The organism is Lysobacter korlensis, assembly GCF_042434515.1.
Genome location: NZ_JBHLTG010000004.1, coordinates 566,799 through 624,469 on the forward strand (window position 1 = coordinate 566,799; position 57,671 = coordinate 624,469).

The window sequence follows — 57,671 nt, forward strand, 5'->3', positions numbered from 1 at the left end:
AGGATCGGCACCATCGGCAGCACGCACGGCGTGAATGCGAGCAGCAGTCCGAAGCCGAGGAAGCTGGCGAGCGCCCAGAAACGGTCCGGGCCGCCGAGTGCCGCGGCCAGGCGGCTGTCTTCGGCGACGGCGTCGGGTGGGGATCCGACGGCGGCCGCGAAGCCGGCGCCCGGATCGGCGGGTTGCGCCGGGGGCAGCGCGGGGCTCGCACCGGTGTCGGGCAGCGCGGCACCGTCCAGCGCTGACGCCGCGGCGGCTGTAGCTGCGCCCGTGGCAGCGGCTGGCGAGATCGACTGCGCGCCATCGGTGGAGGTCGCGGCGACGGCATCCGCACCTGCACCTGCAGCCGCATGGCCATCCGGGCCCGCATCCGCAGCAGTTGCCACCGGCAGTGCGACCTCGAGCGTGCGCGTCATCGGCGGATAGCAGATGCCGTCGGTCTGGCAGCCTTGGAAGCCGACGACCAGCCGGGCCGTCGTCGCGTCGGGCTGGGTGCGTTGCACCGGCACGGCGACATCGACCGGCTCGAAATACACGCTGACCGCGCCGAAGTGCTCATCGCGATGCGCGGTGGCGCGCGGCCACTGCGGTCGGCCGAGCGTCGCGCCGGGCGCGCCTTCGAGTTTCAGCGTGGTCTTGTCGCGATACAGGTAATAGCCGCGTGCCGGGCTGAACCTCACAAGCAGCGTATTGCCGTCGCGCGCGATCGCGTCGACGCCGAATGCCTGCTCCGCAGGCAGCGGCAGGTTGCGCGTATTGCCGCCGAGCAGAGGATTCGCGCCGCCGCCCGCGCCGCCGAACGACACCAGCGGTGCCTCGTCGGACGCGGCCTGCGTCGGCATCGCAACGGTCAGCGTGCGGGTCTGCGGCGGATAGCAGATGCCGGCATCCGCGCAGCCCTGGTATTTGACTTTGAGCGTGACCTGCGCCGGGCCGGCGCGGCCGGGCAGCGTGGCGACCAGCTGGCCCCGATAGGTTTCGACGTCGCCGAAGAACTCGTCGCGGTACGCCTTGCCCTTCGGCAGCTGCAGGGGCTGCGCCGCGAATGCCGGCTCCGCCTGCACCGAGGTGCGGTGCTTGTAGAGGTAGTAGCCGTCGGCGATGCGCCAACGCAGCGTGATCGCATCCGGCGCGGTGGCCCGCGCGCTCAGCACGAACGCCTGCTCCACCGGCAGCAGGTCTTTCTCGTCAATCGCCGCCGACGCCGGCGACATCGCCATGCCGGTGACCATGAGCGCTGCCGTCAGCCACGCGCACCGCATCAGGGAACTACTCATCGGAACCGCTCTGTTCGACCACCCACTGCAGGTACGGGGCGAGGCCACCGGCGGCTTCGACCGCGATCACCTCGGGCAGTTCATACGGATGCAGCGCGCGGATGCGCGCACTGAGCGCGTCCAGCCGGGGCGCGGAGGTCTTGATCAGGAGCAACACTTCCTGAGCCTGTTCGACCTGCCCCTGCCAACGATAGGTCGAGCGCATTCCCGGCAAGGCGCTCACGCACGCGGCGAGGCGCTCTTCGACCAGCGCGGTTGCGATCGCATCCGCGGTGGCCGCATCCGGGCAGCTGCAATAAACAATGAGTGCGGTCATCCCGCGATTGTAGCGGGGCCGTCGGACCCGCCGGCACCGGCCGGCGGGTCGGGTCATGCACGGTTGGCCCGTGCGGTCAGTTCAGCTGGCAGGTCGCCGGCTTGGTCGAGGTGAACAGCGCCGAGGTCGCCCACTCGGGGTGGTCGATGAACGGGTTGCGATTGCCCTGGAAGCTCTGGATGACTTCGTTGCGGACGCGCTCGGCCGCGTCCGGCGGATCGGCCCGGTGCCAGGCCAGCAGCGTCGACAGCAGGCCCATGTAGGCCGGCGAGGCCGAGGTGATCACGATCTTGCTGCGATCGTCGGTGAGTTCGAGGTCGGGCTCGGACTGGTTGGTGCGGACGTCGCGACCGCCCTCGTAGCGGATCGCCATGTACAGCACGGCGCGCGCGATGTCGCCGCGGCGCTTGCCCCAGACCTGGAACGAGCCGCTGTTGCCGTCCGGCCCCTTCACCCAGTTCGAGTTGCCCGGGTACACACCGGTGCCGCCACCCGCGCCGTCGTTGAACTCCGTCGCGCGCTCGCCGCAGCCGCCGCTCACGGTGCAGTCCGCGTACGGCTTGTTGCCGCGGTCGGCGTTGTAGCCGGTGTCGGTCAGGTACAGCATGTGGGTGTCGGTGTACGGCGCGTACGGCAGGCCGAGGTCACCCGTCGCACTGCCGAAGCCCAGCGAATTCGGCCAGGTGTGCTCGCGGTTGTAGGTGATGCCGGTGCCGGTGCCTGCGCGCTCGCTGCCCTTGATGAAGCTGCGATTGCGGTAGGCGTCGAGGATGCGACCGGCGTTGGCCGGATCCTCGTCGGCGATCTCGAGGATGTCCCAGCTGTCGGTCGTGCTCGCGCTGTAGGGGTAAGCGGTGTGGCCGCGGATCGTATGGTGCAGCGAGCAGCGCAGCTGGCTCGCGCTCGAGGTGTTCACGCGTGAGTAGTAGCCGCTGCCGGTGCCCGACGCGACCGAGAAGTCGACAACCGTGTCCTGCGCCGGCTTCGCACCGCCGGCATCGGTCACCCTGCTCGCAACCACGGTGAACGCGCAGGTCTCGCCCGCGCGCAGCGTGGTGCCGGTCGTGATGGTGAAGCTGCTGCCGCTGGTCGGGTGCGACAGCGGCACAGCGCCTGACAGGCTGCACTGCAGCGTGAACGCGCCGGTTGCCAGGCTCACGCTTTCGCTGAACGTCGCGGCGAGGCTGCTTGACGCGGCCACGCCGGTCGCGCCATCGGTGGGCGTGGTCGACGTCACCGTCGGTGCCGGGTTCGGCGCCGAGAACGTCTGGCTGCGGTTGCAGCCGCCGAACGTATGCGTGGCCGAGGCGCGCCAGCTGAAGTCGGCATAGCGCGTGCCGCTGCCGGCGAGCTGCAGCGAGGTGCCTGCGGCGGTCGACGCGGTTTCCGACACCGGCAGGTTGGTGCTGGTGCGGCCGGCGGCCGGGCCAGTGCTGCCGGTCACCGTGCCCTCGTAGCTGAGGAACTGCACCAGCGCGCCGCTGCCGTTGACCAGCGCGATTGCATCCGGCGCTCCGTTCTGGATGCCGTTGCTCGGGTACGTCACCGTGGCGATGCGGGCGGTGCCGCCGCAACTCACGAGGCTGCCGGTCGGAACCGGGTCGTTGTCGTAGTACACGGCCTTCGACGGCGTGCTGCCGTTGTACAGATAGATGCGATAGCCGCTGAGGCTTTCGCCGGCGGTCGCGACCACCTCGATGCGCTCGCCGACGTCACCGCCGGACGTCGCGTCGTCGTAGTGGATCTCGTTGATGAACACCGCGGCCGAGGCCGGCGCGGTCGTCAGGGCGGAGACAAGCAGTACAGCAGGCAGGCCGCGGCGGGGCAGGCGCATCGATCGCATCCAAGGGCAGGGCCTCGAACGCTAGCGTAGAAATGTGACAGCCGACACGCTGCAGCGCAGCGGATCAGCGCGCGGTCGTCTGGCGAGCCTTGCCGGTGCGCATCGATGCGAGTTGCTCGGCGATCTCGACCAGCGGCGCGCGCGAGCGCAGCGGCGCTTCGCGGAACGCCAGCAGCAGGCGCAGCTCTAGCGGGTCGTCGACCAGTAGTGCGTCGGCGGCCGCAACCGAGTCGAACTCGGTGTCCGCGGCCATGTGCATCTTCCCGCGCCCGGTCGCCAGCCATTCGAACTGCACGCCGGTCACCATCGCCAGTTGCTGGAAGTGGCACATGCTCGGCAGCTTGCCGTCGTTCGCTTCCCAGTGGCTGACCGCGCTGCGGTGTACGCCGATCGCTGCCGCTAGGGCGGCCTGGGACAGGCCTGCATGCCGGCGGGCAAGGCGGATTCGCTGCTGGGGAGACATGTGCAACTCCTTGAATCGACGACGGCGCTAGCGAGGCTGGACGAGGCAACGCTACCTAAAGTCTTCATGCTAGTGAAAGACAAGTGAAATTGTCTGCCAGAAGTAGCAGGATATGCAAATACGCATTCGCTTCAGTGGCTTGAGTCTGAATTTTGCGCGTTGTGCTACCGAAAGGCAGCGTTTTGGCGCCCAAAGGTCGCTAGGAAATGTGACGCGAAGCGCGCAAGATTCCCCCACGCCGACACGGACGGTCGGTCGAGACAAGGGGTCAAGGTCAGGTCAGGAGAGGGGTGCTGGAAGCACCGAGCTCGGAAAGCCATCTCCAGCCGGAAAGGGTGCGTACCTTCGGGGACGCACCCTTTCTTTTTGTCTTATCGGCTGGCGCCGGCATCTTTATATGGGTCGAGGCGCGGTCTCGGGCCCGGATGTCGCAGCCTCAGGTCGCCGCGGCTCACGCCGGCGCATCTTTTTTTCTGAACCGCCCTTGAAAGGCTTGTCCATCACCCCATCTTCTCGCGGTCCCGGCGGGCCGCTGCGCGTGCGCGCAACTCTGGCACTCGATGCGGGCGACTGCTAAAATTTTTCAGTTTTCCCACTCCAATCAACCACTTGTAGAGGTTGTCATGAATATCAAGCCGCTCTACGACCGCGTGGTCATCAAGCGCATGGAAGAAGAAAAGATGTCCGCTGGCGGGATCGTGATCCCGGACTCGGCCACCGAAAAGCCGATCAAGGGTGAAGTCGTCGCCGTGGGCGAAGGCAAGGCGTTCGACAACGGCAACGTCCGCGCACCGAAGGTGCAGGTCGGCGACAAGGTGCTGTTCGGCAAGTACAGCGGCACCGAAGTGAAGCTCGACGGCACCGAATACCTGGTGGTGAAGGAAGACGACATCTTCGCAGTGCTCGGCTGAGCACCGCCGGGAACGCGGCATCCGCGATCGGGCGAGCGCGCTGCGCTGACGATCGGGCCGATGCCGCAGTCCCGTGTCCGACCCTTACACCCTGATCCCCACTATTAATTCCGGAGTCCACACATGGCCGCCAAGGAAATCCGTTTCAGCGAAGACGCCCGCGCCCGCATGCTGCGCGGCGTCAACGTGCTCGCCAATGCCGTCAAGGCAACGCTCGGCCCGAAGGGCCGCAACGTCGTGCTCGAGAAGAGCTTCGGCGCCCCGACGATCACCAAGGACGGCGTGTCCGTCGCCAAGGAGATCGAACTGGCCGACAAGTTCGAGAACATGGGCGCGCAGATGGTGAAGGAAGTCGCCTCGCGCACGTCCGACAACGCCGGTGACGGCACCACGACCGCGACCGTGCTCGCGCAGGCGCTGATCCGCGAGGGCATGAAGGCGGTCGCCGCCGGCATGAACCCGATGGACCTCAAGCGCGGCATCGACAAGGCCGTGCAGTCCGCCGTCGGCGAGCTGAAGAACATCTCGCGTCCGTCCTCGACCAGCAAGGAAATCGCCCAGGTCGGCGCGATCTCCGCGAACTCCGATTCCAACATCGGTGACCTCATCGCCCAGGCGATGGACAAGGTCGGCAAGGAAGGCGTGATCACCGTTGAAGACGGTTCGGGCCTGGAGAACGAGCTCGACGTCGTCGAGGGCATGCAGTTCGACCGCGGCTACCTGTCGCCGTACTTCATCAACAACCAGCAGTCGATGCAGGCCGAGCTGGACGACCCGTTCATCCTCCTGCACGACAAGAAGATCTCGAACGTGCGCGACCTGCTGCCCGTCCTCGAGGGCGTGGCGAAGGCCGGCAAGCCGCTGCTGATCATCGCCGAGGAAGTCGAAGGCGAAGCGCTGGCGACCCTCGTCGTCAACACGATCCGCGGCATCGTCAAGGTCTGCGCCGTCAAGGCGCCGGGCTTCGGTGACCGTCGCAAGGCGATGCTCGAAGACATGGCCGTCCTGACCGGCGGCACCGTGATCAGCGAGGAAGTCGGCCTGCAGCTCGAGAAGGCGACGATCAACGACCTCGGCCGCGCGAAGAAGGTGCAGGTCTCGAAGGAGAACACCACCGTGATCGACGGCGCCGGCGACGGCGAGGCGATCCAGGCGCGCATCAAGCAGATCAAGGCGCAGATCGAGGAGACCTCCTCGGACTACGACCGCGAGAAGCTGCAGGAGCGCGTTGCGAAGCTCGCCGGCGGCGTGGCCGTGATCAAGGTCGGCGCTGCGACCGAGATCGAGATGAAGGAAAAGAAGGCACGCGTCGAAGACGCCCTGCACGCCACGCGCGCAGCCGTCGAAGAGGGCATCGTCCCGGGCGGCGGCGTCGCCCTGATCCGTGCGCTGGGCGCGATCCGCGACCTGACCGGTGCGAACGAAGACCAGAACCACGGCATCCGCATCGCGCTGCGTGCGATGGAAGCGCCGCTGCGCGAGATCGTCACGAACGCCGGTGAAGAGCCGTCGGTGATCCTCAACCGCGTCAAGGAAGGTTCGGGCAGCTTCGGCTACAACGCCGCGACTGGCGAGTTCGGCGACATGCTGGAACTCGGTATCCTCGACCCGACCAAGGTCACCCGCACCGCGCTGCAGAACGCGGCTTCGATCGCCGGTCTGATGATCACGACCGAAGCGATGGTTGCCGAGGCGCCGAAGAAGGAAGAGCCGGCGATGCCGGGCGCCGGTGGCATGGGCGGCATGGGCGGCATGGATTTCTGATCCGCCACCCCTGCGACACTGTTGTACGAAAGGCCCCGCTTCGGCGGGGCTTTTCTTTTTGGCGCGTCCCGCCGGCGAAACTTTGCCGGACGAGCGTTCTTGAACGCGTTCCGGGAAAACCTACGCAGCCGTATCGCGTCCAACGCGACGCGGGTCACATGCGGGCCCGTAAAGCTGGACCGTCAACCGGCGTTAAAGACTCCACAGCCGGCGCCACTCCTGGTGTCTGCGGATGGATCGGCAGCAATGACGCAAAGCGGTACAGCAACAGAACCCGATCGACTGGCGCTGCGGCTCGAAGGTGACCTGACGATTGCTCGAGCTGCAGAGGTAAAGCCGGAACTGCTGGCCGCACTGACCGGGCCGCTCGACGTCGACCTGTCTGGCGTGACCGTCATCGACGGGGCCGGGCTGCAGCTGCTGATCATGCTCGGCCGCGAAGCGCAGCGCCGCAACGTGCCGGTGCGGTGGCACTCGCCGAGCCGTGCCGTGCGCAGCGCATTGACGCTGGTACGGCTCGGTGGCGACTTCGACATGGCCGACACGGCCGTGCCCGCCACCGGAGCGGAGGTCACGCTGTGAAGGCACTGCGCGACCAGATGCTGCAGACCTTCATCGCCGAGGCACGCGACCTCGTCGTCGAGATGGAGGCCGGCCTGCGCCAGCTGCGCGCGGGCGACCGCGACGCCGAGCTGATCGCGCGGATCTTCCGTGCCGCCCACTCGATCAAGGGCTCGGGCGGCATGTTCGGCCTGGCCCCGCTGGTCGGGTTCACGCATACGGTCGAGAGCCTGCTCGAACGCGTCCGCGCCGGCTCGCTCGAGCCGACCGAGGCGCTCGCCGACGACCTGATCTCCACCTGCGATCACATCTCCGACCTGCTCGAGCTGCTGGCGGTGCAGGGTGGCGTGTTCGAGGGCGAGATCCAGGTGCGCGATGCCGAACTGCGCGCCGCGCTCGCCCGTTACAGCCCGGGCGCCGAGCCGGCGCCGGCCGCAGCCGCGCCCGCCGTGGCCCCGGCGGCCATCGGGCAGGGCGCTGCAGCCGACGGCGCGGCGCTGAGCACGCCGCACGCTGGCGACTGCTGGCACGTTTCGATCCGCTTCGGGTTCGACGTGCACCGCCAGGGCGTCAATCCGCTTTCGTTCGTGCGCTACCTCGAAGACCTAGGCGAGATCGTGCACTTCGCAACCGTGGTCGATTCGATGCCGCCGGCCGATGAGATGGACCCGGAAGGGTGCTACCTCGGGTTCGAGATCGACCTGCGCACCGACGCCACAAAGGCGCAGATCGCCGAGGTGTTCGAGTTCGTCGAAGACAGCAGCGTGATCCGCATCCTGCCGCCGGAGAGCAGCGTCGAGGCGTACCTGGACCTGATCGCAACGATGCCCGAGCCCGATGGGCGGCTTGGCGAGATTCTCGTTAATGCCGGCATGCTGACGCGCGACGAGCTGGACCGTGGCCTGGCCGAGCAGTCGGCACGCAGCCGGGGCGGTGCCGTCGTGCCGCTCGGGCAGGTGCTGGTGGAGCAGCAGGTCGTCGCCGCGCCTGTGGTCGACGCCGCGCTCGACAAGCAGGCGAAAATCCGCAATGCCGCCACGCCCCCGGCGCAGGGCGACACCGGCTGGGTGCGCGTGCGCGCCGACAAGCTCGACGAGCTGATCAACCTCGTCGGCGAGATGGTGATCGCCGGTGCAGGCGCGTCGCTGCTCGCCGAATGCGCGGGTAATGCGCCGCTGGTCGAAGCACAGTCGGTGGTTTCACGGCTGATGGAAGACATCCGCGACCGCGCGCTGCGGCTGCGCATGGTACCGATCGGTGAAACGTTCTCGCGCTTCCACCGCGTGCTGCGCGAAGTCTCGCGCGACGTCGGCAAGGATCTCGAACTCGTCATCGAAGGTGGCGACACCGAGCTCGACAAGTCGGTCGTCGAGAAGCTGGCCGACCCGCTGATGCACCTGGTGCGCAACGCGGCCGACCACGGCGTCGAAGCCGCGGACGTGCGCGTCGCGAACGGCAAGTCCGCCCGCGGCCGCATCACGCTGAGCGCCTGCCACGAAGCCGGCGGTATCGTGATCGAAATCCGCGACGACGGCGCCGGTCTGGACCGCGACCGCATCCTCGCCAAGGGCCGCGAACGTGGGCTCGTGCCGGCCGGCCATACGCCCAGCGATTACGAGATCCTGCAGCTGATCTTCGAGCCGGGTTTCTCGACCGCATCGGCCGTCACGAACCTCTCCGGCCGCGGCGTCGGCATGGACGTGGTGCGCCGGAACATCCACGCGCTGCGCGGAACGGTCGATATCGACAGCGAACGCGGCGTCGGCACGACGATCCGCATCCGCCTGCCGCTGACGCTGGCGATCATCGAAGGGTTCCTGGTCAGCGTTGCCGGTTCGAGCTTCGTGTTGCCGCTGGACATGATCGTCGAGTGCATCGAGATGCCGGCGACGCTGCCGGCCGGTGCCGGGTATCTCGACCTGCGTGGCCAGCCACTGCCGCTGTTGCGGCTGCGTGACCAGCTGACGCTCACCGGGCCCCGCGCGCGGCGCGAGAACGTGGTCGTCGTCGACTGCGCGGGCCAGCGAGCCGGCATCGTCGTCGACGCACTGCTCGGCGAGTTCCAGACCGTGATCAAGCCGCTGGGCCGATTGTTCTCGGGCCTGCGCGGCATCAGCGGCTCGACCATCCTCGGCACCGGCGAGGTCGCGCTGATTCTCGACGTAACGGCGCTCGTGCATATCGCTGCCGGCACCGAATCCACGCAACTTCCCTCTTTCGTTTCCGAACGGCTCCGCAGGACAGCGGCCGTCACGGTTGACTCCACGCTGTCCTGAGGATTGAAAGATGAACTGGTTCCGCCACCTGAAAATCGCGAACAAGCTGTTTGTCAGCTTCGGCGTGCTGCTCGCGCTGCTCGTCGGTATCAGCCTGTTTGCCGTGCAGCGCTTGCACGCCGTCAACGAAGTCGCGGTGGAAATCCGCGACAACTGGCTACCGAGTGTGCGTGCAACGGCCGAGATCAACGGCATCACCGGCGACTACCGCGTGCAGGAGTTCCGCCACGGTCTGTCGGTGACGAACGAGGATATGGACACCGCCGAAGCGCGTATGAAGGAGTTCGAGGCAAAGATCAAGGAAAGCCGCGCGGTTTACGAGAAACTGATTTCCAGCCCGGAAGAGCAGCGGCTCTATGACTCGTTTGCCAAGACCTATGCCGAGTACCTGCAGGTTCACGCCGGTGCGATCGCACTGAGCCGCCAGAACCGCGCGGACGAAGTGCGCGCGGTTCTGATGGGTAAGTCGAGCGAGCTGTACTGGTCGTTCAGCGATGACCTCAGCAAGCTGGTGGATCTCAACGAGCAGGGCGCGAAGGACGCGAGCGACCGCGGCCAGGCGCTTTACGCACAGGCGCGGCAGGCGATCTTCGTTGCGCTGGCACTTGGCCTGCTGATGGGCGTGGGACTTGCCGTGGTGATCTCCCGCATGATCTCGCGCCCGGTGATGGCCGCGGCCGACGTCGCCAAGAAGCTTGCCGACGGCGACCTGACCGCGAAGGTGGCGTCGGATGCACGTGACGAGACCGGTGAGATGCTGCGCGCGATGCAGACGATGACCGATCGCCTGTCGCAGATCATCGGTGAGGTACGCAGCTCGGCCGATAACCTGTCCAGCGCCGCCGAGCAGGTCTCGGGTACCGCGCAGTCGATCAGCCAGGCGACCAGCGAGCAGGCGTCGAGCGTCGAGCAGACCAGCTCGTCGATCGAGCAGATGAGCGCGTCGATCTCGCAGAACACCGACAACGCGAAGGTGACCGACGGCATGGCCGGCAAGGCCGCGAAGGAAGCCGTCGAAGGCGGCCAGTCGGTGCGCCAGACTGTCGAGGCAATGAAGCAGATCGCGAAGAAGATCGCGATCATCGACGACATCGCCTACCAGACCAATCTGCTGGCACTGAACGCGGCAATTGAAGCGGCGCGTGCCGGCGAGCACGGCAAGGGCTTTGCAGTCGTCGCCGCCGAGGTGCGCAAGCTGGCCGAGCGTTCGCAGGTGGCTTCGCAGGAAATCGGTGAACTGTCGGCCAACAGCGTCGAGCTGGCCGAGCGTGCGGGCGAGCTGCTGGAGCTGATGGTGCCGTCGATCACGAAGACCTCCGACCTGGTGCAGGAAATCACTGCAGCCTCGCAGGAGCAGTCGGCCGGCGTGGGTCAGATCAACGGCGCGATGAACCAGCTGAGCCAGGTGACGCAGCAGAACGCGGCGGCCAGCGAAGAGCTGGCGGCCACGGCCGAGGAGATGAGCAGCCAGGCCGAGCAGCTGCAGCAGGCGATGGCGTTCTTCACGCTCGAGCAGCACGCGGTGGGCCGTTCGATTGCGCACAAGGCGGTGCGTGCTGCGCCGCCGCGTCCAGTGAGCCGCAAGCCGGCACGTGCCACGGCAGGTTCGATCGACGAATCCGACTTCATCGAGTTCTGAGGAGGCGCGTCATGAATGACAAGAACCAGGCCGCGCGCAGCGCGGCCGGCGACTCCGAAGCGCTGCAGTACCTGACCTTCGCGCTCGGCGCAGAGATGTTCGCGACCGACATTCGCGGCATCAAGGAAATCATCGAGTACGCGGGCCTGACGACCGTACCGATGATGCCGGAGTTCATCCGCGGGGTGATCAACCTGCGCGGCGCGGTGGTGCCGGTGATCGACCTGTCGGTGCGCTTCGGCCGTGCGCCGACGACCCTGACGCGGCGCACCTGCATCGTGATCATGGAAGCCGGCGTCGATGACGAGCACCACGACATCGGCGTGGTCGTCGATGCGGTGTCGGAGGTGCTGGAAATCCCGGCCTCCTCGATCGAACCGCCGCCGAGTTTCGGTGCACGGATCCGCCCGGAGTTCATCAGCGGCATGGCGCTGCTCGATGGCGGATTCGCGATCGTGCTCGACGTGCAGCGCGTGCTCTCCGTGGACGAGATGGCCGGGTTGGCCGATCTGGTTCAGGCCGGCCCGCAACGCGCCGCTGCGTAACCGCAGTAAACGGCGGCAGCGTGCGCTGACCGCCGCTGACCCCGATGGCCGGCCTCTTCAAGGGGCCGGCCACGGAAATCCCATCCCCCATGTTCCAAGGCTTCCGGCTGCGCCCAAACGCGGCCGGGCCAACTGTCCCAGGACGTCGCATGCAGTGGTTCCGCAGTCTCCGTATCGCCCACAAGCTCTATGTCGCATTCGGTCTCGTGCTGATAATCGCCGTTTCGCTCGGTGCGTTCGCGCTGCTGCGGATGAACGAAAGCAGCGCGACGGTGAAAGAGCTGACCGATGAAAGCGTGCCGGTGGTGCGGGACCTCGGCCGCCTGGCGACGCAGCTCGCCGAGTACCGCGTGAGCGAGCGCGGCCTCGTGGCCGACCGCGAGAATGCCGAGAAGGCGGCTGAATACGCAGCCGAGCTCGTGAGCGGGCGAAAGGCGTTCGACGAGCTTGCGCAGTCGCTGGCGAAGAGCTTCACCGATTCGCGCGAGCAGGCGCTGTATGCCGACGTGATCGAGAAGGCCGCGCTGTACTTCGACAACAGCGAGCAGCTCGTCGAGGCGGTGAAGGTCGGCGACATGGCGCCGAGCAAGCGGGCCGGCGACCTGCGCCAGGCCACTGCGGATGCACTGCAGGAGCTGCTGACGCAGAACATCGCCCAGCTCAACGAGCACGTGGCCGCCTATGAGGCGCGGCAGCAGCAGAACCGGAATGCGATGTCCGTGTGGCTCGCCGTCATGCTCGTCCTCGGTGGCGTGCTGGCCACGGTGATCGCGCGGATGGTGTCGCGCCCGGTGATGTATGCCGCGCAGGTCGCGCAGCAGCTCTCGAATGGCAACCTCGCGGTTCGCATCGAAGTGGACACCCGCGATGAGACCGGCACGATGCTCGGCGCGATGAAGTCGATGGTCGAGCGCCTGTCGCAGATCATCGGTGAGGTACGCGGCTCGGCCGATAACCTGTCGAGCGCGGCCGAGCAGATCTCGAGCACCGCGCAGTCGATCAGTCACGCGACCAGCGAGCAGGCGGCCAGCGTGGATCAGACCAGCTCATCGATGGAGCAGATGAGCGCATCGATCTCGCAGAACACCGACAACGCGAAGGTGACCGACGGCATGGCCGGCAAGGCGGCGAAGGAAGCCGTGGAAGGTGGCCAGTCGGTGCGGCAGACCGTTGAGGCGATGAAGCAGATCGCCAAGAAGATCGCGATCATCGACGACATCGCCTACCAGACCAATCTGCTGGCGCTGAATGCGGCAATCGAAGCCGCACGGGCCGGCGAACACGGCAAGGGCTTTGCAGTCGTCGCCGCCGAGGTGCGCAAGCTCGCCGAGCGTTCGCAGGTGGCGTCGCAGGAAATCGGTGAGCTGTCGGCCAACAGTGTCGAGCTGGCCGAGCGTGCGGGTGAACTGCTGGAGCTGATGGTGCCGTCGATCACGAAGACCTCCGACCTGGTGCAGGAAATCACTGCAGCCTCGCAGGAGCAGTCGGCTGGCGTGGGTCAGATCAACGGCGCGATGAACCAGCTGAGCCAGGTGACGCAGCAGAACGCGGCAGCGAGCGAAGAGCTGGCGGCCACGGCCGAGGAGATGAGCAGCCAGGCCGAGCAGCTTCAGCAGTCGATGGCGTTTTTCACGCTTGAACAGCACGCCGTGGGCCGTTCGATTGCGCATAAGGCGTTGCGTGCTGCGCCGCCGCGTGCGGCAGGCCGCAAGCCGGTGCGCGCTGCCGTGGGTTCGGTCGGCGAATCCGATTTCATCGAGTTCTGAGGAGAGCGGCGATGCAGCTTCGACCGGATTCAATCGCAGGTAGAGACGCGGCATGACCGCCGTGGCGAGCCGCGTTACACACGCCGCGAACGGAGGGCCGCCGATCACGGCGCCCGAGTTCGACGCACTGTCCCGGTGGTTGTACGACAACGCCGGCATCCACATGACGCCGGCCAAGCAGCCGCTGGTGACGAGCCGGCTGTCGCGTCGGTTGCGCGACCTCGAGCTGGGCACCTTTACCGAATACCTGCGCCGGCTCGGCAGTGACAGCGAGGAACGGCAGGTCGCGCTCGATCTGCTGACGACGAACGAAACCTACTTCTTCCGCGAGCCGCGCCATTTCCAGTTCCTCAAGGCGCTGCTGCCGCAGCTGCCGGCGCAACCGCCGGTGCGCATCTGGAGCGCTGCGTGTTCGAGCGGCGAGGAGCCGTACAGCATCGCGATGACGCTGTCGGAAGTGCTGCCGCACCGGCCGTGGGAAGTGCTGGGCACCGACATCAGCCGGCGCGTGCTGGAAGCCGCGCGTACGGGTCACTACAAGCTCGAGCGTGCGCGCGACATTCCGCCGGCGCTGCTGTCGCGCTACTGCCTCAAGGGCACGGGGCCGCAGACAGGTACGCTGCTGGTCAGTCGCACGTTGCGCTCGCGGGTTAAGTTCGAGCCTGTCAATCTCAACGCACCGCTGCCGGACTTCGGCACGTTCGATGTGATCTTCCTGCGCAACGTCATGATCTATTTCGACGAGCCAACCAAGCGCGAGGTGATCGCCCGCATGCTGCCGCTGCTGCGGCCGGACGGGCACTTCATCATCGGCCATTCGGAAAGCCTCAACGGCATCACGACCGCATTGCGTCCGCTCGCGCCGTCGATCTACCGGCGGGTCTGAAGTGGCCATGACGGGTCGACCGGTCAAGGTGTTTCTGGTCGACGACTCGGCCGTCGTGCGGCAGGTGCTGCAGGCCCTGCTCGGCAGCGAGCCGGACCTGCAGGTGATCGGCTCGGCGAGCGACCCGATCTTCGCGCTGCAGAAAATGGCCCACGACTGGCCGGACGTCATCGTGCTGGACATCGAGATGCCGCGCATGGACGGGCTGACGTTCCTGCGCAAGCTGATGGCCGAGCGGCCGACGCCGGTGGTGATCTGCTCGTCGCTGGCCGGCAACGGCACGCAGACCGCGATGCAGGCACTCGCCGCGGGCGCGGTGGAGATCATCACCAAGCCGACGATGGGGCTGAAGGACTTTCTCGAAGACTCGGCTGACCAGCTGCGCGCGGCAGTGCGTGCGGCGGCGCGTTCGCGGCCGCGTGCACTGCAGGTCGCGCGGCTGCAGGCCGGCACGGCGGCACCAGTGCCCGGCTCCGGTGCGATGGCGCAGACCACCGAGCGCATCGTCGCGATCGGTGCATCGACCGGCGGCACGCAGGCGATCGAGCGGGTGCTGACCGCCCTGCCGCGCGTCGCGCCCGGCATCGTGATCGTCCAGCACATGCCCGAGCGGTTCACCGCATCGCTGGCCGAGCGCCTCAACCAGCTGTGCGCGATCGAGGTCCGCGAGGCGCGCAACGACGACCGCGTGCTGCCGGGCCTGGCCTTGATCGCGCCCGGTGGCCGCCACATGCAACTGCGGCGCAGCGGTGCGCACTACCAGGTGCAGGTGCTCGACGGCCCGCCGGTCAACCGCCATCGGCCGTCGGTGGACGTGCTGTTCCGCTCGGTTGCGCGCAATGCCGGCCGCAACGCACTGGGCGTGATCCTGACCGGCATGGGCGACGACGGCGCGCGCGGGCTGCGCGAAATGATGGATGCCGGCGCGAACACCATCGCGCAGGACGAGGCCTCGTGCGTGGTGTTCGGCATGCCCAAGGAGGCGATCCGCCTCGGCGCCGCACGCAGCGTGCTTGCGCTCGACGAGATCCCGCGCGCCCTGCTGCAGGGCGGCGGCTGACCTGTCGCTCCGCTGCCGGCGTGCACGGCGGGTGAATCACATGGCCGCCCGGCGGCCCGAATCGCGTAGCCCTGTGATGGCCGCGTCATAAGCGCGGCTGTTCCGGGTCGTCGCTGTCCCGTCACTACGGGTCCCGATCCGGCTGGTGCGTCCCCTCGCGATCGCCGAGACGGGCGCGGTTTCCTTCGTCAGACCATCAAGGGGTTCCGAAGTGAAGAAGTCGTCCGTAGTCGTTACGTCCATCCTGGCCACCGCCTGCGCCGCTGCGCTTGCCACGGGCCAGGGGTCCGATGGGGTCCAGTGGCTCGAATCGCTCGAGCCCGCCCCGGCCGCCACGTCCACCGAACCGGTCGACGAGTCGCCACAGCGCTGGTTCGTCGAGCTCAGCGGCACGCCGATCGCCGATGGTGGCAGCGCCACGCAGCTGCAGTCGGAGAAGAAGGCGTTCCGCGATGCGGCCCGCAGCGCCCGTCTCAAGTACATCGAGCACTACGCGTTCGATGGCCTGTTCAACGGCTTTTCGGTCAGCGTCAGCCGCGCCCAGCTGAGCACGCTGATGCGCATGCCGGGCGTGCGCGCGATCTATCCGGTCGAGACGATCCAGCGCCCGGAAACCGGCACGATCGGCCCGGCGATGGCGACCGCGCTGGCGATGACCGGCGCCGACGTCGCGCAGAGCGAGCTCGGCCTGGACGGCAGCGGCATCAAGGTGGCGGTGATGGACACCGGCATCGACATCGACCATCCGGATTTCGGCGGCGCCGGGACGAACGGCGCGACCACGTTCCCGACCTCGCGCATCGTCGCCGGCTGGGACTTCGTCGGTGATGCGTTCAATGCCGATTCGTCCTCGGCGCTGTACAACCCCGTGCCGTCGCCGGATGCGAACCCCGACGACTGCGGCGGCCACGGCACCCACGTGGCCGGCATCATCGGCGCGAACGGCCAGGTCAAGGGCGTCGCGCCGAACGTGAAGTTCGGTGCCTACCGCGTGTTCGGCTGCAACGGCTCGACCACCGCCGACATCATGATCGCCGCAATGGAACGCGCGCTTGCCGATGGCATGGACGTGCTGAACATGAGCATCGGCTCGACCTACCAGTGGCCGGAATACCCGACCGCGAAGGCCGCGAGCCGCTTGGTCAACCGCCGCATGGTCGTCATCGCCTCGGCCGGCAACAGCGGCGGCACCGGCATGTACTCCACCGGCGCGCCGAGCGTCGGCGACAAGGTCATCAGCGTGGCCTCGTTCGACAACACGCACACGCGGCAGTCGGTGTTCACCGTGTCGCCGGACAACACGCGCATCGGCTACAGCCCGGCCTCCAGCGCACCGCCGCCGCCGACGGCAGGTAGCGCGTCGCTGGCGCGCACCGGCACGACGTCGTCCACCGCCGATGGCTGCAGCGCGCTGCCGGCCGGCAGCCTCGCAGGCCAGGTCGCACTGATCCGCCGCGGCGGCTGCACGTTCCACCTCAAGGCGCTCAATGCGCAGAACGCCGGTGCGATCGGCGTAGTGATCTACAACAACCTCGCCGGCCCGCTGAATCCGAGCGTTGCCGGTACGCCGGCGATCACGGTGCCGGCCGTCGGCATCAGCGACACGTCCGGCGCATTGCTGGATGCGCGCATCACCGGCGGCGGCGCCAGCCTGACCTGGACCGCGGAAACCGGCTCGTTCCCGAGCCCGACCGGTGGCCTGCTGTCGTCGTTCACCGCCTACGGCATGTCGCCCGACCTGCAGCTCAAGCCGGACATCGGCGCACCGGGCGGCGCGATCCATTCGACCTATCCGCTCGAGAGCGGCGGCTACGCCACGCTCAGCGGCACGTCGATGTCGGCCCCGCACGTGGCCGGCGCCGCGGCGCTGCTGCTGCAGGCCGCGCCGCGTACGTCGTCGCAGCAGGTCCGCAACATCCTGCAGAACAGCGCGGTGCCGCAGCTGTGGTCGGGTAACCCGGCCTTCGGCCTGCTCGACCTGGTGCACCGCCAGGGTGCCGGCATGATGAAGATCGACCAGTCCATCCTGGCGACCTCGCGAGTCGAGCCCGGCAAGCTTTCGCTCGGTGAAAGCGAGGGCGGTGCGGTTACGCGTTCGCTGGAGATCGAAAACAACGGCACGGCGCCGGTCACCTACACGCTGTCGAGCGTCGATGCGATCGCGAGCGGAGCTTCGACGTTCGTGCCGCAGTTCTTCCTGCCGAAGACCGGCGTGTCGTTCGGCACCTCGAGCGTGACGCTCGAGCCCGGTGCGAAGGCCGTGGTCGGCGTGACGTTCACTCCGCCGGCAGCGCCGGTGGGCGGCCAGTACGGTGGCTACCTGGTGCTGACGCCGGACGACGGCAGCGGCGTGCTGCGCGTCCCGTTCGCGGGCTACATCGGCGACTACCAGGCGCGTGCGGTGCTCACGCCAACCGCGAACGGCTTCCCGTGGCTGGCGAAGTCCACTGGCGACACGTACCTCAAGCAGGATGAGGGCGCGACCTACACGATGGCGGGCAGCGACATCCCGTACTTCCTCGTGCACCTCGATCACCAGGCGCGGCTGTTCCGCATGGACGTCGTCGATGCCGCGACGGGTCGCGTATGGCGCCGTGCGATGCAGACCGAGCACCTGGGCCGCAACTCCAGCGCGAACGGCTACTTCACGTTCACCTGGGACGGCATGGTCATGGCCGGCAAGCGCAGCGAAGTCGCACCGGACGGCCGCTACGTGATGCGCATCAGCGTGCTCAAGGCGCTCGGCGATGAGACGAACCCGGCGCATTGGGAGTCGTGGGATTCGCCGGTGATCACAGTCAAGCGCTGACCCACCACGCCCGGCGGTATTTCCGTACCGCCGGGTGTCGTTTTGCAGTGCAGCGTGCATTGCTGCTGACATTGCCTTCACGATCGGGGTGCGTCCCGACGTGGGGGAGGGAGCAGGCCCGCAACCGGTTCGACCGGGGCGGGCTTTTTGTTGTCTGCGACTTTTGTCCGCAACGCGGCTGCGGCATTCGGCATCGCGTAACGCGTCCAACCGAGGCCCGACCTATCGCATTCCGCAGTCGACACGACGGCAGCAGCGACGCGGGGACGTGCCTGCCACGTATCAAAAAGTACAGCGGTAGCGCCGGATTGCACTGCTAGCCTCCGGTCGGGACGGGGGCTCATGTACGCGGTCGAAAACGACGCCGACGTGATCAACATGAGCCTCGGTGTGCGCGGCGGCCTGCCGGTCGGGCGCGATACGCGCGAACTCGTCGGCGCCGTGCAGCGCGCGGTGCTGCATGCACGCCGCAACAACTCGATCGTGATCGCCGCCGCCGGCAACGACGGCATCAACTACGACACCGCCACCGGCGATGACGGCAGCAGGCTGATGGCGTTCCCGGCCGGCGTGCACGGCGTGGTCGCGATCTCCGCCACCGCGCCGGTAGGCTGGGCGACGAACCCCGCCGCAGCCGACCTCGACCGCCCGGCGGGCTAGACGAACTACGGCAAGAAGCTCGTGCACCTGTCCGTGCCCGGCGGCGACGCCGCATACACGGGCGACGAGGTCTGCACGGTCGCTGGGCTGGCGCCCCCGTGCTGGGTGTTCGACCTGGTCATGAGCACGTCAACCGGTGGCTGGTCGTGGTCGGCCGGCACCAGCATGGCGTCGCCGCATGCGGCCGGCGTCGCGGCGCTGATCGTCGGCGCGGCCGGTGGCGAGCTGCACGTGGGCCGCATCGAGAACGCGTTGATCCGCGGTGCGGACGACGTCGGCGCCCCGGGCTTCGACGAAAAGCACGGACATGGCCGGGTCGACGCACGCGATTCGTTGCGTTGAAGTAGTCCCGTGGGATTTGGGGGCGCCCGCCGCATGTCGGGCGCTCCTTTTTTATTGCGTCGAATTCGGCATTCCACGCCCGAGCGGGTGAGCGGTAACCGGCGACTGCCGCGAAGCCTGCACCTCGCGTTCGCATCGCGCGCTGCGGGCATCCGCTCGCATGCCATCGCGCCCCGGCGCCGCGTTGCCGCATGGCGCTGCACGGGCCGCGTGCCATCATCCGGGCATGCAGCCTGTCGAATCGAGCGCCGTCGAGGCGCGACTTTCCCGAACGCTTGCGCGCCTGCGCGAGGCCGCGCCGCAGGCGTTTGACGATGCCGTGTTCGCGGCCCGGTGCGAGCAGCTTGCCCGCGCAAGCGATTTCGCAGCCGAAACCCTGATCCGCCAGCCGGCCCTTCTGCAGGCGCTGGCCGCTGACGCGCACGCACCGATGGACGCGCCCCCCGGGCTTGATCCGGACCGGCGCGACGATTGGCCGATGCTGCTGCGTCGGTACCGCACTGCCGAGTCCACGCGTCTGATCTGGCGCGACGTGCTGGGCATCGACGATGTCGCTGCAACGCTGGCCGGCAGCACCCGGCTTGCGGAAGCCTGCCTGCAGACCGCGCTCGATGCGCTCGAGCACGAGTTCACCCGCCGCCATGGCGTGATCCGTTGCCGCACCGACGACGGCAGCCTCGGCGCCGTGCAGCGGCTGGTCGTGTTCGGCCTCGGAAAACTCGGTGGCGGCGAGTTGAATTTCAGCTCCGACATCGACCTCGTCTACGCCTACGAAGACGACGGCGAGTCCGACACGAGCGACCACCCCGGCGCGCGCCCGCTCGATGCGACGACGTACTTCACCCGCCTCGGCCAGCAGCTCGCAAAGCTGCTCGACGAGATCACCGCCGACGGCTTCTGCCATCGCGTCGACCTGCGCCTGCGCCCGTATGGCAACGCCGGTCGAATTGCCTGGTCGTTCCCAGCGATGGAGCAGTACTTCCAGCGCGAAGGGCGCGACTGGGAGCGCTATGCGTGGCAGAAGGCGCGGCCGGTTGCGGGCGACCTCGAGGCCGGCGAGCGCTTCCTCGAAGCATTGCGGCCGTTCGTCTACCGGCGCTACCTGGATTTCGGCGCACTCGACGGCCTGCGCTCGATGAAGGCCGCAATCGCGGCCGAAGTCGCGCGCCGCGAGCTGGCCGACGACATCAAGCGTGGGCCCGGTGGAATCCGCGAGATCGAGTTCCTCGTGCAGGCGCTGCAGATGATCCACGGCGGCCGCGAGCCGTCGTTGCGCAGCCGCGCGCTGCTGCCGTCGCTGTCCGCGCTGGTCGATGCAAATCACGTCAGCGAGGACACCGGCGCGATGCTCGTCGATGCCTACCGCTTCCTGCGCCGGCTCGAGAACCGCGTGCAGATGCTGCGCGATGCGCAGACCCATGCGCTGCCCGAAGCGCCGGAGGACCGCCTGCGCATCGCGCAGGGGCTCGGCTATCGCGACTGGGGCGAGCTGCTTGAAGCGCTGGACGGCCACCGAGGCCGGGTCGCAGCCGAATTCGACGCGCTGCTCGCACCGCAGCGCGGCGCCGCCGTGCCTGACGCGCTGGCCGTGTACTGGCATGCATTGCCCGACGCCGGTGACGCCGCGGCGCTGGCCGCGGCCGGCTTCGTCGAGGCCGGCAACGCCGATTCGCTTTTGCGCGATCTTGCGCGCAGCCCCGGGGTACGCGGGCTGTCCGACAGCGCGCGCGGCCGGCTCGATCGCGTCCTGCCCGCGCTGCTGCAGGCCGCCGCCGCCTCGTCCGCGCCGATGCTGGCGCTGCGCCGGTTGCTGGCACTGCTGCACAACATCCTGCGCCGCAGCGCGTACCTGGCGTTGCTCGACGAGCAGCCGGTCGCGCTGTCGCGGCTGGTCGAAGTGGTCAGCCGCAGCGCGCTGCTGGCCGAGCGCCTCGCCGCGTATCCGCTGCTGCTGGACGAGCTGCTCGATTCGCGCGTTGCCGGCCCGCTGCCGGACCGCGCGCAGCTGCTCGCGGCCTGCGACGCGGTCGGCGCGGCCGGCGACACCGAGGCCACGCTGCAGGCGCTCAACGAAGTGCGCCAGGCGCTCAGCTTCCGCATCGCGATGGCCGTGCGCGACGGGCGCCAGCCCGCCACCGAAAGTGCGCAGCAGCTCGCCTGGTTGGCCGACGGCGTGGTGCGGCGCGTGCTCGAACTGGCACGCGACGAAATCGCACCCGCGCACGGGGAAGTGCAGGACGCGCGCTTCGCCGTGCTCGGGTACGGCAGCCTCGGGGGCGAGGAGCTCGGGTTCGGTTCCGACCTCGACCTGGTGTTCCTGTACGACGCGCCCGCCGACGCACAGTCGGACGGCGCACGCCCGCTCGACGCGCCCCGCTGGTTCGCGCGGCTCGCGCAGAAGGTCGTCGCGCTGCTCGGTGCGGTGACCGCCGCGGGCCGGCTCTACGACGTCGATGTGCGCCTGCGCCCCGACGGCGCGAAGGGGCTACTCGTGTCCAGCCTGACGAGTTATGCCGACTACCAGCGCGACCGCGCATGGACCTGGGAGCACCAGGCGTTGGTGCGCGCGCGCTGCGTCACCGGTGACGACTCGCTGGCCCTGGACTTCAAGGGCGTGCGCGCCGGGACGCTGGCCCGCGTTCGCGAGCCCGCACGCGTGCTCGACGAAGTGGCGGCGATGCGGCGGCGCATGCGCGCCGAGCTGGACCGCAGCGATGCAGCGCTGTTCGACCTCAAGCAGGGGGCGGGCGGGCTGGTCGATCTCGAGTTCCTGCTGCAGGCGCTGGTGCTGATACATGCGCACGCGACACCGGCGCTGCTTGAAGCGCGTGCGACGCCCGCGCTGATCAGCGCGATGCAGCAGCAGGGCCTGCTCGACGCCGCTACTGCGAGCTCACTGCACGAGGCGCATGCCGCGCTGCTGTCGGCCGGGCTGGAATGCACCCTCGACCGTCGCCCGCGCCGCGCCGCGCTGAGCCCTGCGATCGAAGCGGCGCGCGCCGCGATCACGGGTGCGTGCGTGCAGCACGGGCTCGTGTTCGATCCGCACTGACCGCGTCGCCCGCGGCTTACCGGCTCAACGGCCGCGTGCCTGCAGTCGCTGCCGCACCTCGGCCGCGACCCGCGCGGTTTCGCGCAGCGGCGCGCATTCGAACATCTCCAGGCCGTCTTCCAGCCGGCGCACACGGCCGCGCTGCAGCAGCTGGTCGACGAAGCGGCGCGGACGGCCCTGCAGTGCATCGGCGCCGGCGACGAACACGGGCGCGGTCGTCGCGCATGCCTCCGACAACATGTTCACCGAATCGGCCGTACACACGATCCCGTCGGCCCAGCCGAGCAACCCGGCATACGGATTCGCCCCATCGGCCTCGCCGGTCCAGACCTGGTGCGGCGCCTGGCCGAACCAGGCATGCAGACGATCCCGCACATCTTCCGGCGTGCGACGCGATGCGGTCGCGAGGATGCGGCCACCGCGTTCGGCCGCCCAGTGGCGCAGTGCTGATGCGATAGGCTCGAATGTGGCGGCATCGATGCGCGCATGAGCGCTGGTGCCACCGGCCAGAAGCGCAAGCTGCGGGCCGTGCGAATACCGCAGCGAATCGAAACGCGCACGCGCCTGTGCAAGCCACGCCTCGTCCACCGGATGCAGGCTGCCCATCAGCGTGATCACGTTGCCACCCGCGAGGCCGTCGTGCTCCGGCGCGACCACGATGTCCCAGTGCATCGGCGAAATCCTCGGATCGAGGATCTGCACGGCGAAGCTGCCACGCCCGCGCAGCACGCGCGTTGCGAGCGCGGCCTGCCGGCCACAGCCGATCGCGAGCGCTGGCGGCTGTGCGAATGCGGCTTCGAACTCCGCACCGAACGCCGCTGCCGACGACGGCAGCATCCGGGGCGCGAGCCATCGCCATGGCGCACGCGACTGCAGCGTCCAGTCCCTGGCCTGCACGTCGAGGGCGGCCGCAAGCGCCTGCGCCTGCCGCACGTTGCCTGCGTGGCCGTCGGTCAGTGTCCAGCAATCGGGGGCATCGGCGAATCGTTGCACGCGTGCGCAGGTCCGTTCCGGCCGCGCCGGCGTCGCATTAACGCGCAGACTCTACACTTGCCCGGTTGCCGCGCCCACGCGGCGTTTCCAGGAGATCCTGATGTCGCGCAGCCTGCCTTCCGAATCGCTAGACCAGCTGTTCCGCACCGCCCGCACGCACAACCGGCTCGGTGGCGAGGTCAGTGACGAGACGCTGCGCGAGCTCTACGACCTGCTGAAGTGGGCGCCGACCACGGCCAACACCAACCCGGCGCGGTTCGTCTTCGTCAAATCGCCCGAGGCGAAGAAGCGGCTCGAGCCCGCGCTCGATGAAGGCAACCGCGAGAAGACGATGACGGCGCCGGTCACCGTGATCATCGGCCACGACATGGGGTTCTACGAAAAGCTGCCGTACCTGTTTCCGCATGCGGATGCGAAGTCGTGGTTCGACACCTCGCCCGAAGAGGCGCTGCAGACCGTCGCGCTGCGCAACGGCAGCCTGCAGGGCGCATATCTGATTCTCGCGGCACGTTCGCTCGGCCTGGACTGCGGCCCGATGTCGGGCTTCAACAACGCCAAGGTCGATGCCGAATTTTTCGCCGGCACGCGCATTCGCTCGAACTTCCTCGTCAATCTCGGTGTCGGCGATCACTCGGCGATCTTCCCGCGCTCGCCGCGCCTGCCGTTCGACGAAGCTGCCCAGATCCTCTGAACCCACCGGAGTTGCGACCATGCTCAAGCGCCTTGTTCTCGCCGTCTCCCTTGCCGCCGCCAGCACCATCGCGATCGCGGCGCCGGTCACCTACAAGATCGATCCGAACCACACCGACGTAATCGCGAGCTGGAGCCACATGGGCTTCTCCAATCCGGTCGCGCACTTCGGTCAGGTGGACGGCACGATCACCTACGATCCGAAGAACGTCGGCCAGTCGTCGGTCAACGTGACGATCCCGCTGTCGGGCATGAATTCGCATGTCGAAGCGTTCGATGCGCACCTGCGCAAGGCCGAGCTGTTCGACGCCGAGAAGTTCCCGAACATCACGTTCCGCAGCACGAAGGTCGAGGCCGCCGGTGAAGGCCGCCTGCGCGTCATCGGCGACCTGACGGTCAAGGGCGTGACCAAGCCCGCCGTGCTCGAGGTGAAGCTCAACAAGATGGGCGAGCACCCGATGGCCAAGCGTCCGGCGATCGGCTTCGATGCCACCACCACGCTCAAGCGCAGTGACTTCGGCATCGCCTACGCCGTGCCGGCGGTCAGCGACGGGGTGCAGATCCGCATCACCACCGAGGCGCTGGCGCCGAAGGCGGATCAGGGCACGGACAAGAAGGCGAAGTAAGGACGCGGCCGTGATCATCGAACGCCCATCCGCCGCGCGCGGCCACGTCAGCACCGGCTGGCTCGACAGCCGGCACACGTTCTCGTTCGGCCAGTACTACGACGCGGCCTGGATGGGCTTCGGTCCACTTCGCGTGATCAACGAAGACCGCGTCGATCCCGGCGCGGGCTTCGCGCCGCATCGGCACGCGAACATGGAGATCCTCAGCTACGTCGTCAGCGGTGCGCTGTCGCACCGCGACAGCAGTGGAGGCGGCGGCGTGATCGGCCCGGGCGAGCTGCAGTGGATGAGCGCCGGCCACGGTGTGGAGCACAGCGAGTACAACGCCTCGAACAGCGAGCCGGTGCATTTTGTGCAGATCTGGATCCAGCCGGCCCGGCTCAACCATGCGCCGGCCTATGCGCAACGGCCGGCCGATCCGGACGAGGTGCATGGGCGCTGGATGCTGCTGGCATCGCCGGATGGCGACTCGGGGAGCGTGCCGATCCGCCAGCAGGCGCGGCTGCGGTGTGCACGGCTCGACGCCGGGGACACGGTCCAGCACGCGCTGGATCCGGCGCGCATGTACTGGCTGCAGGTCGTGCGTGGCACGGTCGAAGTGGGCGGCGACACGCTGCAGGCCGGCGACGCGCGCGGCTATTTGGACGAGTCGATTGCGCTGCAGGTCGCGCATGCGGGCGAGGGGCGGGCCGAAGTGCTGCTGTTCGAGCTGCCGCGCGACTGAGCGGCGCGGCGCGGCTGGTAGACTGCGCGCCTCGCGTCACGCCAGCCAGAACGCCATGACCGCAGCTTCCGATCGTTCCAACCAGCCCAACGCCCACAAGCGCGTCGTCGTGTCCCGCGCCGATCTGCCGATGAGCTGCCCGCTGCCGGCGGTCGAACTGTGGAATTCGCACCCGCGCGTGTACCTGCCGCTCGAGGCCGAGCGCGAATGCGAATGCCCGTACTGCGGCACGCTGTTCGTCCTGGAAGACTGACGCGCGCCCTCGGTGGCGGCTGCCTGCGCTGAGACCCGCTTCGCCGTGCCGGCCCCGTGCGCCGGCTGACCGTCGTCCAGCTGCTGCCCGCGCTCGAGTCGGGCGGCGTTGAGCGTTCGACGCTGGAGATCGCCGACGCGCTGGTGCGCGCCGGGCACCGCGCGATCGTCGTATCCGCCGGTGGCCGTCTGGTGCCGACGTTGGAATCGGCTGGCGCCGAGCACGTCACGCTCGACATCGGACGCAAGTCGCCGTGGACGCTGCGGCATACCAGCACGCTGAGGCGGCTGCTGATGGCCGAACAGGCCGACATTGTCCACACGCGTTCGCGCCTGCCGGCGTGGGTCGGCCGGCTCGCACTGCGCGGCATCGTGGCCGCACGCAGGCCGCGCTGGGTGACGACCGTGCACGGGCTCAATTCGCCATCGGGATACAGCCGCGTCATGGCGAGCGGCGAGCGCGTGATCTGCGTATCGACGACCGTGCGCGACTACGTGCTGCGCCATTACTCGGACACCGAGATCGGCCGCCTGCGGGTAATTCCGCGCGGGATCGATCCGGCGATGTTTCCGTCGTCCCCACGGCCGAATGCCGATGCCCGCGCCTGGGCGGCCGCGCAGCATCCGGCGCTCGCGGGCGAGGGGCCGCTGCTGCTGCTGCCCGGTCGAGGCACGCGGCTCAAGGGCCATGCCGATGCGCTGGCGCTGCTGGCGCGGCTGCGCGCGGGCGGCTGCGATGCACGGCTGTGGCTGCCCGGTGCGCGCGAGGGCGGTCGCGAGGATTACATCCGTGAACTCGAGGCCGATGCCGGCCGGCTCGGGGTCGGCGCGCAGGTCGCGTTCACACCGCCGACTTCCGCGATCGCACGGGCATATGCCGCATGCGACCTGGTGCTGCAGCTCTCGCGCAAACCCGAGGCGTTCGGGCGCACGGTGATCGAAGCGCTCGCGGCCGGGCGGCCGGTGCTCGGTTGGGCGCACGGCGGTGTCGGCGAATTGCTCGCCGAGCTGCAGCCCGCGGGTGCCGTCACGCCGTTCGATCCGGATGCGCTGGCATCGGCGGCCGGCGCGCTGCTCGCCCACATGCCGCCGCTGCCCGCCACGATCCCGCACACCCTGCGCGCGATGCAGGACGCTACGCTTGCCGTCTATGCCGAACTCATCGATGTCGAACGCGGCCACTGACGCCGCGCCCACTTCCGGCTGGCGCTGGGCTCCGGCCTGGGTGCTCGCCTATGTCGCGCTCTGGCCGGCGCCCGGCTACGCCGAGGGCGTGCTCGTGCTCGGCGCACTGGTCGCGATCGTCATGCTGCTGGTGTCGCGCTTCCGCGGCGGCACGCGCCTGCTCAGCGGGCCAGCCTGGGCGCTGACCAGCGTGCTGTTCTTCGCCTACTGGCTGCCGGAGCTGGTGTCGTCGTTCGACGCGGTCGACCGCGGCCGCGCGCTCGGCGAAGCCGCGAAAGACCTGCGCTACCTGCCATTCCTCTGGCTTGCGGCCTCGGCGGTCGCAAGTGAAACGGGGCGCCGGCGCACATTTGCCGGCTTGGCGATCATCGTCGGCATCTGGACGCTGGATGCGCTGGCCCAGGCGGTCACGGGCACGAGTCCGCTGTTCTTCGGCATCGACTCGATCAAGCAGTCGATCAGCGGCCGCGGCATGTGCAGCGCCGAGGAGGTTGCCGCGGTCGATCGGCTCAGCGGCGTGCTCGGGCCCTGCAACCTCAAACTCGGGCAGGTGATCGCCAGCCTGTCACCGTTCGTGCTCTACGCGGCCGCGCGCCGTGTCGGCATCGCGGGCTGGCTGGTGGCTGCGGCGGCGGTCGGCGTGGTGATCGTGCTGGCCGGCTCGCGTGCATCGTGGATCACCTACGCACTCGTGCTGGTTCTGTCGGGCTGGCGGCTGCTGGGGTGGAAGAAGCTGCTCGGCGTGTTCGCATTCGGCGCGATCGCGCTCGCCCTGCTGACCTGGTCATCGCCGCAGGTGCGCCAGCGCATCGAGCGCACCGGCCATGCGCTGGCCGCGAACGAGCAGGGGGTCGACAGCGCGCTGGCAGGACGCACCCGCATCTGGGGCGCCGCGGCCTGCATGGCGCGTTCGCATCCGTTCAACGGCGTCGGCGCGCGTGGCTTCCGCGAGGCATTCCCGGCCTGCGATCCCGCGCCCGGTGAAGTCGCCGCCTGGGGCGAGGGCCCGGCGCTGCATGCGCACCAGATCGTGCTCGAGGTGCTCAGTGAGACCGGCGCGTTCGGACTGCTGCTGTGGCTGGCCGGCGCCGCACTCGCGTGGCGAGCCTGGCGGTTCTCCGACGCACAGGCCCATGAGCGCGCGCGACCGGCGCTGCTCGCGCTGGCGGTGACGGTGTTCCCATTCAACACGCACCTCGCGTTCTATTCGACGTTCTGGGGCGGCCTGACGCTGTTGCTCGCTGCGCTGTACGCGGGAAGCCTGCTGGCCCACGAGAACCGCCCCGACGGGGCGGCGGCACCGCGAACCTGACGGGCCGGCAGAGGCGTCGGCCGCCAGCGGGAGACATCACAAGCCTGGGTGGCAGCTGCTTGGCTGCCACGCCACCTAGTACGGCCCGGCTTCTCCCTGCGGCCGCCGCTTGAAACGCCGGTGGATCCACAGGTACTGGCTCGGCGCCTCGCGCACCATCGCTTCGATCGCGGCGTTCACGCGTGCGCTGTCGGCGGTCGGGTCCTTGGACGGGAAATCCTCGAGCGGCGGCGCGATGCGCAGCACGTACCGGCCTCCTTCGCGCCGATGGAAGAACGGCACCACCGCGCAGCCGGTCAGCCGCGCGAACTGGTGGGTCGCGGTGATCGTCGCGGCCGGCACGCCGAAGAACGGTGCGAACACGGTGTCCTTGCCGCGCATGTCCTGGTCCGGGGCATACCAGAGGAAACCGCCCTGTTTGAGGTGGCGCATTGCAGGGCGGATGTCCTCGTTCGTGAACATCGCGCTCGCGTAGTTCAGCCGGCCCTGCTTGACCGCCCATTCCATCACCGGGTCGCGATAGCGGCGATACATGCCTGCCAGCGGCACGTGGTCGCACAGCAGCCGTCCGCAGATCTCGAGCGTCATGAAGTGGCCCGAAACCATCAGCACGCCGCGCCCCTGCGCCTGCAGCGCGCGCAGGTGTTCTAGCCCTTCGATATGCGCCGACGCGCGGATCACATCGACCGAGCCCCACCAGGCGCGTGCGAACTCGAACAGGCCGATGCCGAAGTCGCGGAACGTCTCGCGCAGCAGCGCCTCGCGCTCGGCCTCGGCCATCTGCGGAAAGCACAGCGCAAGGTTCACCGCTGCAGCGCGACGGCGGCTGCCGGCAAGCCAGTAGGCCAGCGTGCCCAGCCACGCGCCGAGCACACGCTGCACACGCCACGGGATGCGTGCGGCAAGCCCGAGCACACCGATGTCGAGCCACATCGGAAGGTGTGCGAACAACGGCGGCCGCGGGCCGGCGCTTGCAGGCCCGGCGTCGGGAGAGGAGGAAGCAGAATCAGCCATCCGCCGATTCTATCGGCCGCAGGGTGCGGGCCATGCATCGCGCAGGTCGCATCCCGCGAACGCCGCTGGCCCGGCTGCGGGCGCGAGCGCTTATCCTTGCCCGATGCGGACTGATCCGATCGAACGCCTGCTGCGCGCCGTGTATTCGGCCGCGCTGTACGTGCTCGCGCCGATCACGATCTACCACCTGATCTGGCGCGGCTTCCGCCAGCCCGCGTATTTCCAGCGCTGGAACGAGCGCTACGGCGTCTACCACGACGCCCCGCACGCGAGCACGCTGTGGATCCACGCGGTCTCGGTCGGCGAAGTGAACGCCGCCGTGCCGCTGGTCAATGCGCTGCGACGCGGCCGGCCGGACCTGCGCCTACTCGTCACCACGATCACCCCGACCGGTTCCGAGCGCGTGCGTGCGCTATGGGACAACGAGGTCGAACACGTCTATCTGCCATACGACCTGCCCGGCGCCGTGCATCGGTTCCTCGCTCATTTCCGCCCGCATGCGGCGCTGATCATGGAGACCGAGCTGTGGCCGAACCTGCTGTTCGGTTGTCGCGATGCCGGCGTGCCGTCGTTCATCCTCAACGCGCGCCTGTCGGAGCGCTCGCTGCGCGGCTATCGCGTGCTCGCGCCGCTGGTGTCGCGCGCGTTGCGCACGGTGCAAACGGTGGCCGCGCAATCGTTGTCGGATGGCGTGCGCTTCGTACGCCTCGGCGCGCGCAGTGAGCAGGTGGTCGAAACCGGCAACCTGAAGTTCGACGTCGCAGTGCCCGATACGCTCGACGTGTTCTCGGCCGAATGCCGCCGCCACGCCGGCGAGCGCCCGGTCTGGATCGCGGCGAGCACGCATGCGGACGAGGAAGCGGCCGTCGTCGCGATCCACCGCCGCCTGCGCGAACGGTTTCCGGATCTATTGCTGCTGTGGGCGCCGCGCCATCCCGAGCGGTTCCGCATTGTTGCCGACCACGCGCGCGCCGCAGGCTGGGGCCTGTCGACACGCTCGCGCGGTCGCTGGCCACAGCCGGACGATGCGGTGTTCGTGATCGACACCCTGGGCGAGCTGATGCAGTTCTATGCCTGCGCGAGCGTCGCGTTCGTCGGCGGCAGCCTGCAGCCGATCGGCGGTCACAACCTGCTCGAACCGGCAGCGGCGGGCACCCCGGTAGTGACCGGTCCCCACCTTCACAATTTCGCCGAGATCGCGCGTCGTCTAGACGAGGCCCAGGCGCTGCGGATGGGTGCAGATGCCGACGCGGTCGAGCATGCGATTGCCGGTCTGCTGGCCGACGAGAACGCCCGCCAGGCGATGGCGCGGGCCGGCCATCAGCTCGTCGAAGCAGGGCGCGGCGCACTCGCGCACACGCTCGCACTATTGCAGCCGGCGCTGCCGCCGGCGTGGCCGGCGGATCGCGAGCGCCGCGGAAAGACCGCCGATGTCACCAGTGTCCGACGGGATGGAACGGCGCGGTAATCGGTCGGTGGCGCTGGCGAGGAAAACAAAAAAGCGCGCCTCACGGGCGCGCTTTTTGTTTGGCTGAAGCCCACGGTGCGCCGATCGGTCAGCGCACCACAGGAACCAGTTCGACATCCGGTTCGGCCGTCAGCAGGCGGTTGACCTCACGAACGTCCTCGACATCGAGCGTGCCCGCGGCCTGTTCCAGCAGCAGCCGGTTCTGCAGGAAGCGGTAACGCGCCTGCGCGAACGCCTGCTGCGCATTGAACAGCGCCTGCTGGTTGTTCAGCACGTCGAGCACCGTGCGCGTGCCGACCTCCAGGCCGACCTGCGAAGCGTCATACGCGCTGCGGGCCGACACCAACGCAAGGCGCCGCGCCTCCACTTCGCTGATGCCTGCCACGAGCGTCTGGTACGCGTTGCGCGTGTTGCGCACGAGCGCCCGCTTCTGCTGCTCGAGCTGCTCCTCGATGATGTCGCGGCGCGCGATTGCTTCGCGCACCTGTGACTGGATCGCGCCGCCGGCGTAGATCGGAACCGACAGTGTCAGGCCGACCTGGGCACCACGGCCGGTGTTCTCGAAATCGTCGACGACCGACGACAGATTGTTGGTCGAGTTACCGGAGGTATTCGAGTCCGAATATCCGCCGCTCGCGTACAAGGTCGGCCAGTGTCCAGCGCGTGCTGCAGAGACGCTCTCTTCTGCTGCTCGCACCTGTAACTGCAGCGCGCGCAGTCCCGGGTTGGTACCGACCGCAGTCGCCACCCATCGGTCGACGTCCTGAGTAACCGGGAGTTCGGGCTGAAAATCCTCGGGGAGCGCCTTGAGGTTGGCCACCGGCTGACCGGTGATCTCGACCAGCGCCTGATACGCGTCCTCGACCGCGTTGCGCGCGAGGATCGTGTTCGCGCGCGCAGTGTCGAACTGAGCCCGCGCCTCGTGCACATCGGTGATCGGTGCGAGCCCGACCTCGAGGCGCTTGGATGCGAAATCGAACTGCTTCTGCAGCGCGCGTTCGGCGGCTTCCGCGGCAGCGAGCGTCTCAAGCTGCACAAGCACGTTGAAGTACGCGGCCGAGGTGCGAGTAATGAGCCCATCGCCCGCCGATTCGAAAAGGAAATCGCTCGCTTCGGCAAGCGCACGCTGGCTGCGCAACTGACCCAGGCGGGTGCCATCAAAGATGGCCTGCTGCACGTTCAGGCCCAAGCGACGGGCCGTCTGCTCGCTGGTGCTCTCGCCGCCCGAAGGGAACCGTTGGCCGCCGACGATCTGAGGGCCCTCGCTGTCCGACCGGCTCCGCGTGTAGCTGGCCTCACCCCCAATCTGCGGCAACAACTGCGCGCGCGCCTGCACCGCGCCTTCGCGCGTAGCCAGCCGCTGGTATTCGGCCTCCGACAGCTGCGCATCGCCGTTGCGGGCCAGCTCGTAGGTCTGCAGCAGGTCGGTCGCGGCGGCCGTGGTCGGCAGCAGGGCGACGGCGAGGGCCAGGACGAGGTGGCGGCGCATCATGCGGGATCCTTCGGTCTCTTATCGGGCAGCCGTTGCGCCGGGCGCGACGGGCTGCACCGGGTCGGCATCACAACTGGAACGTCGGCACCGGTGCGGCGCCGCCGAGGTAGGGAATATCGGTTTCGAACAACGATTGCGGGGATGCGGCGTTGGCACCGCCGGTGACCAGCACGGCGCTCATCGCGGGCGCGTAGCCGTGCACGACGAACATGCGGCCGCCGGGCTTCAGCCATTCCGCGAAGTGCTGCGGAATCTGCGCGACCGCGCCACCGACGCAGATCGCGTCGAAGCGGCGATCTGTCTCCCAGGTCATCGCGTCGGCGTTCTCGACGTGCGCGTTGCGGATGCCCTGCGACGCGAGTGCGCGGCGTGCGGCGTCGGCCGTGGCGGAGTTCCATTCCAGGCTCACAACTTCTCGCGCCAGCTGCGCGAGGCACGCGGTCAGGTAACCGCTGCCGGTGCCGATCTCGAGTACGGTTTCGGTCTCCGCGAGGTCGAGTGCCTGCAGCATCCGGCCCTCGATGACCGGCTTCAGCATGTAGCCGCCGTTCGGCAGCGGCAGTGCGAGGTCGGCATATGCAAGGTTACGGTGCGCGGCGGGCGCGAACTGCTCGCGCGGCATCGCCTGCAGTACGTCCAGCACGCGCGCGGACCCGACGTCCCACGGGCGGATCTGCTGTTCGACCATCAGTTCGCGGGCTTTGGCGTAATCGAGCGTCGTCATGGGCTTGGGATCTGGCGCGGGAAACCGCGCATTCTACCGGCTGCGTCGGACCGGGCAGGTCCGTATGGCGCACAGGATCGCCGCGTCGCAGTGCGCGGCTGAGTGCCGGAAGTCACCGGGACTGTCGGCGCGCCGGTGGCGTTGCCTCATGGCGGGTGCCATACGCCCGCAGGAACAGGTCGACGCTGGCGGCGACGTGCGCATCCGCGTCGGCGTCGTCTACGCCGGCCCCGCAGCAGCCGAACACCATGCGAGCATGCGGCTCGCCCTTGAGCAGGGTGAAGAACTGAGACGCCGCGCGGGGCACGTCGCCGATATCGAGTTCGCCCGCTTCGATGCGACGGCGCAGCAGCGCGGCCATTCCCTCCTGCACGCGCCGCGGTCCGGCGTCCCAGAACAGCTGGCTCAGCGGCGTGTTCGCGAGCTGCGGCGTGCACAGCATTCGGTGGCCGGCGATCGCCTCGGGCGCGGTCACCATTGCGTAGAACGCACGCGCGATCGTCAGCAGCCGCTCGCGCAGCGGGACGTTCGGCGCGGGGTCAAAAAGTGCCGGCGGCAGGCTCTGCTCGCAGTGCGATTTCACCGCGGCCGCGAACAGCGTGTCCTTGTCGTCGAAGTGGCTGTAGACGGTCAGTTTGGACACGCCGGCGTCGGCCGCGATCTCGTCCATGCTCACGCGTTCGAAGCCGTGCTGAAGGAACATCCGCGTGGCCGATTCCAGGATTGCGGCGCGCTTGGTGAGGTCCTTCGGCCGGCCGGGGCCGGTCGCGCGTTCGGTCGTTGGCTTGCGAGGCGGCATCATCACGCAATACTAGACTGGCCGGTTCGATATTTATACAGTACTGCCTGGTTCATTAATTTACGCGGTACGCCCATGCGCAGCTCTGCTCCCGGCCTTGCGGCCCTTGTCGTGGCCGTACTCGCTTCTGCCTGTGGCGGCGCTGCCGCGCCCGCGCCCGATCCCCGGCCGGTGCTCGTTGCGCGACCGTTCGAAGGCGCGGCTGCAAGCGCAGGCTCGTACGCCGGCGAAGTGAAGGCGCGCGAGGAAGCCGCGCTGTCATTCCGGGTCGGCGGCAACCTCGTCGAACGCCGCGTCGACGTGGGCGACCGGGTGCGCGCCGGCCAAGTGCTCGCAGTGCTCGACGCCGGTGACCTGCAGGCGCAGGTACGCGCGGCCCAGGCTCAGGTCGCGGCGGCGCAGGCCGAGTACCGCCGTGCAAGCGCCGACCAGGAGCGATTTGCCGCGCTCGGCAACGATCGCCTGGTCAGTCGCTCGGCAGTGGATGCACAGAACGCCGCTGCCACTGCGGCCCGCGGCCAGCTCGATGCCGCCCGCGCGAATCTTGAAGTCGCCCGTAACCAGAGCGGCTATACGCAACTGCGCGCGCCGGACGACGGCGTGATCGCCGCGCGGCACGTCGAAGCGGGGCAGGTGGTCGCGGCGGGGCAGCCGGTATTCACGCTGGCAGCCGACGGCGCGCGCGAGGTCGCGTTCGCGGTCGGCGAATCGGCCATCAGCGGGATCCGCCCCGGCGAGCCGGTCGAGGTTGAGCTCTGGTCGCAGCCCGGCAAGCGCTGGCCCGGACGCGTTCGCGAGATCGCGCCTGCAGCCGATCCGGTGTCGCGCACGTTTGCGGTACGCGCGAGCCTGGCCGCGCCCGACGGCTCGGTCGAACTCGGCCAGAGCGCCCGCGTGCATGTCCAGGGCGAGCGCGGGGGCGACGCCCGGGTGTCGGTGCCGCTATCGGCAGTGCAGCGCAGCGGCGCGACAACGGCGGTGTTCGTCGTGGACCCGAAGACCTCGACGCTGCGGCTGCAGCCGGTACAACTCGGCGCGTTCGGCGAGGAGCGGGTGCCGGTGCTGCGCGGCCTCGACGCCGACGCGTGGGTCGTCACCGCCGGCGGCCATCTGCTGCAGCCCGGCCAGAAGGTGCAACCGGTGGGCCGCGACAACCGGCCGCTGCTGACGGCGACTGCGCGCAGCGACTGACGCCGCGGGAAGCCCGGCTTTCCGACCCCGCACGACCCTGCAGGCCCGCTTCCACGCGCCAGACCCGGCGCATTCCGCACGAGCAACCGACCGATGCGCTTCAACCTGTCCGAGTGGGCGCTGCGCAACCGCAGTCTGATCGTCTACGCGATGCTGGTGCTCGCGATCATGGGCACGTTCTCCTACCTGCGGCTCGGACGCAGCGAGGACCCGGCGTTCACGTTCAAGGTCATGGTGGTGCGCACGCTCTGGCCCGGCGCGACCGCCGACGAGGTGGCTAAGCAGGTCACCGAGCGCATCGAAAACAAGTTGATGGAGACCGGCCAGTACGAGTACATCCGCTCGTACTCGCGGCCGGGCGAATCGCAGGTGATCTTCGTCGCCAAGGATTCGCTGCGAAGCAAGGACATTCCGCCACTGTGGTACCAGGTGCGCAAGAAGGTCGGCGACATCCGGCCGCTGCTGCCGCGCGAAGTCATCGGCCCGTTCTTCAACGACGAGTTCGGCGACACGTTCGGCAACATCTATGCGTTGACCGGCAAGGGCTTCGATTACGCGCTGCTCAAGGATTACGCCGAGCGCGTGCAGCTCGCGCTGCAGGACGTACCCGATGTGGGCAAGATCGAACTGCTCGGCGTACAGGACGAAAAAATATTCATCGAGCTGAGCAACACCAAGCTCGCCACGCTCGGCGTGCCCGCCGCGGCCGTGCAGCAGGCACTGGCCGAGCAGAACGCGGTAGTGCCGGCCGGGTTCTTCGACACACCCAGCAGCCGCGTGGCCCTGCGTGTCGAGGGCCGCTTCGATTCGGTCGAGGAAATCCGCGCGTTTCCGCTGCGTGTCGCTGATCGCACGTTCCGGCTCGGCGACGTGGCCGAGGTCCGTCGCGGCTTCGCTGATCCGCCGGCGCCGCGCATGCGTTTCATGGGCGAGGACGCGATCGGCATCGCGGTGGCGATGAAGGAAGGTGGCGACATCCTGCGGCTCGGCAAACGCCTCGAGCAGGAGTTCGCCACGTTGCAGCAAACGCTGCCGGCCGGCATGGAGCTGCGCAAGGTCTCCGACCAGCCCGCGGCGGTCGAGGAATCGGTCGGCGAGTTCGTGCGCGTGCTCGCCGAGGCCGTCGCGATCGTGCTGCTGGTGAGCTTTTTCTCGCTCGGCGTGCGCACCGGGCTGGTCGTCGCGTTGTCGATCCCGCTGGTGCTCGCGATGACGTTCGCGGTGATGGACGTGCTCGGCGTGGGCCTGCACAAGATCTCGCTCGGCGCGCTGGTGCTCGCGCTCGGCCTGCTGGTCGACGACGCGATCATCGCGGTCGAGATGATGGCGATCAAAATGGAACAGGGCTTCAGCCGGCTCAAGGCCGCGGCGTTTGCCTGGGATTCCACGGCGTTTCCGATGCTGACCGGCACGCTGATCACCGCCGCAGGCTTTTTGCCGATCGCGACCGCGAAATCGAGCACTGGCGAGTACACGCGCTCGCTGTTCGAGGTGGTGACGATCGCGTTGCTGGTGTCATGGGTTGCGGCAGTCGCGTTCATTCCGTATCTCGGCGACAAGCTGCTGCCCGACCACGGTCATGCAGCGAAGCTCAAGCCGGGCTCGCTCGCTGCGCGCTGGAGCGCGAAGCGCAGCGAGTGGGCGATGCGCCATCCGCGGTTCAGCGATTTCATCGCGCCGCCGCCGCATGACGGCCGCGACCACGATCCGTACGCGACCGGCTTCTACCGGCGCTTCCGCGGCTGGGTGACCTGGTGCGTACGCCGGCGAAAGACCGTCATCGCGATCACCGCAGGCGCGTTCGTCGCATCCGTGCTGCTGTTCCGCTTCGTGCCGCAGCAGTTCTTCCCCGATTCGGTGCGCCCGGAGCTGATGGTTGACATGGAGCTCGCAGAAGGCAGTTCACTGCGCGCGACCGAGGCGCAGGTGCGCCGGTTCGAGGCGATGCTGCGCGAGCGCAAGGACCTGGCGAACTACGTCGCCTACGTCGGCACCGGATCGCCGCGCTTCTACCTGCCGCTGGACCAGCAGCTGCCGGCGGCGAACTTCGCCCAGTTCGTGCTGCTGCCCGACAGCGTGGAGGCGCGCGAGGACATCCGCCGCTGGATCATCGAGGACGCGTCGCGACGTTTCCCCGAGCTGCAGATGCGCGTTACGCGGCTGGAGAACGGGCCGCCGGTCGGTTACCCGGTGCAGTTCCGCGTGTCCGGCGAGCACATTGATCAGGTGCGCGCGATCGCCCGCCAGGTACGCGCGAAGGTCGCCGAAGATCCGCATGTCGCGAACGTGAACCTCGACTGGGACGAGCCGAGCAAGGTCGTGCGGCTGCGTATCGATCAGGAACGCGCACGCGCGCTGGGCGTGAGTTCGGCGCAGCTTGCGCAGTTCCTTACCGGGTCGCTGACGGGTTCGGCGGTCAGCACCTACCGCGAGGGCGACGAGCTGATCGAAGTGCTGCTGCGCGGCACCGAATCCGAGCGCAACAGCCTGCAGACGCTCGGCAACCTGTCGGTGCCGACGGCCAACGGCGAGGCCGTGCCGCTGAGCCAGATCGCGCGGCTCGAGTACGGCTTCGAGGACGGCATCATCTGGCACCGCGACCGTCGCCCGACGGTCATCGTGCGCGCGGACATCTACGACGGCACGCAGCCGGCGACCGTGAGCCAGCAGATCTCGCCGACGCTCGATGCAATTCGCGCGGCCCTTCCGCACGGCTATTCGGTCGAGGTCGGCGGCAGCGTCGAGGACGCGGCGCGGGGGCAGGATTCGATCGCGGCCGGCATGCCGCTGTTCCTGCTGGTCGTGTTCACGCTGCTGATGCTGCAGCTGCGCAGTTTCTCTCGCAGCGTGATGGTGCTGCTGACCGCGCCGCTGGGGTTGATCGGCGTGACGCTGTTCCTGCTCGTGTTCCGCGTGCCGTTCGGCTTCGTGGCGATGCTCGGCACGATCGCGCTCGCGGGCATGATCATGCGCAACAGCGTGATCCTGGTCGATCAGATCGAGCATGACCGCGGCGAGGGTGCCCCGCCGTGGCAGGCGATCGTCGAGGCGACGGTGCGCCGTTTCCGGCCGATCGTGCTGACCGCACTCGCGGCGATCCTCGCGATGATTCCGCTGTCGCGCAGCGCCTTCTTCGGGCCGATGGCGGTGTCGATCATGGGCGGCCTGCTGGTCGCCACCGTGCTGACGCTGTTCTTCCTGCCGGCGCTGTATGCGGCGTGGTTCCGGATCCGGGTGCCGGCGGATGGGGCACGTTGATCCGGGGCGTGTTGTGCCCGGCGCGAAGGTCGGCAGCGGGATGTAAACGAGACCGCGCCGGGCGTGGAGGTCGCACGGCGGTGCTTTAACCGGGGCTGCGGCCGCAGCAGCGGCGAGAGTCGCGTCCGCTACGGGCTCGATCCAAGACTAGGGCGCTGCACCCCAAGGCGCGGGCGGCGGTGCCACCGGTCGCGTGAGATCGAACTCGACCCGGAACAGCCGCTGCGGTCGCGCGAGTTCGTATACGAATACGCGTCCGGGCTCGATCTCCAGCGCCCAGACATTCGTGTTCGACACCGTGCGGCCTTCGCGGGTGAACGTGGCCTGCGATTCGGCGTCGACCGGAAATTCCTGCCGGCGCGCGGTGCCGGTCGCGGCGGTGTCGCCACCGTACTGCGTCAGCGCGTCCTCGCTGCCGTCCTCGTGGCGGTGATCGTGCTTGAGGCGCAGGCCGTCCTCCGTGCGTGTCACCACCCAGGTCCGTGAGCGGTCATTGCCGACATGGAACGGGATGCGGATCTCGCGATCGCTGCATTCGCGCACGTGCATGACCAGCGGGCCCTGCGCAAATGGGTCGGTGCCGGTCGGCGCCGGTGTGTCGGCGGCTACACGGCCTTCGAAGGCCTGGCCGCACAGCGCCGAGAGCTGTTCGAAGAACCGCGCCTGCGGGTCAGGCGATGACGGGGTCGAGGCACAGCCCGCGACAAGCACGGCGAGCGCGGCGGCTAGGGCGCCAACTGGAAGTGTCTGCATGGACGCACGCTAACCGAGCCCGTTGCCACTGCAAACCCGTCAGGCGATTGGCCGGTTCGCGTGGCGGCCACTTCAGACCAGTTCGGCCTTGGGCCCGGCCACGGGCGACACCCAGACGCGCGAGTCATAGCCCGCCTGTGCGAACCCGGCCTGCATGTCGGGTGCGGCGGCTTCGGCGGCTTCGCGCGAGGCGAACCACGCGAACATACTCGGCCCAGCGCCGGACAGGCTTGCGCCGATCGTGTCATGCGCGAGCGCGGCGGCTTTGACCTGGTCGAAGCCGGGCACCAGGGACGCGCGCCGCGGTTCGACGAGTACGTCCTGCAGGCCTTCGCGGATCAGGTCGACGTCGCCGCGCTCCAGGCCGGTGACGAACAGCGCCAGGTGCGCGCCGTGGCGTACCACCGTCGAGAGCGGATACGGATCGGTCAGCACCGCACGTGCGCGCTTGGTTTCCAGTACCTGGTCCGGGTGCACGACCACGCAATGCAGCCAGTCCGGCGCCGGCAGCGGCAGCAGGCGCGTCAACGTGGCCAGCGTGATGCCGCCGAGCAGCATCGGCCCGACGTTGTCGCCCTGCCGGCTCTGGCTCGACGCTGATTCGCCCTCGATCGCATACGGATACAGCGCGACACGCGAGAGCGGCCGGTCGAGCAGCGCATTCGCGGCGACCAGCGCGGCCACGCACGAGGCGGCCGAACCGCCGAGGCCGGCGCCGATCGGAATGCCCTTGTCGAGTTCGATCTCGAATCCATGCTCGAGCGCCAGACCGGCATGCAGCGCACGCACCGCCAGGCCGGCGGTGTTGCGGTCCAGGTCGAGCGGGATGCGCTCGACGTGCTCGCCGCTGCCGCGCACCGCGATCACGCGCACTTCGCATTCGTCGATGCGCCGCACCGTGGCGTGGTCGCGCGGCCCTTCGATGGTGTGGCCGAGCAGGTCGAAGCCGACGCCGATGTTGCCCACGCCGGCGGGCGCGAACGCGGTGGCGGAGCGGGCAGGGTCGTTCGCGGTCACGGGCAGTCTTCGAAGCGCAAGCGGCCGGGCGCCGCGCGCGGATTATCGGTGCAATCGGTCCGGCTGCGACCGCCGGCTGGCCCCGGCCGGCCGGGCATGGTCAAATGCCCGACGAAGCGGGGGTACCGGTGCTGGCACCGGTTGAGACAGTCCCTTCGAACCTGATGCGGTTCAAACCGCCGTAGGGAAGCTTCGCCGGTGCGCCTCCAGGCCGCCGCGCGCCGCCCGCTTGAAGTGCGAGGCCCATGGCAGCCCGGCCAGTTCCGGTTGCCACGTTCCTCGCAAGAGCCCGCCCCGACCGGGGCGGCGGTTCCCCAAGCAGCGGGTGTCCCCATGAACGCAGTGCCTTCCGAACTTTTGCAGCAGGCCGAGCAGCTCTCGGCCGATGTCGTGCGCCCGATTCCGGGCTCGCGCAAGATCCACGTCGAAGGCTCGCGCCCGGACATCCGCGTGCCGATGCGCGAAATCGCGCTGCAGCGCACCGGCACGCTGTTCGGGGGCGAGGAGAACGCACCGTTCACCGTCTACGACTGCACCGGCCCGTACACGGACGAAACCGCATCGATCGATCTCGCGCAGGGCCTCGCGCCGCTGCGCGCGCAGTGGATCGCCGAGCGCGGCGACACCGAGGCGCTGTCGGGCCTGAGCTCGGAGTTCGGCCGCAAGCGCGAGCACGACCCGAAGCTCGCACACGTGCGCTTCCCGCAACGCCCGCTGCCGCGTCGCGCGGTTGCCGGCGCGAACGTCACGCAGATGCACTACGCGCGCAAGGGCATCGTCACGCCCGAGATGGAGTTCATCGCGATCCGTGAGAACCAGCGCATCGAGGCGATCCGCGAGGCGCACCTGCTGCGCCAGCACGCGGGCGAGACGTTCGGCGCGAACATCCAGAAGCTCATCACGCCCGAGTTCGTGCGCGACGAGGTCGCCCGCGGCCGCGCGATCATCCCGAACAACATCAACCACCCCGAGAGCGAGCCGATGATCATCGGCCGCAACTTCCTGACCAAGGTCAACGCGAACATCGGTAATTCGGCCGTGTCGTCGGGCATTGCCGAGGAAGTGGAAAAGCTCGTGTGGTCGATGCGCTGGGGCGCGGACACGGTCATGGACCTGTCGACCGGCAAGCACATCCACGAAACGCGCGAGTGGATCATCCGCAACTCGCCGGTTCCGATCGGTACCGTGCCGATCTACCAGGCGCTGGAAAAGGTCGACGGCCGCGCCGAGGAGCTCAACTGGGAGATCTTCCGCGACACGCTGATCGAGCAGGCCGAGCAGGGCGTGGACTACTTCACGATCCACGCAGGGGTGCTGCTGCGTTACGTGCCGCTGACCGCCAAGCGCGTCACCGGCATCGTCAGCCGCGGCGGCTCGATCATGGCCAAGTGGTGCCTGGCGCATCACAAGGAGAACTTCCTCTACACGCATTTCGAAGACATCTGCCAAATCATGAAGGCCTACGACGTGGCCTTCTCGCTCGGCGATGGCCTGCGCCCGGGCTCGATCGCCGATGCGAACGACGCCGCGCAGTTCGGTGAGCTCGAGACGCTGGGTGAGCTGACGAAGATCGCGTGGAAGCACGACGTCCAGACCATGATCGAAGGCCCCGGCCACGTGCCGATGCAGATGATCAAGGAGAACATGGACAAGCAGCTGCGCGAGTGCGGCGAGGCGCCGTTCTACACGCTCGGACCGCTGACCACCGACATCGCGCCCGGCTATGACCACATTACGTCCGCGATCGGGGCGGCGATGATCGGCTGGTTCGGCACCGCGATGCTCTGCTACGTCACGCCGAAGGAGCACCTGGGCCTGCCGAACAAGCACGACGTGCGCGAAGGCCTGATGGCCTACAAGATTGCCGCGCACGCGGCCGACCTTGCGAAGGGCCATCCGGGCGCGCAGGCGCGCGACAATGCGATGAGCAAGGCGCGTTTCGAGTTCCGCTGGGAGGACCAGTTCAACCTCGGCCTCGACCCCGAGCGCGCCCGCGAGTACCACGACGAGACGCTGCCGAAGGATGCGCACAAGACCGCGCACTTCTGCTCGATGTGCGGGCCGCACTTCTGCTCGATGAAGATCACCCAGGACGTGCGTGAGTTCGCAGCCGGCCAGGAAGCCGAGGCGGCCGCAGCGCCGGCCGACGCGGCGGCGATCGAACAGGGCATGGCCGAGAAGGCTGCCGAGTTCCGGGCCACGGGCGCGCAGGTCTACCACAAGGCCTGAGCGGGGCGTCGGCTTCGAACGCGCGGACGGGAGCTCCTCGTTCGCGCGGTGCAGGGCTGGCCAGTCGAGGTGCTGGCCGGCAAGAGGCGGTAAGCACCGGGCGCAGCGCGAGATCGCCACGCCCGGGCTTCGTTCGCCGCGGCGGACGGTCACGCGGCGGTGTTTTCCCGCGCTAGCGTTGGATGCGCCGGAATCGGAAACGGAAGGCGGGCGCGCACTGGTGTGCTTCGCCGACGCGGGATCTGCTCGCTCCAGCGCTACGCGCGGGGTGTCAGCGCCGTGGGATCATCTGTCGGTTTCGCGTGCCGATCGGCGTCGCGTGCTGGCCGGGGGGCGACCAAGCGTGAGTCGGTGGGCGGCCCGGTCCGGTCTGGCACCGGTCGGCGAGCGCGACCGGTATCGGCGGCGCCCTCCGCCAAAGCGCCCGGCAGTGACAGCCCAACGGCGCTGTCGTGGGTCCGTCCACGCGGCCTTTCGAGGGGGCGGCGCCGGAGATTCTGCGCAGTCGGGGGGCCTGAACGCGCTGCGGTTCATCGACTGGCCTTAAAATGCCAACTGCGGCGGTCCAGCGGGCCGCCTGGGGAACGTGCGCGGGGGCGCGTCGTTCGGCACATGCCGGGCCCGGCGCCGTCCTTCACATTCGGGATTCATGCCCAGATCATCCGAGCCATCGCCGCGGTTGCCGTCCGAGCGCTTGCGCGTGGGCGAATGCCAGGTCGACATCCCGCTACGCGAGGTGCATGCACCCGGTGCACGGCGGCCGTCACGCATCACGCCAAAGGCGATGGGGGTGTTGCTGGCGCTCGCCGACCAGCCGGGCCGGGTGGTGAGCCGCGACGCGCTGCTTGCCGAAGTCTGGCCCGATACGCTGCCGACGAACGACGTCGTCACCCAGGCCATCACCTCGTTGCGCAAGGCGTTCGGCGAGGAGCGCGGTGATCCTCGCTACATCGAAACGATCGCCAAGACCGGCTATCGCCTGCTCGCGCCGGTCGAATGGCTCGGGCCGGCGGGGGCTGTGGCGGCTTCCATGGAGGTGGAGACGCCGCCAGCGGTCGCACCGGTGCCCGCCGTCGAACCGGCGCCGCCGGCGGAGCCAGTCGCGGCCGCGCCAGCGCGCTCCCGACGATGGCTGTGGCTGGGAGCGATCGCGGCTCTACTCCTTCTAACCGTCGGGCTGCTGCTGTGGCGGCAGTCGCAGCAGCCAACTGCGCCGAAAGCCCCTGTGACCGATCGCATCGCGCATGCGCTGCCCCCGTCGCGTCCGCCCTCGTACCGGCTGATCACGTCCTCGCCCGGCTTCGAAGGCGCGCCCAGCCTCTCGCCGGACGCCGCGATGGTGGCCTACGTCGCACTGCCGAGCGGCCAGCGCGGCACCGCGATCATGGTGCAGACCACCGACCCCAGCCCGCCACGCCAGCTGACGCAACCGCCGGACGGGGCCGACGATGTCGCGCCGGCCTGGTCGCCTGACGGGCGTGAGGTTGCCTACCTGCGCGTACGGGTCGGCGAGGACTGCGCGGTGATGGTGGTGCCCGCGAACGGCGGCCCCGGTCGTCGCGTCGGCCGCTGTGATCCCGACAACCGCCCCAGCTTGGACTGGACGCACGACGGGCGCGGCCTGATCTTCAGCAGCCGCGGCACGCTCGGCGACGGTCGCGGTCTTCGGGTGCTCGACCTGGCAAGCGGCGAGTGGCGCAGCATTGATTACGCGGCGAACGCCCGCGACATCGACGCGCTGCCGCGGTACTCGCCCGACGGCCGCTGGATCGTATTCGTGCGCAATTCGCCGCTCGGCGATTTCTGGCGGCTGCCGGCGGCCGGCGGCACCGCGCAGCGCCTGACGGACCTGCATACCGACCTGGGCGAGTGGGACTTCACTCCTGACGGCCGGGCGATCGTGTTCGCGCGCTGGCGCGAGAGCGAGAGCCGGCTGTATCGCCTGGACCTCGACACCGGCCTGGTCCAGGAACTCGGCATCGCCGATGGCGACCAGCCGGCGATCGCGGCCAACGCGCCGGCGCTCGCGTTCTCCCAGCAGCGCAACTATTTCGGCCTGTACCGCTTCGACCTCAGTGGACAGAAGCCGCCCGAGCGGCTGTTCCCGTCGTCCGGCCGCGACCGCCTGCCGGCGCTCGCGCCGGACGGCCGGCAGCTTGCGTTCGCGTCCGACCGCTCGGGGCAGTTCGGCCTGTGGTGGGCGGATCTGCAGCGCCCGGATTCGCTGCGGCTGATCGACGGCGTGCTGCCCGAGACCCGGCACCTGCCGGAGTGGTCGCCGGACAGCGAGAGGCTGCTGGTGGTGGGCACCGATCCGGGTCAGACCACGCCGGGTCTGTACGAGGTGGTGCCCGCCAGCGGCCGCGCCTCGCGGCTGGCGCTGCCGTCCGGGGAGCCGGTGCAGGCGGCCTACGTGCCTGGTGCTGAGCGGCAGGCACTGGTCGTGGCCGGCACAGGTGACGGGCGCCTGCGTCTGACGCTATATGACCGCGGGTCGAAACCTTGGCGCAGCCTCGGCTCGATCGACGACGTCGCCCGCATACGCGTCGATGCGGCGCGGGGACGCGTGCTGTTCACGCGGCCCGGCCGGGCCGGGCTGTGGGAGTCGGACCTCGCGCTGTCGCCGGCCAGCATCCGGCAACTGCAGGGTGAGCAGCCGGCCGTGATCCGCTACCGCCAATGGGATATCGCACCGGATGGATCGCTGCATCTGATCCAGCGGGCCCCCGGCTGCGGCGCGCAACTGACCGTGCTGCCCACCGCGGCCGCCGGTCCGGCCGGGGACGCCAGCCGGCGCTGCCTCGACCCGGTTCGCATCGCCGCGAGCAACGGATTGAGCCTGTCGCCCGACGGCCGCAGCGCATTCGTGTCGATTTCAGAGTCGCTCGGCGGCGATATCGGCTTCATGACGTTGCCGAGCACGCCCGAGGCGCTCTGGCCCGGCGTCAATAAGTAATTGACGAAAAAGGGTTTTGTTCTTTCGTGTTTTCTTCGCGACAAATTCGGACAAGTCTCTGGCAAATTTCCTGAAGGTCGCGCTCGGATTCGGCAAAAACAACGGCCTGATCCAGTCATAGGGGCTCACGATGGACCTTCACATTCTTGGTGCTGCTGCACTTGGCCAGCATTGGGCCGACCGTGGCCAGCAGCTCCAGCTCGAACCCGCCCAGGCCGCTCCGATGCGCTGCATCGGGCTGTCCCGGCTTGGCAGCGTGCAGACCGGTGCGGTGTTCACGCTCTGGCTGCAGCTTCGCGGCACGTCGTGGGTTGAAGCGAAGGAGGGGCGGTTCCGCCTGCGCAGCGGTGACTGGATCGCGTTCGAACGCGACTCGCGCCCCTCGCTGCAGACCGACCGGCATGGCGTCTGCATCGGTTTGAGCCTCAGCCCGGAAGCGCTGCGCACGATCGGGCGCCTGGCGGACTGCACGTTCTACGCCGGCCGCGGTCGGGTCGGCCGCAGTGATGCCCGCACCACGCTGCGCCTGTGGCGCGAGGCCGCGCGCCGGCTTGCGAGTCAGGAGCCCGCTGCCGGGCCGGCGTCGGAAACCAGCGCGCTATGGCCGCTGCTGCTGCACCTGACCGGGCTGCAGCGCGAGCTCGCGGCACGCGTCGAGCGTTGCCCGGGCCGTTCGCGCAACCGCAAGCGCCAGGTCTTCGGCCGCCTGCAGCGCGCGCTGATGTATCTGGAAGGCCATTGCGACCGGATGGTGCGCATCACCGAGCTTGCCGAGCTGACCAGCTTCTCCAGCTGGTACTTCTCCAAGACCTTCCACGCGCTGTTCGACGAAAGCCCGCAGGCTGCCGCCGCGCGACTGCGGCTCGAGCATGCGGCCGAGCTGCTGCGCACGACGTCGATGATGATCGGCGAGGTGGCTTCCGCGAGCGGCTTCGACAACCCGTGCAGCTTCTCGCGCGCGTTCCGCGCCCGATTCGGCGTGTCGGCTTCGCGTTACCGCAGCGCCGCGGCACGTCGCGCCATACCGGCCGAGGCCCGTCGCGCGGCCTGATCCCGCGGTTCACGGGCCCCGTAAAGCAGAAGGCCGCCCTCGGGCGGCCTTCGTGCGTCTGGATCCTGCGGATTCAGAACTTCGGCTTGTCAGCGCTGGCTTCGAAGCGGGTCATCGCTTCGCGCAGGATCGCCTTGGCTTCTTCGGCGCCGCCCCAGCCCTCGATCTTCACCCACTTGCCCTTCTCGAGATCCTTGTAGTGCTCGAAGAAGTGGCCGATGCGCTCGCACCAGTGCGGGGTGACCTTGCTGATGTCGTCGACGTGGCTGTAGCCGTTGAAGACCTTGTCGACCGGCACGGCAAGCAGCTTCTCATCGCTGCCGGCCTCGTCGCTCATTTTCAGCACGCCGACCGGACGGCAGCGGATCACCGAGCCCGGCACCAGCGGCAGCGGCAGGATCACCATGACGTCGGCCGGGTCGCCGTCGCCGCAGAGCGTGTGCGGCACGTAGCCGTAGTTGCACGGGTAGCGCATCGGCGTGGACAGGATGCGGTCGACGAAGATCGCGCCGGTTTCCTTGTCCACTTCGTACTTGACCGGCTCGGCGTCCTTCGGGATTTCGATGATGACGTTGATTTCGTCCGGCGGATTCTTGCCGGTGGCGACGAGTTCCAGGCCCATGCGTACTCCAGTAGTGATGCCCGCCGCAGATGGCGCGGCAGGGCAGGAAAGCGGGCGCGCATTCTAACCGCGGCCCGTGTTGCGGTGCAGGAAGGGGATGAGCGAACGGCCGGTAGCCGGTTCGGCGGCGCCGCCGTTGAAGCCGGCCGAACGCAGCTACGAAGAGGCGGGCCATGTGGCCCGCCGTCGGGATGCAGTCCGGTCGCCAGCGCCCTGGCGAGAGTTCTCGTCTCGCCGGGCGCCAACCGAGCGAAGCCCGGACGAATGCCGGGGTGCGTCAGGCAAGCCGAAGCGGCCGCCGGATCACCCGACGGCCGCACCCCTGATCAGCGTGGCGGCTGGTCGCGATCGATGTACTGGTCGGCCCAGCGCTGGGCAATCCGGCCCGCCGCATCGCGGCCACCCAAGCCGAACGCGAGCGCGACTGCAACCGCGACCGCACCCAGCACCAGTCCGAACGCAAGGTTGACGATCTCGTCGGCAATGCCCATCGCACGCAGGCCCATCGCGATCACCAGCCCAAGGATCGCCACGCGGGCGATGCGCGCCAGCCCGACCGAGTTGTCGCGGTTCGCGCGCTGGATCGCATTCGCCGCGAGGTCGGCCAGCCAGTAACCCACGACAAAGATGATCAGGCCCAGCAGCACGTTCGCGCCGAACTCGATGAACGTCTCGAGCAGGTCGTGCACGCCTTCGAAGCCGAGCAGGGATGCGGCCTCGACCGTCGCGAACAGCATGATGAAGAACAGCGCGACCCGGCCTCCGAGCTCGGACAGCGAGATGTGCGACGCGCGCACGGCGGACGGTGCAGGTGCACCAACTGCCGGCTGGGCCCCACTCGGGTCGGTCGGGGTGATGTGGATCTCGGTCGCTTCGCCCATCGTGCCGGCCGTGGTGCGGACGCTGGCGACCGAGGCGGAGGTGTCCATCGTGCTGCTCGAGGACGCGAACGCATGCCCAAGCCCGATCCGCTCAGGCAGGCGATCGAAGCCGAGGTTCGACAGCAGCCGGGTCACCAGCTCGGCCACGAACCGGCCAAGGAACCACGCGATCAGCAGGATTACCGCTGCCGCGAGGACGTTCGGCACGGCGTAGAGGAAGATCTCGAGCATGCCGGTCAGCGGCGCCGAGATCGCCTCGATCTGCAGCGCATCGAGCGCCGCGATCAGCGTCGGAACGATGACCAGGATGAACGCGAGCGTGCCGCCGAGCTGCGAAAGCTTCATGCCGCGCGTGGCCTCGTGGCCCTGGCTGAAGCGGTCGATGCCGGTCGCGGCGAGCAGGTTGGTGACCAGGCCGCGCACCGCCTTCGCGATGATCCAACCGACCACGGCGATCACCACCGCCGCGAACAGGTTCGGCAGGATGCCGAGCAGGCTCGACGTCATGCCGGTCAGCGGCTCCATCAGCCCTTCGATCTGCAGCGTGCCGACGATCGCCGGCAGGAACAGCAGCAGCACCAGCCAGTACGCGACGTTGCCCATCGTCTGCGAGATGGGCTGCATCTCCGCGCTCTGCGACAGCCGCTCGTCGAGCTTGGTGGCGCCGAGTGCGCGGTTGACGATCGAACGCACGACCGTCGCGACGAGCCAGGCCAGCGCGGCCAGGCCAATCGCGAGCAGCAGCCGCGGCAGATACATCATCACCGTGGTCGCAAGCGTCGATAGCGGCCCGGACACGCCTTCGACGCGTAGCACGCTGAACGCGCCGATCAGTGCCAGCAGCAGCACGGCCCAGAACACGACCCGGCTTGCGATGTGCTCGACGTTGACCGACGAGCCTGCATGTGTGGCAAGCCGCTGGTTGGTGCCGAAGCGGGCCAGCATGTTTCGGGTCGCTGCGCTCAGCGCCAGCGCGACGAGCCAGCCGATCAGGACGATCGCGAGCGCGCCGAGGATGCTGGGCAGGTAAACCCCGAGCGAAGTGCGGAGGGAGTCTTGCCAGGTGGCCGGTTGCATGAGGGTCTCCGTGAAGGGCTGCAGCCGGAGTCCGCGCAGGGACCGCCGGCCATCGGTGCGTGAACTGTGCATAACCGGGGGTGAACACGGTGTTCTTGCTGGGTCCGGCAAAGACGGCCATCGCGGCGCGAAAAAAAGAACTGCCCGAAGGCCGCTTCCGCTTCCGCTACCTCGGCCACGGGTGCCTACAGCAGCGGCACCAGCAGCAGCGCGACGATGTTGATGATCTTGATCAGCGGGTTGATCGCGGGGCCGGCGGTGTCCTTGTAGGGATCGCCGACGGTGTCGCCCGTAACCGCGGCCTTGTGCGCCTCGCTGCCCTTGCCGCCGAAGTTGCCGTCCTCGATGTACTTCTTCGCGTTGTCCCAGGCGCCACCGCCGGTGGTCATCGAGATCGCGACGAACAGGCCGGTCACGATCGTGCCGATCAGCAGACCGCCCAGCGCCTTCGGCCCGAGCACCAGCCCGACCACGACCGGTACCGCGACCGGCAGCAGCGACGGCACGATCATTTCCTTGATCGCCGACTTGGTGAGCATGTCGACCGCGCGGTCGTACTGCGGCTTCGCCGTGCCCTGCATGATTCCGGGGATGTCGCGGAACTGCCGGCGCACCTCCTCGACCACCGCACCGGCGGCCCGGCCGACCGCTTCCATCGCCATCGCGCCGAACAGGTACGGAATGAGCCCGCCGATCAGCAGGCCGATGATCACCATGTGGTCGGACAGGTCAAAGCGCAGCACTTCCGCGGCGACGCCGGTCTCGAGCGCGCGCGCTGCCGCGGCGGTCTCGAGGTTGTGGGTGTAGTCGGCGAACAGCACCAGCGCCGCAAGCGCGGCCGAGCCGATCGCGTAGCCCTTCGTCACCGCCTTGGTGGTGTTGCCGACCGCATCGAGCGGGTCGGTTACGGCGCGGACCTCCGGCGGCAGCTCGGCCATTTCCGCGATGCCGCCTGCGTTGTCGGTAATCGGGCCGTACGCGTCGAGGGCGACGATCATGCCGGCCATCGACAGCATCGACGTGGCCGCGATCGCGATGCCGTACAGGCCGGCCAGCTCGAACGCGCCCCAGATCGCAAGGCATACCGCGATGACCGGAAGCGCGGTCGACTTCATCGAAATGCCGAGCCCGGCAATGATGTTGGTGCCATGGCCGGTCGTAGACGCCTGCGCGACATGCTGTACGGGCTTGAACTGCGTGCCGGTGTAGTACTCGGTGATCCAGACGATGGCGCCGGTGAGCACGAGCCCGATCAGTGCGCAGAAATACAGGGCCAGCGCGCCGTAGCGGTTGTCGCCCATCATGTCGACCGTGACGAAATAGAACGCGACCGCCGCGAGCAGCGCCGAGACGATCACGCCCTTGTAGAGCGCGCCCATGATCGAGCCCCCGTCCTTCACTTTCACGAACATCGCGCCGATGATCGAGGCGATGATCGATACGCCGCCCAGCACGAGCGGGTAGAGCACCGCGTTGCGTCCGACCTCGGTCGCCATCAGCCCGCCCAGCAGCATCGTCGCGATCACAGTGACCGCGTAGGTTTCGAACAGGTCGGCGGCCATGCCGGCGCAATCGCCGACGTTGTCGCCCACGTTGTCGGCAATTACTGCGGGGTTGCGCGGATCGTCCTCGGGGATGCCGGCCTCGACCTTGCCGACGAGATCCGCACCCACGTCTGCGCCCTTGGTGAAGATGCCGCCGCCGAGACGGGCGAATATCGAGATCAGTGACGAGCCGAACGCAAGGCCGACCAGGGCATGCAGTGCCTCGCCGGGCTCCGCGCCCATCAGCCCGAGCGCCCACCAGTAACCGGCCACGCCGAGCAGGCCCAGGCCCACCACGAGCATGCCGGTGATCGCGCCGCCGCGGAACGCGACATCCATCGCCGGCGCGATGCCGCGCCGCGCGGCTTCGGCCGTGCGTACGTTCGCGCGCACCGAGACGTTCATGCCGATGTAGCCGGCCGCGCCCGACAGCACCGCCCCGATCACGAAACCGCCCGCGCTGAGCCAGTCGAGGAAAAAGCCGATCAGCAGGAACAAAACCACGCCGGCGATCGCGATCGTCATGTATTGCCGGTTGAGGTAGGCACGCGCGCCTTCCTGGATCGCGCCCGCGATCTCCTGCATGCGTTCGTTGCCAGCAGGCTGCGCGAGGACCCATCGCGCGGAGACGACCCCGTAGAGGATCGCGACGACGGCGCAGACCAGCGCCAGGGACAAACCGTACTGCTCCAGCATGGACCCCTCCCTCAGAGTGGATACCTCACGGGACAACGGATTTCGTACCTTTCGTTTTGATGCGCTCGCCGGCCCCTGTCTCCTCACCGGATGCGCCCGGACGCATTGCGCCCGGACTACCGCATAGCCCCATGGCAGGGTGGATCGCGTGAAGTCGGGTTCAGCGCACGCGTGCGAGCCTGCGCGCCGTCGCTTTCAAGGAGTCCCGGATGCGCATTTCAAACTGGATGACCTTGCCGGCCGGCGTGACCGCCGCGCTGCTGTTCTCGTCGCTCGCGGTCGCGGCTACCGCCGCACTGCCGAAGCCCGAAATCGTCCGCGATGCCGTGCCGGCGCAGGCGCCGGGCCAGGCGCATACGCTGCGCACGATCCCCGAGGCGTGTGCCCGTTTGGAAGGCATGTTCACTGGCGCCTCGGCGCAGCCGTATCGCTTTGCTGCGGTGCGCACCAGCCCGAACTGCCAGCCGCGCGCGCGCTTTGTCGATGCGGCAGAGGCTGCGCCGTCCGTGCAGGACGGCTGGAAGCTCAACGACCTGCTGCGCGTGCCGAACGCGGCTTGTCCCGGGCAACAGGCGGTGGTGCAGGTCTGGCGCAAGCCGGTGAACGTTGCGCCGCCGAAGCTCGACGCGCAGGGGCGCGCGCGCTTGTATCTGGATGAAGCGAAGCAGGCCGCAGCTGCGAATCGGACGCCCAACGTGCCGATGTACGCCGCAGTGATGGCGGTCGAAGGCGCGGGTTGCGGCTGATCTCAATGTGACCAGGGCCGCGAGGTGCGGCCCTGGTCGTCGCGCTTATCGCCAGCAGATCACTTGGCCAGCTTCAGCTTCTTCGACATGCCCATGAACGTCCCCTCGTCGGAGGGGGACAGGTTCGGGCGGCCCGCGACCAGGCCCATGCCGAGCGAGCCCAACACGTAGTAGGTTTCGCCCGGCTCGATTTCCATCGTGAGCTTGTCCTTGGTTTCGCCATGCACCACGTATTCGTGCGTACCCGGCTCGACCGTCGCGACGAAGTACTTGCCGCTGCGGAGCTTGCCAAGTTCGGTTTCGCCTTCGCGCACCTTGAAGCCGATCGCGGCGCCCATCATTTTCGACTCACGGAAAAACACGATCTGGCCCTTGTCGGCCGGTGCAGGCGCGATCAGGGTGTTCTGCACCGCGGGCGCGGCGGCTGGCGCCGGAGCGGCCGCGGTTTCGGTTGGTGTGTTTGCGGGCTCGGCGTCCTGCGCGAAGGCAAGGGTCGGTACGAGAAGCACGGCAGCAAGAGTGGCTTTGGACAGCAGCGAACGCATCGGTGTTACTCCGGTTGGGATGGGGCGTTTCTATCGCCGATGCCGGGGGCGCATCCGGTTCAAATAACGTGGACATCTTGGCGTGCACCTCGGTGCCTGCCGGTACTTCGATTTCGCGCCCGCGTATGAACATCGCGAACGGGCCCGCAGCAAAGGACACCGCGAGTGCGAGCTCCGCGTTGTCCTTGCCGCTTACGCCCAGCTTCAGCCCACGCAGCGGAATCTGGCGGCCCGCATACTCGAGGTATCGCGCCGCAAGCAGCAGCTCGCCGGGCTTGCCACCGCCGCGCGCAGCTGCTGCATGGACCACTTCGCCTACGCCGGGCGTGTCGGCCGGGATCAGTGTCTCGCCCGCCACCACAACGGGTTTGCTGAGCCGCAGCGCGAATTTGTCCCCCCGTTTGTGCGCGGAGGAGTTGAGGGTTTCTTCAATGCGCAGGTCGACCACTGCCCCTGCGGGTATGCAACGGCACGACGAGGTGTCGGTCGCTGTGTTGTCCGCAGTGGAGGCCGCCGCCGGAGTCGAGGAAACGGCGGCGGGCTCGGACTCCGCGGCATCGGCAGGCGATGGCGGCGCAGCATGCGCGCGCGCGGATGCCGCCGCGAGCAACGCGACGAACAGAATGGTCAACCGGTGCAAGATGGCTTCCCCAAGCCAGGATGCGCAGAACCTAGCCTAGATTTCGCATCTTGCCAATCCGGTTACGTCCAGGGAGGTAACCGCGCCGGAACCAGCACGTTCGCGAGTTCGACGTACTTCGGCAACCCGTTGCGCCCGTACGACGGCGGCGCTTCACCGCGGATCAAAGGTTCGAGGTAGCGGCGCGCTGCATCGGTGATGCCATAGCCATCGTCGCGGATGAACTCGGCGGGCATCTTCTTTTCGTGGTTCGCGATGTCGGACAACGGCGCCGGCGCGATCTTCCAGCGGTACGGCGCATCGGACGTGCGCACGATCACGGGCATCGTGCCGTTGAGACCTTTCAGCGCGTACTCGACTGCTGCCTTGCCGACGGCCTTCGCCTGCTTGAGGTCGGTTTCGGACGCGAGGTGACGTGCGGAGCGCTGCAGGTAGTCGGGCAACGTCCAGTGCACTTTGTAGCCGAGGGCGTCCTTGACGCGCGCGGCGAGGTGAGAGGCAACGCCGCCGAGCTGGGTGTGCCCGAACGAGTCCTTGCCGCCGCCGGCATCGGCGACGAAGCGCCCGTCCGCGGTCTGGATGCCCTCGCTCGCAACAACCACGCAATAACCGACGCGTTCGACCACGGCCTTGACCTGCTGGAAGAATGCCGCCTCATCGAACGTGCGTTCGGGAAATAGGATCAGGTGCGGCGCCTGGTCCGGCCCGCGCCCGGCGAGTCCCGCCGCTGCGGCCAGCCAGCCGGCGTGCCGGCCCATCGCTTCGTAGACGAACACTTTGGTGGAGGTGGACGCCATCGCGGCCACGTCGAGCGCCGCCTCCCGAATTGAAACGGCCGTGTATTTCGCCGCCGAACCGAACCCCGGGCAGGTGTCGGTGACTGCAAGATCGTTGTCGACGGTCTTCGGCACGCCGATGCAGGTCAGCGGGTAGTCGAACTCGGTCGCAAGCTGCGACACCTTGAGTGCGGTGTCGGCCGAATCATTGCCGCCGTTGTAGAGGAAGTAGCGCACGTCATGCGCGCGGAACACCTCGAGCATGCGCTCGTACTTCGGCCGGTCCGCCTCGAGCGACTTGAGCTTCACGCGGCACGACCCGAACGCCCCGCCGGGGGTATGCGCAAGCGCCGCGATCGTCGCGGCCGATTCGCGCGAGGTGTCGATCAGCTCCTCGTTCAGCGCGCCGAGGATGCCGTTGCGGCCGGCCAGCACGCGCACGCGATGCGAGCGCGCGGTCTGGATTACCGCCGAGGCGGTGGCGTTAATGACCGCGGTAACGCCGCCGGACTGCGCGTAGAACAGAGTGCCGCGGGACGAGCCTTTCGTGCTTGCGCTGGGCATGCCGGTTCCTGGGTTCGAGCCGGGATGCGGTAAGCTGGACGCCCTTTGCCCGGCAGTGGACGAGGCGCGAGTGTAGCGCTGGCCCTGTCGAGGCGGCGGCCAAGGCCGCCGACCGTTTTGCGATCTCAGGAGCGACATCGATGCGATTGGTACTGCTGGGCGCGCCCGGTTCCGGCAAGGGCACGCAGGCCGCGCGACTCAAGGAGCATCTGCAGGTGCCCCATATCTCCACCGGCGACCTGTTGCGCGCCGAAGTCGCGGCCGGCAGCAAGCTCGGCCTCGAGGCGAAGGAGGTGATGGCGCGCGGCAACCTCGTTTCCGACGAAATCCTGCTCGGCATGCTCGAGGATCGCTTCTCGCGCCCGGACACGGCGAGGGGGTTCATCCTCGACGGCTACCCGCGCAACCTCGCGCAGGCCGCTGCGCTGGACAGTCTGCTGGCGCGCATCGCGCAGCCGGTGGACTGCGCGGTCCAGCTTGAGGTGCCGACCGAGCTGCTGGTCGATCGCATCGCCGGTCGCGCAAAGGCCGAAGGCCGCGCCGACGACACGCCGGAATCGGTGCGCACGCGCCTGCGCGTCTATGACGAGCAGACCGCGCCGGTCGTCGACTTCTACCGCCAGCACGGCCAGCTTTCGGTCGTCGACGGCGTCGGCTCGCTCGACGACGTGTTCAACCGCATCATCGAAGCGCTCCAGCCCGCACCGGCGGTGGGGTGAGCCCGAGCGTCCGCGAGCCATCGGCTCGCAGTCGGCAAAGCGCCCGGGCATCGGATGCACCGGGCCTGGGCGGCATGGAGCGCGCAGGATGCGCGGACCCGGTCGCCACCGTATCGATCAAGCGCAGAGCCCGCCCCCGCGGGTCCAGGAGCGCCGCATGAAATTCCACATCCTCGGCATTGCCGGCACCTTCATGGGCGGCGTCGCCGCGCTCGCGCGCGAACTCGGCCATGAAGTCGAAGGCAGCGACCAGGCGGTCTACCCGCCGATGTCGTCCCAGCTCGAGAACCTCGGCATCGCGCTGAACCAGGGGTACCGCCCCGAACACATCAGCGCCGACTGCGACGAGGTCGTGATCGGCAATGCGCTCTCCCGGGGCAATGCCGCGGTCGAGCAGGTACTCGACGACGGGCGCACCTATACCTCCGGCGCGCGCTGGCTCAGCGAACACCTGTTGCCGGGGCGCGACACGCTCGCGGTCGCGGGCACGCACGGCAAGACCACGACCACCACGATCCTCACCTGGCTGCTGGAGTCGGCCGGCCGCCAGCCGGGCTTCCTGATCGGCGGCGTCGCCGAGGATTTCGGCGTGTCCGCACGCGTCGGGCAGGGCCGGGAGTTCGTGGTCGAGGCCGACGAGTACGACACCGCGTTTTTCGACAAGCGCAGCAAGTTCGTCCACTACCGGCCGCTGGTCGCGATCCTCAACAACCTCGAGTACGACCACGCCGACATCTTCCCGGACGTGGCCGCGATCCAGCGCCAGTTCCACCACCTCGTGCGTACCGTGCCGCGGCGCGGGCGACTCATCGTCAATGGTGAGGACCGCCACCTGGCCGAGGTGCTCGCGATGGGGTGCTGGACGCCGGTCGAGACGTTCGGCCTGGATGCGAGCCAGGTTCCCGTTGCGGCCCCGCGCGAAATGCACGGCGATCGTGCGGACGAGCGCGCCGCAGCGCAGGCCGCGTTCACCTGGACCGCGCGACTCATCGCCGAGGACGGCAGTGCATTCGCGGTGGTGCATGACGGCGTCGAGATCGGCGACGTGCGCTGGCCGCTGCTTGGGCGGCACAACGTCATGAACGCGCTGGCCGCACTGGCGGCGGTGAATGCGGTCGGCGTCGACGCGGCCTCGGTGCTGCCGGCGCTGGCGAACTTCCGCAGCGTCAAGCGGCGCATGGAAGTGATCGGCGAGCACGGCGGCATCACCGTCTACGACGATTTCGCCCACCACCCGACCGCGATCGCGACCACGCTTGCAGGGCTGCGCGCGAAGGTCGGTGCCGCGCGGATCGTCGTGGCGATGGAGCCGCGCAGCAATTCGATGCGGTTGGGCGCGCATGCGGACGCGCTCGCGCCGTCGCTCGACCTCGCCGATGAAGTCGTATTCCTGCACCGGCCGGAGCTCGCGTGGGACGCGGGCAAGGTCGTTGCCGGGCTGCGCGGGCAGGGCGCGACCGTACCCGACGTCGATCGCATGATCGCGCTGCTGCGCGAGCGTGTCCGAGCCGGTGACCATGTCGTGTTCATGTCGAACGGCGGCTTCGACGGCGCACCGCGCCGCTTCCACGCCGCGCTCGGTCAGGGCTGACCTCGGCTGCGGCGTGGCCGCAGCGAATGCGGTGACGCTGCAGCTTCACGCCAATGTGCGCGCAGCCGCGCTACTCCCCAACCAGCGCCTGCCACGTTCTTGCCAATGCCGATCGAAACGCTGCCGCTGTTTCCACTCCACACCGTGCTGCTGCCGGGCGCATCGCTCGGGCTGCGCGTGTTCGAAGCGCGTTACCTCGACCTGGTGCGCGAGTGCGGCCGCAGCGGTCGGACGTTCGGCATCTGCCTGATCCTCGAGGGTGCAGAAGCGTCCGGGCCCGCGTTGCCCGCCGCGGTCGGCACCGAAGCGGTCATCGAGGATTTCGATACGGGTGGTGACGGGCTGCTGACGCTGAGCCTGCGCGGCGCGCGGCGGTTCCGCGCGCGTCGGATGCGGGTGCGCGACAACGGCCTGCAGGTTGCGGAAATCGAATGGATCGACGAACCCCCTGCCGGCTCGGTTCGCCCTGAGCACGCGGCGTTGGTGACCGTACTGCGCCATATGCTCGAACGCCGCGGCGGCGATCACGCGCGCGCGGCAGGCTCGTGCTTCAACGACGCGGCCTGGGTGGGCTGGCGCCTGGCGGAGCTGTTGCCGCTTCCGGACGAGCAGCGCCAAGCGTTGCTGCAGATCGACGATCCGCACGAACGGCTGGAACTGCTGCTGTCACTCGTCGGTTGATTGCCGCGGTGTCGCGGTCCGGATCCGCAGCACTGGCGCGCTTCCCTGCGGATGCAGGGATTCGCGCGTGTCGAGGTCGGTGACCGCACGGCGCACCAGTGCATGCGCGACGCCGTCGTCAGGCTCCGGCCGCCATAGCGACAGCAGGCCCATCGGCTGGGTCAGCACCAGCGTCTGAGTCGTGCCGAGCCACAGCGGCTCGTGTTCAAGCCGCACTGGCGCCGGCCAGAGTCGCAGCGCGTGCAGCCTGCGGCCGTCGGCATCGGGGCGAAGCATCAGCAGCGTTTCGGCACGCGCGTCGAGCGTGGCCGGCAGCACGGCGGGGCGTTCGCGCCCGGCGTCATCATCAAGAAGCGCGACCGCGTCGACCCAGGTCGCCTGCGGCTGAATCCGCCAGCCCTGGGCTTGCAGTCGCTGGCGCACCGGGTCGAGCGGGCCAGCGATCTGCACGTCCAGCGCCCAGCGGCGGCGCGGGTCGCTCTCATTACGCTGCGCCGGCAGTTCCGCCCAGCCCGACTGCCACCAGTCCGCTGCTGCGATCACGCGGTCCGGACCGCCCGGGGTGAAGCGATCGAGCACGGTGTCGGCAGCACGCGGCGCATGCCAGAGCGCGGCCAGCGCGAACGTGCCGTAGAACAACCAGCTCAGCGGGTGGATCCAGAACGAACGCGCGACGTGGCGCCGG

The 57,671-nt window shown here is 68.7% G+C and carries 43 protein-coding genes, 2 pseudogenes and 1 riboswitch (2 of these 46 cut by a window edge); of the genes and pseudogenes, 28 read left to right on the top strand and 17 right to left on the bottom strand.

Translation table 11 applies throughout. The features are described 5' to 3' along the window. From dsbD to ACFFGH_RS19015, 4 genes are all read right to left on the bottom strand, one after another. Positions 1 to 1,277 carry the 5' portion of a protein-disulfide reductase DsbD gene (dsbD, locus tag ACFFGH_RS19000; RefSeq protein WP_386671148.1) on the bottom strand. It extends 1,174 nt beyond the left edge of the window, so 1,277 of the gene's 2,451 nt are visible here — the first part of the coding sequence; the start codon lies at positions 1,275 to 1,277; its stop codon lies off the left edge, out of view. Next, on the bottom strand, positions 1,270 to 1,593 hold the full coding sequence (cutA, locus tag ACFFGH_RS19005; protein WP_386671150.1) for a divalent-cation tolerance protein CutA: 324 nt from the start codon (positions 1,591 to 1,593) through the stop codon (positions 1,270 to 1,272). Before cutA ends, dsbD begins: the two co-directional genes overlap by 8 nt. 76 nt (positions 1,594 to 1,669) lie before the next feature. Continuing rightward, positions 1,670 to 3,427 (bottom strand): endonuclease, encoded by a 1,758-nt coding sequence (locus ACFFGH_RS19010; RefSeq protein ID WP_386671152.1) that lies wholly within the window; start codon positions 3,425 to 3,427, stop codon positions 1,670 to 1,672. Positions 3,428 to 3,500: 73 nt separating this feature from the next. Further along, a complete protein-coding gene (locus tag ACFFGH_RS19015; RefSeq protein WP_386671154.1) occupies positions 3,501 to 3,899 on the bottom strand; it encodes a helix-turn-helix domain-containing protein in 399 nt (132 codons plus the stop codon). A gap of 623 nt (positions 3,900 to 4,522) precedes the next feature. Between ACFFGH_RS19015 and groES the strand changes: the two genes are divergently transcribed. From groES to glnE, 12 genes and pseudogenes are all read left to right on the top strand, one after another. Beyond that, the gene (groES, locus tag ACFFGH_RS19020; protein WP_189455723.1) at positions 4,523 to 4,810 is read left to right on the top strand and encodes a co-chaperone GroES; all 288 of its coding nucleotides are present in this window, start codon (positions 4,523 to 4,525) and stop codon (positions 4,808 to 4,810) included. 123 nt (positions 4,811 to 4,933) lie between these two features. Continuing rightward, positions 4,934 to 6,574 carry a chaperonin GroEL gene (gene groL / locus ACFFGH_RS19025; RefSeq protein WP_386671157.1) on the top strand — a complete coding sequence of 547 codons (1,641 nt, stop codon included), beginning with the start codon at positions 4,934 to 4,936 and terminating at the stop codon, positions 6,572 to 6,574. A gap of 246 nt (positions 6,575 to 6,820) precedes the next feature. Further along, a complete protein-coding gene (locus tag ACFFGH_RS19030; RefSeq protein ID WP_386671159.1) occupies positions 6,821 to 7,156 on the top strand; it encodes an STAS domain-containing protein in 336 nt (111 codons plus the stop codon). Continuing rightward, positions 7,153 to 9,312: pseudogene (locus tag ACFFGH_RS19035) on the top strand (chemotaxis protein CheA); the annotation flags it as partial. The gene ACFFGH_RS19030 and the pseudogene ACFFGH_RS19035, both read left to right, overlap by 4 nt. A gap of 109 nt (positions 9,313 to 9,421) precedes the next feature. Next, positions 9,422 to 11,050, top strand: a complete 1,629-nt coding sequence (locus ACFFGH_RS19040; RefSeq protein WP_386671163.1) for a methyl-accepting chemotaxis protein — start codon at positions 9,422 to 9,424, stop codon at positions 11,048 to 11,050. A gap of 11 nt (positions 11,051 to 11,061) precedes the next feature. After that, complete coding sequence (locus ACFFGH_RS19045; RefSeq protein ID WP_386671165.1) at positions 11,062 to 11,595, top strand: chemotaxis protein CheW; 534 nt, start codon at positions 11,062 to 11,064, stop codon at positions 11,593 to 11,595. A 149-nt stretch (positions 11,596 to 11,744) separates the two neighbouring features. Beyond that, positions 11,745 to 13,361, top strand: a complete 1,617-nt coding sequence (locus ACFFGH_RS19050; RefSeq protein ID WP_386671167.1) for a methyl-accepting chemotaxis protein — start codon at positions 11,745 to 11,747, stop codon at positions 13,359 to 13,361. A 52-nt stretch (positions 13,362 to 13,413) separates the two neighbouring features. Further along, positions 13,414 to 14,247, top strand: a complete 834-nt coding sequence (locus ACFFGH_RS19055) for a CheR family methyltransferase (RefSeq protein ID WP_386671169.1) — start codon at positions 13,414 to 13,416, stop codon at positions 14,245 to 14,247. A gap of 7 nt (positions 14,248 to 14,254) precedes the next feature. Continuing rightward, positions 14,255 to 15,307: a protein-glutamate methylesterase/protein-glutamine glutaminase gene (locus tag ACFFGH_RS19060; RefSeq protein WP_386671171.1), complete on the top strand. Its 1,053-nt coding sequence runs from the start codon at positions 14,255 to 14,257 to the stop codon at positions 15,305 to 15,307. 211 nt (positions 15,308 to 15,518) lie between these two features. Beyond that, on the top strand, positions 15,519 to 18,116 hold the full coding sequence (locus ACFFGH_RS19065; RefSeq protein WP_386671173.1) for a S8 family serine peptidase: 2,598 nt from the start codon (positions 15,519 to 15,521) through the stop codon (positions 18,114 to 18,116). Between the two features lie 342 nt (positions 18,117 to 18,458). After that, positions 18,459 to 19,118 (top strand): annotated as a pseudogene (locus ACFFGH_RS19070) (S8 family serine peptidase). A 226-nt stretch (positions 19,119 to 19,344) separates the two neighbouring features. Next, positions 19,345 to 22,170 carry a bifunctional [glutamate--ammonia ligase]-adenylyl-L-tyrosine phosphorylase/[glutamate--ammonia-ligase] adenylyltransferase gene (glnE, locus tag ACFFGH_RS19075; protein ID WP_386671175.1) on the top strand — a complete coding sequence of 942 codons (2,826 nt, stop codon included), beginning with the start codon at positions 19,345 to 19,347 and terminating at the stop codon, positions 22,168 to 22,170. Between the two features lie 24 nt (positions 22,171 to 22,194). On the opposite strand, the gene ACFFGH_RS19080 is transcribed toward glnE, so the two are convergent. Next, on the bottom strand, positions 22,195 to 23,163 hold the full coding sequence (locus tag ACFFGH_RS19080; protein WP_386671177.1) for a mitochondrial fission ELM1 family protein: 969 nt from the start codon (positions 23,161 to 23,163) through the stop codon (positions 22,195 to 22,197). A 100-nt stretch (positions 23,164 to 23,263) separates the two neighbouring features. Between ACFFGH_RS19080 and ACFFGH_RS19085 the strand changes: the two genes are divergently transcribed. Genes ACFFGH_RS19085 through ACFFGH_RS19110 form a run of 6 tightly spaced genes read left to right on the top strand, consistent with a single transcriptional unit; the run spans position 23,264 to position 27,952 of the window. Next, on the top strand, positions 23,264 to 23,854 hold the full coding sequence (locus tag ACFFGH_RS19085) for a malonic semialdehyde reductase (RefSeq protein ID WP_386671179.1): 591 nt from the start codon (positions 23,264 to 23,266) through the stop codon (positions 23,852 to 23,854). A 19-nt stretch (positions 23,855 to 23,873) separates the two neighbouring features. Continuing rightward, the gene (locus tag ACFFGH_RS19090; protein ID WP_386671181.1) at positions 23,874 to 24,479 is read left to right on the top strand and encodes a YceI family protein; all 606 of its coding nucleotides are present in this window, start codon (positions 23,874 to 23,876) and stop codon (positions 24,477 to 24,479) included. Positions 24,480 to 24,489: 10 nt separating this feature from the next. Beyond that, positions 24,490 to 25,203 (top strand): pirin family protein, encoded by a 714-nt coding sequence (locus ACFFGH_RS19095; protein WP_386671182.1) that lies wholly within the window; start codon positions 24,490 to 24,492, stop codon positions 25,201 to 25,203. 55 nt (positions 25,204 to 25,258) lie between these two features. Beyond that, positions 25,259 to 25,456, top strand: coding sequence for a zinc-finger domain-containing protein (locus ACFFGH_RS19100; protein WP_386671183.1), 198 nt, complete (start codon positions 25,259 to 25,261; stop codon positions 25,454 to 25,456). Between the two features lie 56 nt (positions 25,457 to 25,512). Then, entirely contained in the window at positions 25,513 to 26,640 is a 1,128-nt protein-coding gene (locus tag ACFFGH_RS19105) for a glycosyltransferase (protein WP_386671184.1), read from the top strand. Further along, positions 26,621 to 27,952, top strand: coding sequence for an O-antigen ligase family protein (locus ACFFGH_RS19110; RefSeq protein WP_386671303.1), 1,332 nt, complete (start codon positions 26,621 to 26,623; stop codon positions 27,950 to 27,952). Before ACFFGH_RS19105 ends, ACFFGH_RS19110 begins: the two co-directional genes overlap by 20 nt. A gap of 75 nt (positions 27,953 to 28,027) precedes the next feature. Here ACFFGH_RS19110 and lpxL read toward each other — a convergent pair whose 3' ends face one another. Further along, the gene (gene lpxL / locus ACFFGH_RS19115) at positions 28,028 to 28,966 is read right to left on the bottom strand and encodes an LpxL/LpxP family Kdo(2)-lipid IV(A) lauroyl/palmitoleoyl acyltransferase (protein ID WP_386671186.1); all 939 of its coding nucleotides are present in this window, start codon (positions 28,964 to 28,966) and stop codon (positions 28,028 to 28,030) included. Positions 28,967 to 29,069: 103 nt separating this feature from the next. On the opposite strand from lpxL, the gene waaA reads away from it, so the two are divergent. Beyond that, positions 29,070 to 30,434: a lipid IV(A) 3-deoxy-D-manno-octulosonic acid transferase gene (gene waaA, locus ACFFGH_RS19120; RefSeq protein ID WP_386671188.1), complete on the top strand. Its 1,365-nt coding sequence runs from the start codon at positions 29,070 to 29,072 to the stop codon at positions 30,432 to 30,434. 88 nt (positions 30,435 to 30,522) lie between these two features. On the opposite strand, the gene ACFFGH_RS19125 is transcribed toward waaA, so the two are convergent. From ACFFGH_RS19125 to ACFFGH_RS19135, 3 genes are all read right to left on the bottom strand, one after another. After that, on the bottom strand, positions 30,523 to 31,926 hold the full coding sequence (locus tag ACFFGH_RS19125) for a TolC family outer membrane protein (RefSeq protein WP_386671190.1): 1,404 nt from the start codon (positions 31,924 to 31,926) through the stop codon (positions 30,523 to 30,525). A gap of 67 nt (positions 31,927 to 31,993) precedes the next feature. Further along, positions 31,994 to 32,650, bottom strand: a complete 657-nt coding sequence (locus tag ACFFGH_RS19130) for a protein-L-isoaspartate O-methyltransferase family protein (protein WP_386671192.1) — start codon at positions 32,648 to 32,650, stop codon at positions 31,994 to 31,996. Between the two features lie 112 nt (positions 32,651 to 32,762). Beyond that, positions 32,763 to 33,452, bottom strand: coding sequence for a TetR/AcrR family transcriptional regulator (locus tag ACFFGH_RS19135; protein ID WP_386671194.1), 690 nt, complete (start codon positions 33,450 to 33,452; stop codon positions 32,763 to 32,765). 72 nt (positions 33,453 to 33,524) lie between these two features. On the opposite strand from ACFFGH_RS19135, the gene ACFFGH_RS19140 reads away from it, so the two are divergent. Both ACFFGH_RS19140 and ACFFGH_RS19145 read left to right on the top strand, forming a co-directional pair. Beyond that, the gene (locus ACFFGH_RS19140; protein WP_386671196.1) at positions 33,525 to 34,640 is read left to right on the top strand and encodes an efflux RND transporter periplasmic adaptor subunit; all 1,116 of its coding nucleotides are present in this window, start codon (positions 33,525 to 33,527) and stop codon (positions 34,638 to 34,640) included. A 93-nt stretch (positions 34,641 to 34,733) separates the two neighbouring features. Next, on the top strand, positions 34,734 to 37,898 hold the full coding sequence (locus tag ACFFGH_RS19145) for an efflux RND transporter permease subunit (RefSeq protein ID WP_386671198.1): 3,165 nt from the start codon (positions 34,734 to 34,736) through the stop codon (positions 37,896 to 37,898). Positions 37,899 to 38,045: 147 nt separating this feature from the next. Here ACFFGH_RS19145 and ACFFGH_RS19150 read toward each other — a convergent pair whose 3' ends face one another. Both ACFFGH_RS19150 and ACFFGH_RS19155 read right to left on the bottom strand, forming a co-directional pair. Beyond that, positions 38,046 to 38,651, bottom strand: coding sequence for a hypothetical protein (locus ACFFGH_RS19150; protein ID WP_386671200.1), 606 nt, complete (start codon positions 38,649 to 38,651; stop codon positions 38,046 to 38,048). A 72-nt stretch (positions 38,652 to 38,723) separates the two neighbouring features. After that, on the bottom strand, positions 38,724 to 39,668 hold the full coding sequence (locus tag ACFFGH_RS19155) for a homoserine kinase (protein WP_386671202.1): 945 nt from the start codon (positions 39,666 to 39,668) through the stop codon (positions 38,724 to 38,726). Between the two features lie 108 nt (positions 39,669 to 39,776). After that, positions 39,777 to 39,874: riboswitch (TPP riboswitch) on the top strand. A gap of 127 nt (positions 39,875 to 40,001) precedes the next feature. Here ACFFGH_RS19155 and thiC point away from each other — a divergent pair. From thiC to ACFFGH_RS19170, 3 genes are all read left to right on the top strand, one after another. After that, complete coding sequence (thiC, locus tag ACFFGH_RS19160) at positions 40,002 to 41,897, top strand: phosphomethylpyrimidine synthase ThiC (protein ID WP_386671204.1); 1,896 nt, start codon at positions 40,002 to 40,004, stop codon at positions 41,895 to 41,897. A gap of 649 nt (positions 41,898 to 42,546) precedes the next feature. After that, a complete protein-coding gene (locus ACFFGH_RS19165; RefSeq protein WP_386671206.1) occupies positions 42,547 to 44,853 on the top strand; it encodes a winged helix-turn-helix domain-containing protein in 2,307 nt (768 codons plus the stop codon). 130 nt (positions 44,854 to 44,983) lie between these two features. After that, positions 44,984 to 45,904 (top strand): helix-turn-helix transcriptional regulator, encoded by a 921-nt coding sequence (locus ACFFGH_RS19170; RefSeq protein WP_386671208.1) that lies wholly within the window; start codon positions 44,984 to 44,986, stop codon positions 45,902 to 45,904. A gap of 73 nt (positions 45,905 to 45,977) precedes the next feature. On the opposite strand, the gene ppa is transcribed toward ACFFGH_RS19170, so the two are convergent. The 3 genes from ppa to ACFFGH_RS19185 form a co-directional block, all read right to left on the bottom strand. Continuing rightward, entirely contained in the window at positions 45,978 to 46,526 is a 549-nt protein-coding gene (ppa, locus tag ACFFGH_RS19175; RefSeq protein ID WP_386671210.1) for an inorganic diphosphatase, read from the bottom strand. A gap of 326 nt (positions 46,527 to 46,852) precedes the next feature. Further along, positions 46,853 to 48,484, bottom strand: coding sequence for a mechanosensitive ion channel (locus ACFFGH_RS19180; protein WP_386671212.1), 1,632 nt, complete (start codon positions 48,482 to 48,484; stop codon positions 46,853 to 46,855). A 185-nt stretch (positions 48,485 to 48,669) separates the two neighbouring features. Further along, entirely contained in the window at positions 48,670 to 50,724 is a 2,055-nt protein-coding gene (locus tag ACFFGH_RS19185; RefSeq protein ID WP_386671214.1) for a sodium-translocating pyrophosphatase, read from the bottom strand. Positions 50,725 to 50,933: 209 nt separating this feature from the next. Between ACFFGH_RS19185 and ACFFGH_RS19190 the strand changes: the two genes are divergently transcribed. Continuing rightward, positions 50,934 to 51,470 (top strand): hypothetical protein, encoded by a 537-nt coding sequence (locus ACFFGH_RS19190; protein WP_386671216.1) that lies wholly within the window; start codon positions 50,934 to 50,936, stop codon positions 51,468 to 51,470. A 59-nt stretch (positions 51,471 to 51,529) separates the two neighbouring features. On the opposite strand, the gene ACFFGH_RS19195 is transcribed toward ACFFGH_RS19190, so the two are convergent. Then, positions 51,530 to 52,015, bottom strand: coding sequence for a DUF2846 domain-containing protein (locus ACFFGH_RS19195; protein WP_386671218.1), 486 nt, complete (start codon positions 52,013 to 52,015; stop codon positions 51,530 to 51,532). Positions 52,016 to 52,717: 702 nt separating this feature from the next. Continuing rightward, positions 52,718 to 53,995: a 6-phosphofructokinase gene (locus ACFFGH_RS19200; RefSeq protein WP_386671305.1), complete on the bottom strand. Its 1,278-nt coding sequence runs from the start codon at positions 53,993 to 53,995 to the stop codon at positions 52,718 to 52,720. 140 nt (positions 53,996 to 54,135) lie between these two features. On the opposite strand from ACFFGH_RS19200, the gene ACFFGH_RS19205 reads away from it, so the two are divergent. The 3 genes from ACFFGH_RS19205 to ACFFGH_RS19215 all read left to right on the top strand — a co-directional run bounded on the left by ACFFGH_RS19205 (position 54,136) and on the right by ACFFGH_RS19215 (position 56,986). Beyond that, complete coding sequence (locus ACFFGH_RS19205; protein WP_386671220.1) at positions 54,136 to 54,714, top strand: adenylate kinase; 579 nt, start codon at positions 54,136 to 54,138, stop codon at positions 54,712 to 54,714. A 157-nt stretch (positions 54,715 to 54,871) separates the two neighbouring features. Further along, positions 54,872 to 56,305, top strand: coding sequence for a Mur ligase family protein (locus ACFFGH_RS19210; protein ID WP_386671222.1), 1,434 nt, complete (start codon positions 54,872 to 54,874; stop codon positions 56,303 to 56,305). A gap of 105 nt (positions 56,306 to 56,410) precedes the next feature. Continuing rightward, the gene (locus ACFFGH_RS19215) at positions 56,411 to 56,986 is read left to right on the top strand and encodes an LON peptidase substrate-binding domain-containing protein (RefSeq protein ID WP_386671224.1); all 576 of its coding nucleotides are present in this window, start codon (positions 56,411 to 56,413) and stop codon (positions 56,984 to 56,986) included. On the opposite strand, the gene ACFFGH_RS19220 is transcribed toward ACFFGH_RS19215, so the two are convergent. Beyond that, positions 56,972 to 57,671 carry the end of a VTT domain-containing protein gene (locus tag ACFFGH_RS19220; protein ID WP_386671226.1) on the bottom strand. 1,307 nt of this gene lie beyond the right edge of the window, so the window shows 700 of its 2,007 coding nt (coding positions 1,308-2,007); its start codon lies off the right edge, out of view — the gene reads right to left on this strand; its stop codon occupies positions 56,972 to 56,974. The genes ACFFGH_RS19215 and ACFFGH_RS19220 overlap by 15 nt on opposite strands.

Excerpts from the sequence above, each read along its gene's own strand:
- ACFFGH_RS19205 (WP_386671220.1), top strand. The coding sequence starts at position 54,136 with ATGCGATTGGTACTGCTGGGCGCGCCCGGTTCCGGCAAGGGCACGCAG.
- ACFFGH_RS19165 (WP_386671206.1), top strand. The coding sequence starts at position 42,547 with ATGCCCAGATCATCCGAGCCATCGCCGCGGTTGCCGTCCGAGCGCTTG.
- ACFFGH_RS19135 (WP_386671194.1), bottom strand. The coding sequence starts at position 33,452 with ATGATGCCGCCTCGCAAGCCAACGACCGAACGCGCGACCGGCCCCGGC.
- ppa (WP_386671210.1), bottom strand. The coding sequence starts at position 46,526 with ATGGGCCTGGAACTCGTCGCCACCGGCAAGAATCCGCCGGACGAAATC.
- ACFFGH_RS19210 (WP_386671222.1), top strand. The coding sequence starts at position 54,872 with ATGAAATTCCACATCCTCGGCATTGCCGGCACCTTCATGGGCGGCGTC.
- ACFFGH_RS19185 (WP_386671214.1), bottom strand. The coding sequence starts at position 50,724 with ATGCTGGAGCAGTACGGTTTGTCCCTGGCGCTGGTCTGCGCCGTCGTC.
- ACFFGH_RS19030 (WP_386671159.1), top strand. The coding sequence starts at position 6,821 with ATGACGCAAAGCGGTACAGCAACAGAACCCGATCGACTGGCGCTGCGG.
- ACFFGH_RS19150 (WP_386671200.1), bottom strand. The coding sequence starts at position 38,651 with ATGCAGACACTTCCAGTTGGCGCCCTAGCCGCCGCGCTCGCCGTGCTT.
- ACFFGH_RS19195 (WP_386671218.1), bottom strand. The coding sequence starts at position 52,015 with ATGCGTTCGCTGCTGTCCAAAGCCACTCTTGCTGCCGTGCTTCTCGTA.
- thiC (WP_386671204.1), top strand. The coding sequence starts at position 40,002 with ATGAACGCAGTGCCTTCCGAACTTTTGCAGCAGGCCGAGCAGCTCTCG.
- ACFFGH_RS19125 (WP_386671190.1), bottom strand. The coding sequence starts at position 31,926 with ATGATGCGCCGCCACCTCGTCCTGGCCCTCGCCGTCGCCCTGCTGCCG.
- waaA (WP_386671188.1), top strand. The coding sequence starts at position 29,070 with ATGCGGACTGATCCGATCGAACGCCTGCTGCGCGCCGTGTATTCGGCC.
- groL (WP_386671157.1), top strand. The coding sequence starts at position 4,934 with ATGGCCGCCAAGGAAATCCGTTTCAGCGAAGACGCCCGCGCCCGCATG.
- ACFFGH_RS19190 (WP_386671216.1), top strand. The coding sequence starts at position 50,934 with ATGCGCATTTCAAACTGGATGACCTTGCCGGCCGGCGTGACCGCCGCG.
- ACFFGH_RS19100 (WP_386671183.1), top strand. The coding sequence starts at position 25,259 with ATGACCGCAGCTTCCGATCGTTCCAACCAGCCCAACGCCCACAAGCGC.
- ACFFGH_RS19010 (WP_386671152.1), bottom strand. The coding sequence starts at position 3,427 with ATGCGCCTGCCCCGCCGCGGCCTGCCTGCTGTACTGCTTGTCTCCGCC.
- lpxL (WP_386671186.1), bottom strand. The coding sequence starts at position 28,966 with ATGGCTGATTCTGCTTCCTCCTCTCCCGACGCCGGGCCTGCAAGCGCC.
- ACFFGH_RS19015 (WP_386671154.1), bottom strand. The coding sequence starts at position 3,899 with ATGTCTCCCCAGCAGCGAATCCGCCTTGCCCGCCGGCATGCAGGCCTG.
- ACFFGH_RS19130 (WP_386671192.1), bottom strand. The coding sequence starts at position 32,650 with ATGACGACGCTCGATTACGCCAAAGCCCGCGAACTGATGGTCGAACAG.
- groES (WP_189455723.1), top strand. The coding sequence starts at position 4,523 with ATGAATATCAAGCCGCTCTACGACCGCGTGGTCATCAAGCGCATGGAA.
- ACFFGH_RS19215 (WP_386671224.1), top strand. The coding sequence starts at position 56,411 with ATGCCGATCGAAACGCTGCCGCTGTTTCCACTCCACACCGTGCTGCTG.
- ACFFGH_RS19200 (WP_386671305.1), bottom strand. The coding sequence starts at position 53,995 with ATGCCCAGCGCAAGCACGAAAGGCTCGTCCCGCGGCACTCTGTTCTAC.
- ACFFGH_RS19045 (WP_386671165.1), top strand. The coding sequence starts at position 11,062 with ATGAATGACAAGAACCAGGCCGCGCGCAGCGCGGCCGGCGACTCCGAA.
- cutA (WP_386671150.1), bottom strand. The coding sequence starts at position 1,593 with ATGACCGCACTCATTGTTTATTGCAGCTGCCCGGATGCGGCCACCGCG.
- ACFFGH_RS19110 (WP_386671303.1), top strand. The coding sequence starts at position 26,621 with ATGTCGAACGCGGCCACTGACGCCGCGCCCACTTCCGGCTGGCGCTGG.
- glnE (WP_386671175.1), top strand. The coding sequence starts at position 19,345 with ATGCAGCCTGTCGAATCGAGCGCCGTCGAGGCGCGACTTTCCCGAACG.
- ACFFGH_RS19140 (WP_386671196.1), top strand. The coding sequence starts at position 33,525 with ATGCGCAGCTCTGCTCCCGGCCTTGCGGCCCTTGTCGTGGCCGTACTC.
- ACFFGH_RS19085 (WP_386671179.1), top strand. The coding sequence starts at position 23,264 with ATGTCGCGCAGCCTGCCTTCCGAATCGCTAGACCAGCTGTTCCGCACC.
- ACFFGH_RS19055 (WP_386671169.1), top strand. The coding sequence starts at position 13,414 with ATGACCGCCGTGGCGAGCCGCGTTACACACGCCGCGAACGGAGGGCCG.
- ACFFGH_RS19040 (WP_386671163.1), top strand. The coding sequence starts at position 9,422 with ATGAACTGGTTCCGCCACCTGAAAATCGCGAACAAGCTGTTTGTCAGC.
- ACFFGH_RS19145 (WP_386671198.1), top strand. The coding sequence starts at position 34,734 with ATGCGCTTCAACCTGTCCGAGTGGGCGCTGCGCAACCGCAGTCTGATC.
- ACFFGH_RS19180 (WP_386671212.1), bottom strand. The coding sequence starts at position 48,484 with ATGCAACCGGCCACCTGGCAAGACTCCCTCCGCACTTCGCTCGGGGTT.
- ACFFGH_RS19090 (WP_386671181.1), top strand. The coding sequence starts at position 23,874 with ATGCTCAAGCGCCTTGTTCTCGCCGTCTCCCTTGCCGCCGCCAGCACC.
- ACFFGH_RS19060 (WP_386671171.1), top strand. The coding sequence starts at position 14,255 with ATGACGGGTCGACCGGTCAAGGTGTTTCTGGTCGACGACTCGGCCGTC.
- ACFFGH_RS19050 (WP_386671167.1), top strand. The coding sequence starts at position 11,745 with ATGCAGTGGTTCCGCAGTCTCCGTATCGCCCACAAGCTCTATGTCGCA.
- ACFFGH_RS19170 (WP_386671208.1), top strand. The coding sequence starts at position 44,984 with ATGGACCTTCACATTCTTGGTGCTGCTGCACTTGGCCAGCATTGGGCC.